Source organism: Vitiosangium sp. GDMCC 1.1324 (genome assembly GCF_003044305.1).
Classification (GTDB): domain Bacteria; phylum Myxococcota; class Myxococcia; order Myxococcales; family Myxococcaceae; genus Archangium.
This window is the reverse complement of record NZ_PZOX01000001.1, coordinates 57,672-115,342: the sequence shown is the minus strand read 5'-3', so window position 1 is coordinate 115,342 and position 57,671 is coordinate 57,672. Positions and strand designations below refer to the sequence as shown.

Annotated in this window: 38 protein-coding genes and 1 tRNA gene (1 of these 39 only partly in view); 35 read left to right on the top strand and 4 right to left on the bottom strand. The window is 69.0% G+C overall.

What is annotated here, in order from left to right:
• Positions 1-83: 83 nt before the first annotated feature.
• Positions 84-1,160, top strand: a complete 1,077-nt coding sequence (locus tag DAT35_RS00390) for a metallopeptidase family protein (protein WP_108065588.1) — start codon at positions 84-86, stop codon at positions 1,158-1,160.
• A 46-nt stretch (positions 1,161-1,206) separates the two neighbouring features.
• A tRNA-Sec gene (locus DAT35_RS58730) sits at positions 1,207-1,302 on the top strand.
• A 127-nt stretch (positions 1,303-1,429) separates the two neighbouring features.
• Here DAT35_RS58730 and DAT35_RS00385 read toward each other — a convergent pair.
• Genes DAT35_RS00385 through DAT35_RS00375 form a run of 3 tightly spaced genes read right to left on the bottom strand, consistent with a single transcriptional unit; the run spans position 1,430 to position 9,318 of the window.
• Positions 1,430-3,925 (bottom strand): kelch repeat-containing protein, encoded by a 2,496-nt coding sequence (locus DAT35_RS00385; protein ID WP_108064867.1) that lies wholly within the window; start codon positions 3,923-3,925, stop codon positions 1,430-1,432.
• Between the two features lie 60 nt (positions 3,926-3,985).
• Positions 3,986-5,125, bottom strand: coding sequence for a hypothetical protein (locus tag DAT35_RS00380; protein ID WP_108064866.1), 1,140 nt, complete (start codon positions 5,123-5,125; stop codon positions 3,986-3,988).
• Positions 5,122-9,318, bottom strand: a complete 4,197-nt coding sequence (locus DAT35_RS00375) for a hypothetical protein (RefSeq protein ID WP_146209524.1) — start codon at positions 9,316-9,318, stop codon at positions 5,122-5,124. The genes DAT35_RS00380 and DAT35_RS00375 overlap by 4 nt, the downstream gene beginning before the upstream one ends.
• Before the next feature lie 335 nt (positions 9,319-9,653).
• Between DAT35_RS00375 and DAT35_RS00370 the strand changes: the two genes are divergently transcribed.
• The 27 genes from DAT35_RS00370 to DAT35_RS00240 all read left to right on the top strand — a co-directional run bounded on the left by DAT35_RS00370 (position 9,654) and on the right by DAT35_RS00240 (position 53,005).
• The gene (locus tag DAT35_RS00370; RefSeq protein WP_108065587.1) at positions 9,654-10,280 is read left to right on the top strand and encodes a DUF4255 domain-containing protein; all 627 of its coding nucleotides are present in this window, start codon (positions 9,654-9,656) and stop codon (positions 10,278-10,280) included.
• The gene (locus DAT35_RS00365) at positions 10,277-11,020 is read left to right on the top strand and encodes a hypothetical protein (RefSeq protein WP_108064864.1); all 744 of its coding nucleotides are present in this window, start codon (positions 10,277-10,279) and stop codon (positions 11,018-11,020) included. Before DAT35_RS00370 ends, DAT35_RS00365 begins: the two co-directional genes overlap by 4 nt.
• Before the next feature lie 11 nt (positions 11,021-11,031).
• Positions 11,032-13,329, top strand: coding sequence for a phage tail sheath subtilisin-like domain-containing protein (locus DAT35_RS00360; RefSeq protein ID WP_108064863.1), 2,298 nt, complete (start codon positions 11,032-11,034; stop codon positions 13,327-13,329).
• A 17-nt stretch (positions 13,330-13,346) separates the two neighbouring features.
• On the top strand, positions 13,347-13,802 hold the full coding sequence (locus DAT35_RS00355) for a phage tail protein (RefSeq protein ID WP_108064862.1): 456 nt from the start codon (positions 13,347-13,349) through the stop codon (positions 13,800-13,802).
• A 35-nt stretch (positions 13,803-13,837) separates the two neighbouring features.
• Positions 13,838-15,337, top strand: a complete 1,500-nt coding sequence (locus tag DAT35_RS00350; protein ID WP_108064861.1) for a phage tail sheath protein — start codon at positions 13,838-13,840, stop codon at positions 15,335-15,337.
• Positions 15,334-15,855, top strand: coding sequence for a phage tail protein (locus DAT35_RS00345; protein WP_233261230.1), 522 nt, complete (start codon positions 15,334-15,336; stop codon positions 15,853-15,855). Before DAT35_RS00350 ends, DAT35_RS00345 begins: the two co-directional genes overlap by 4 nt.
• Before the next feature lie 4 nt (positions 15,856-15,859).
• The gene (locus DAT35_RS00340) at positions 15,860-16,765 is read left to right on the top strand and encodes a hypothetical protein (RefSeq protein ID WP_108064860.1); all 906 of its coding nucleotides are present in this window, start codon (positions 15,860-15,862) and stop codon (positions 16,763-16,765) included.
• A gap of 3 nt (positions 16,766-16,768) precedes the next feature.
• Positions 16,769-16,957, top strand: a complete 189-nt coding sequence (locus DAT35_RS00335) for a hypothetical protein (RefSeq protein ID WP_108064859.1) — start codon at positions 16,769-16,771, stop codon at positions 16,955-16,957.
• 12 nt (positions 16,958-16,969) lie between these two features.
• Positions 16,970-18,055 (top strand): phage late control D family protein, encoded by a 1,086-nt coding sequence (locus DAT35_RS00330; protein WP_108064858.1) that lies wholly within the window; start codon positions 16,970-16,972, stop codon positions 18,053-18,055.
• Complete coding sequence (locus tag DAT35_RS00325) at positions 18,055-18,759, top strand: phage baseplate assembly protein V (protein ID WP_108064857.1); 705 nt, start codon at positions 18,055-18,057, stop codon at positions 18,757-18,759. Before DAT35_RS00330 ends, DAT35_RS00325 begins: the two co-directional genes overlap by 1 nt.
• A complete protein-coding gene (locus tag DAT35_RS00320) occupies positions 18,753-20,342 on the top strand; it encodes a hypothetical protein (protein ID WP_108064856.1) in 1,590 nt (529 codons plus the stop codon). The genes DAT35_RS00325 and DAT35_RS00320 overlap by 7 nt, the downstream gene beginning before the upstream one ends.
• A gap of 21 nt (positions 20,343-20,363) precedes the next feature.
• Positions 20,364-20,756 carry a GPW/gp25 family protein gene (locus tag DAT35_RS00315; RefSeq protein ID WP_108064855.1) on the top strand — a complete coding sequence of 131 codons (393 nt, stop codon included), beginning with the start codon at positions 20,364-20,366 and terminating at the stop codon, positions 20,754-20,756.
• 1 nt (position 20,757) lies between these two features.
• The gene (locus DAT35_RS00310; protein ID WP_108064854.1) at positions 20,758-23,124 is read left to right on the top strand and encodes a putative baseplate assembly protein; all 2,367 of its coding nucleotides are present in this window, start codon (positions 20,758-20,760) and stop codon (positions 23,122-23,124) included.
• Between the two features lies 1 nt (position 23,125).
• Positions 23,126-25,567 (top strand): phage tail protein, encoded by a 2,442-nt coding sequence (locus DAT35_RS00305; protein WP_108064853.1) that lies wholly within the window; start codon positions 23,126-23,128, stop codon positions 25,565-25,567.
• Positions 25,568-25,570: 3 nt separating this feature from the next.
• Positions 25,571-26,503: a hypothetical protein gene (locus DAT35_RS00300; protein ID WP_108064852.1), complete on the top strand. Its 933-nt coding sequence runs from the start codon at positions 25,571-25,573 to the stop codon at positions 26,501-26,503.
• Between the two features lie 29 nt (positions 26,504-26,532).
• Positions 26,533-28,434 carry a hypothetical protein gene (locus tag DAT35_RS00295; protein WP_108064851.1) on the top strand — a complete coding sequence of 634 codons (1,902 nt, stop codon included), beginning with the start codon at positions 26,533-26,535 and terminating at the stop codon, positions 28,432-28,434.
• Positions 28,435-28,459: 25 nt separating this feature from the next.
• Entirely contained in the window at positions 28,460-33,085 is a 4,626-nt protein-coding gene (locus tag DAT35_RS00290; protein ID WP_108064850.1) for a hypothetical protein, read from the top strand.
• 11 nt (positions 33,086-33,096) lie between these two features.
• Entirely contained in the window at positions 33,097-37,764 is a 4,668-nt protein-coding gene (locus DAT35_RS00285) for a hypothetical protein (protein ID WP_108064849.1), read from the top strand.
• Between the two features lie 4 nt (positions 37,765-37,768).
• On the top strand, positions 37,769-39,418 hold the full coding sequence (locus DAT35_RS00280; protein WP_108064848.1) for a hypothetical protein: 1,650 nt from the start codon (positions 37,769-37,771) through the stop codon (positions 39,416-39,418).
• Positions 39,419-39,427: 9 nt separating this feature from the next.
• Positions 39,428-43,408 (top strand): DNA/RNA non-specific endonuclease, encoded by a 3,981-nt coding sequence (locus tag DAT35_RS00275; protein WP_108064847.1) that lies wholly within the window; start codon positions 39,428-39,430, stop codon positions 43,406-43,408.
• A 61-nt stretch (positions 43,409-43,469) separates the two neighbouring features.
• Complete coding sequence (locus DAT35_RS00270; RefSeq protein WP_108064846.1) at positions 43,470-44,042, top strand: hypothetical protein; 573 nt, start codon at positions 43,470-43,472, stop codon at positions 44,040-44,042.
• A gap of 25 nt (positions 44,043-44,067) precedes the next feature.
• Positions 44,068-46,023 carry an ATP-binding protein gene (locus DAT35_RS00265; protein WP_108064845.1) on the top strand — a complete coding sequence of 652 codons (1,956 nt, stop codon included), beginning with the start codon at positions 44,068-44,070 and terminating at the stop codon, positions 46,021-46,023.
• Between the two features lie 18 nt (positions 46,024-46,041).
• On the top strand, positions 46,042-47,745 hold the full coding sequence (locus DAT35_RS00260) for a kelch repeat-containing protein (protein ID WP_158501494.1): 1,704 nt from the start codon (positions 46,042-46,044) through the stop codon (positions 47,743-47,745).
• 297 nt (positions 47,746-48,042) lie between these two features.
• Entirely contained in the window at positions 48,043-50,166 is a 2,124-nt protein-coding gene (locus DAT35_RS00255) for a nitrogen regulation protein NR(II) (RefSeq protein WP_108064843.1), read from the top strand.
• Positions 50,156-51,535 carry a sigma-54 dependent transcriptional regulator gene (locus DAT35_RS00250; RefSeq protein WP_108064842.1) on the top strand — a complete coding sequence of 460 codons (1,380 nt, stop codon included), beginning with the start codon at positions 50,156-50,158 and terminating at the stop codon, positions 51,533-51,535. Before DAT35_RS00255 ends, DAT35_RS00250 begins: the two co-directional genes overlap by 11 nt.
• A 78-nt stretch (positions 51,536-51,613) precedes the next feature.
• A complete protein-coding gene (locus tag DAT35_RS00245; RefSeq protein ID WP_233261292.1) occupies positions 51,614-52,135 on the top strand; it encodes an OmpA family protein in 522 nt (173 codons plus the stop codon).
• A gap of 165 nt (positions 52,136-52,300) precedes the next feature.
• A complete protein-coding gene (locus tag DAT35_RS00240; protein ID WP_233261229.1) occupies positions 52,301-53,005 on the top strand; it encodes a DUF3014 domain-containing protein in 705 nt (234 codons plus the stop codon).
• A gap of 43 nt (positions 53,006-53,048) precedes the next feature.
• Here DAT35_RS00240 and DAT35_RS00235 read toward each other — a convergent pair whose 3' ends face one another.
• Complete coding sequence (locus DAT35_RS00235) at positions 53,049-53,972, bottom strand: hypothetical protein (protein WP_146209523.1); 924 nt, start codon at positions 53,970-53,972, stop codon at positions 53,049-53,051.
• Between the two features lie 21 nt (positions 53,973-53,993).
• Between DAT35_RS00235 and DAT35_RS57965 the strand changes: the two genes are divergently transcribed.
• The 6 genes from DAT35_RS57965 to DAT35_RS00210 all read left to right on the top strand — a co-directional run.
• On the top strand, positions 53,994-54,254 hold the full coding sequence (locus tag DAT35_RS57965; protein ID WP_146209522.1) for a hypothetical protein: 261 nt from the start codon (positions 53,994-53,996) through the stop codon (positions 54,252-54,254).
• A 160-nt stretch (positions 54,255-54,414) separates the two neighbouring features.
• Positions 54,415-55,704: a GTPase family protein gene (locus tag DAT35_RS00230; protein ID WP_108064839.1), complete on the top strand. Its 1,290-nt coding sequence runs from the start codon at positions 54,415-54,417 to the stop codon at positions 55,702-55,704.
• Between the two features lie 185 nt (positions 55,705-55,889).
• Entirely contained in the window at positions 55,890-56,372 is a 483-nt protein-coding gene (locus tag DAT35_RS00225) for a hypothetical protein (protein WP_233261228.1), read from the top strand.
• 24 nt (positions 56,373-56,396) lie between these two features.
• Positions 56,397-56,789 (top strand): hypothetical protein, encoded by a 393-nt coding sequence (locus tag DAT35_RS00220; RefSeq protein WP_233261227.1) that lies wholly within the window; start codon positions 56,397-56,399, stop codon positions 56,787-56,789.
• 217 nt (positions 56,790-57,006) lie between these two features.
• The gene (locus DAT35_RS00215; protein WP_199242760.1) at positions 57,007-57,654 is read left to right on the top strand and encodes a TetR/AcrR family transcriptional regulator; all 648 of its coding nucleotides are present in this window, start codon (positions 57,007-57,009) and stop codon (positions 57,652-57,654) included.
• A gap of 11 nt (positions 57,655-57,665) precedes the next feature.
• Positions 57,666-57,671: the 5' portion of a sterol desaturase family protein gene (locus DAT35_RS00210; RefSeq protein ID WP_108064837.1), read on the top strand. It continues 912 nt past the right edge of the window; the window shows 6 of its 918 coding nt (coding positions 1-6); its start codon is at positions 57,666-57,668; its stop codon lies beyond the right edge, outside the window.

Here is a 57,671-nt window from a genome sequence, read left to right as displayed (position 1 = left end):
TATGAGCGGTGACGGAGGTCGCGGAACGTAACAGCGGTGACGCACGTTGACAACGCGCGGAAGGGGTTCGTATGTGGCCGCACATGGGGAAGCGGACGTCGAAGCGGGCGGCGCCGTCGGACGTGGAGGTTCGACTCGGCGAGGTGGCGGCGGCTTTCGAGGAAGGTGCCTTCCAGGAGGCCCTGGCCGGAGCGGAGACGCTGCTGGCCGAGGCCCCCGGGTTGCCGGAGGCCCTGCACTGGCGGGCGGCGGCCCTCACGGAACTGGAGCGCATCGAGGAGGCCCTGGAGGCCTACGCACGAGCCCTGAAGATGGCCCCGGACGACCTGGAGCTGCTGCTCGGGGCGGCCGAGTGCCTGGTGGGCCGGGCGGGAGACGATCGCGAGGCGGTGGAGGAAGGCCTCACCCTGTGCGCCCGGGGAAGGAAGCTGGCCCAGCGGGCGGACGACGTCGAGCTGCTCTTCGAGTTCCTCCTGCTGGAGGGCACCGGGCTCAATCAGGTGGGCGAGTGTGCGCGGGCGATGGAGAGCCTGGAGGCGGCGCTGGGGCACATGCCGAGATCGGTGGATGCGCGGCTGGAGCGGGCCATCGCGCTGTTCGAGCTGTGCCGTTTCCCAGAGGCCCAGACGGCATTCGAGGAGGTGTTGAAGGACGCGGCGGACGAACCGTGGGCGCACCACTACCTGGGGCTGCTCGCGGAGCGGCGGGGCGAGGGGAAGGAGGCGCGCAAGCGGTTCGTGAAGGCACAAGCGCTGGCGCCCCAGGAGTTTCCCCCACCGGTGGAGCTGGGCGAGGAGGCGTTCGACAAGGCCGTCGAGGACGCGGTGAAGGCGTTGCCCGGACACGTGAAGGAGTACCTGGACAACGTCACCATCGCGGTGGAGGACATCCCCAAGGACGAGGATCTGCTGGGGGAGTCACCGCCGCTGTCGCCGTGCATCCTGGGGGTGTTCCGGGGCTCGCCAGTGGGCGAGCGCCACAGCATCCTGGGGGGATTCGACCCCTACCCCGCCTCCATCGTGCTGTACCAGAGGAACCTGGAGCGCTTCGCGAAGACGCGGGAGGAGCTCATCGAGCAGATCGGCATCACGGTGATGCACGAAGTAGGGCACTTGATGGGGCTCGATGAGGACGACCTGTGGCAGCGCGGTCTGGACTGAAGCGCGACGTTGACGCGGGGCAAGCGGCCCGGCAGTAATCGCGAGTGGTAGGACCTCCGGACCTGGTGGCCGGCCCGGTCTTCAAAACCGGTGGGGGGCATGGAGACATGTCCCTGGGAGGTTCGATTCCTCTGTCCTACCGCCCCGTTTCCCTCTGACGCCGGGCGTTTGCAGCGGGTGAGCCACCCACCCCGGGTGTTCACACGTGTTCGGGGACGCCCGTTCGATGGCGTCCCCTTGACGTCCCTGGTGATTGCGTCACCTGCTCCTCACGGGGTGTAGATCTCGCTCTGAAGGTCGGAGTCACCGCCCCCCGTCATCAGCACCTGGCCCGAGGACAACAACGTGGCCGTGTGGGTGCTACGGGCCGTGGCCATGTCCCCGGTGCTCCACCAGTTGCCCGTCGCCGGGTCGTACAACTCCGCGGAGCCCAGGTTCACCTGGCTCGAGCTCACCACCCTGGAGCCCCCCATCACCAGCACCCTGCCCGAGGGCAACAGAACGGCCTGATGCGACATCCGGCGCAGGTTCATACTGCCCGTGGTCGCCCAGGTGCCGGCCGCGGGGTCGTACAGCTCCGACGAGGCGAGCACGGTGCCTCCCGAATCCTGCCCACCCATCACCAGCACCCGGCCCGAGGGCAACACGATCGCCGAGTGCGCGATGCGCGAGGTCTTCAGGCTGCCGGTGGCCGACCAGGTGCCGGCCGCGGGGTCATACAGCTCCGCCGTGACCACCGGAACGCCACTGCCGTTGGCGCCTCCCACCACCAGGACCTTCCCCGAGGACAGCAGCACGGCGACCTGCTCGCCACGGGGTTTGGACAGGGCGCCGGTCGTCGACCAGGAGCCGGTCGCGGGCTCGTACAGCTCCGCCGTGGAGAGCACGCCGCCATTGTTGTCATAGCCGCCCGCCACCAGCACCTTGCCCGAGGGCAACATTGTAGCGGTGTGCGCATAGCGCGCCGTGCCCAGGCTCCCGGTTGCCGTCCAGGTGCCAGCCGCGGGGTCATACAGCTCCACCGTGGCGACCACGCCCCCACTGCCGTTGTAGCCGCCCACCACCAGCACCTTTCCCGAGGGCAACACGGTGGCGGTGTGGCGCTGGTGGACCCCGGCCAGGCTCCCGGTGGCCGTCCAGGTACCGGCCGCGGGGTCATACAGCTCCACCGTGGCGAGCGCACCCGAGCCATTGGAGCCACCCGCCACCAGCACCTTTCCCGAGGGCAGCCGCGTGGTCGTGTGGTTGTGACGGGCCGCGGCCAGGCTCCCGGTGCGCGACCAGGTCCCCGCGATGGGCTCGAACACCTCCACGCCGGCGGAGGCGTTGCCATCAGCACCGAGGCCGCCCGCCACCAGCACCCGGCCCGAGGGCAGCATGACGGACACGTGGCCCGAGTGAGCCCCGGCGGTGGTGGCGGTGGGCGTCCAGATTCCGGTCCCCGGCTCGTACACCTCCGCGCTGGACAGCGCGCCGGTGCCACTGGAGCCGCCCATCGCCAACACCCGGCCCGAGGGCAGCAGCGTCAGGGTGGAACCCGCACGGGCCTGGGACATGACACCAGTGGCCGACCAGGTGCCGTTCCCCGGGTCATACACTTCCACGCTGGCGGTGGCCTTCCCGGCGCCATCCGTCCCGCCCGCCACCAGGACCCGCGCCGAGGCAATCAGCAGCACGGCGGCATGACCCGAGCGGGACGTGGACATGGAGCCCGTGGCCGCCCAGGTGCGGGTGCTGGGATCGAACACTTCCGCACTGGAGAGACGGCCGTCGGGACCCGAGCCTCCGGCCACCAACACCTTGCCCGAGGGCAGCCCGGTGACGGAGGCGTCCATGCGCGCCGTGGACATGCTCGCGGTGGATGCCCAGGAGTTGGTCGACGGGGTGTACAGCTCCGCGGTGGACGAGGAGCTGGTTGCATTGGAGCCGCCCATCACCAGCACGGCCCCGGTGGACAACAGGATGGCGGAGTGATGCGTACGGGTCTCGGACATGACCCCCGCGGAGCTCCAGGAGCCGGAGGCCGGGTCATACAGCTCCGACAGCGAGAGCACGCCGCCGCTGCTCGTACCGCCCGTCACCAGGACCTTGCCATTGGGCAGCAGGGTGGCGGTGTGGAACTGGCGGGCCGAGGCCATCCGTCCACTCTCCTTCCAGGAGCCGGTGGCCGGATCGTACAGCTCCGAGGAATCCAGAGGAGCGCCCCCCACGCGACCACCCGCCACCAGTACCTTGCCATCGGGCAGCAGGGTGACGGAGTGACCACTCCGCGCCGAGACCATGCTGCCCGTGGCGGACCACTGGGTGCAGCGGATGGTCATCTGGAAGTCCTTGGAGAAGGAACGCCCACGGGTATTGGTCACGACGACGGTGACGGTGGGCACCGGCACGCCCGCGGGCGCGCAGGTGGGCGACGTCCAGGTGACGGCGCTGGAGGCCGCGTCACTCTCCGGCGATCCGAGGTGGCCGGCATTGACCGACCAGGAGAAGCCCAGGACACCGCCCTGGGGATCGCTCGCCGACACGCGGAAGGTGACGGGCTCGCCCACGGTGGACTGGAACGCGGATTGGGAGGCATCCCGGAGCTCCGGCGGGAGCCCTGTCTGCGTGCCCCCATCATCGCCTCCGGGCGTACCGGAATCGGCACAGGCTCCGGGATTCTGCTGACAGGAGTCCGCGGGCCCTTCGCCGGGATCGGGCTTGCCGCAGCCGGACACACAGCCCAACAACAACACCACGACGACGAGATCCTTGAAGAATTTCACGATTCCCCCTCGTGACGAACAGCACTCCGTCTGCCTTTACACCGGGCGCGAGCGCCCCACCTACCCTGCTCGGGACAACTCCTCGCGCAAGAAGAAGCTCATATTCATGGCCGCACCCTTCACCTCGGGCACCGGGTCCACCATGGCCGACTGGAGCAGGGCCCGCAGCTCCGCATCCACTCCCCCGCCAGGGAGGATCCGCGTCGAGGCGGACAGCGCGAGCGCATGGAGCGCCTGCGCCCGGTACTCATCGAACCGGCTGGAACGCAGGGCCAGACGGGCCAGCTCCGGCGGCAGATAGGCGAGCATGGAGCCTGTCCCAATGGCCATTTCCGCGGCATCCGCGCCCGAGAAGTAGAGACAGCCCACGTCCGAGCCCTCGGGAGAGAGGAAGGTCATCCGCCCATCGAGCTCGCGAGCCCGCAGCTCCACCAACCGCGTGTTTCCGTCGCGAATGTCCTGGACCCGCTCACAGAGGGACTCGAGGTGCTCCAGGAGCGCATCGAGCGGTGGGCTGCGCTGCATGAACGGAAGCGCCAGGCGCAACTCGAGCTCGGGGGCGGCTTCCGCGGGCTCCACCGCCTCGGACGCGCCCTCCTGCCGCTCGGCCCGCGCGAGGAAGTCCTCGAGCACCTGGCGCTCCCTTGCATCCGTCTCGGCCTCGAGCAACTCACGGATGTGCCGCCGGGCTCCCGGGAACTTCCCCACCAGTTCGATGAACAGGGCACGCCACCGCAGTTCCCGGTCGGCATCACCCCGGACGAGACGCGAGGTGCGCTCGACGTGGGAGTCACGATAAGCGCCGCCCTCCTCCGCCAGGTAGAGCTGCGAGAGAACCTGGAGCGAGTTCACACGGACCTGCCTGTCCGGGCCCGCACGGGCCCCGAGGTGGAGCAGCCCGGCCGGGATGAACTGGAGGACCGTGACAAGCCGCATCGCCACGTCGATGCGATCTGGCCCCGAGAAGTACGCACATCCCAGATCCGCCAGCTCACGCGAGCGCGTCAGGGTCACCGAACACACGAAGCCCGGGTCGCGCGACTCACACTCGAGGACTTCCAGATCGCCCTGCTCCCGGCGGTTCTCGAGCGTCAGATTCCCCACCCGCAGCCGCTCCTCGAATTCGGGTTCATCCAGCTCGCCCTGGTATGTGAAGGCCAGGCGCAGCGAGGGCCAGAGCTGCTTCTCCATCTCCATCATGTCGTTCCCTTCCTGGAGTGGGAACTCTCGTACATCTCAGCCAGCTTGTCCTCGATGACCTTCACGGCTGTATGAAGCTGAGCAGGTGCCAGGAAGACATGCTTGCCCTTGTCGAGCTGGGACTCCTTCTGGAACTTCACCCCGAGCTCCTCGAAGAGCTTCTTCGCCGCACCATCGAAGAGCGCCGCGCCGTGCTTGCGGTAGGCCTCCATGAAGCCCTCGATGGCATGGGGGTACACGTCGGTCTTGAAGGCGTCGGCGGCTTGTTGGGCATTGGCTGCATTCAAGAACCCGGAGACGCCGAATGCCCAGGCCGCGGCCGCACGCGTCATCTCCACATGGAAGAGCAGCCGAACCTCGGCGACGAGCTGGTTCTGGTCCTTGTAACGCTTCTTCACCCTGCCCGCCTCGTCCTGTTCCTCCGAGAGAAGGAACTCGTTCTCCTTGCGCTCCTTGCTGGGCAACCTCAGCAGCACCTGATTCTGGTGGAGCGCCTGGAGCAGCTCGGCGGCGAAGGAGTCCTTGGCCTTCGCGAGGACCACGCGGATCTCCTCGTAGGTCCCCTGCGCGCTCACGAGCGTGCCGCGGAAGGAGGAAACGAAAGCAGGGGTATACTCCTTCTTCACCGGGGTGCGGGAACGCGTGTTCTTCTCGGTCTCGAAGGGCCCCTGGCTCGCCGAGAAACGCGACGAGCGCTTCGACCTGAACGGACCCTTGTCCTTCTCCGCCTCCGGCTGTTGGGTCACCGAGGCCTGCTGCTGCGCCAGCTTCGCCTCGTGCTCCGCCTTGAGCTCGGCATCTCGCAGTTCGACGGTCGCGGCATCCTTCTCGATCTGATGGCGGATCTCCGTGGAGATGTCGAAGACGGTCTTGCCCTTCCACCCCAGTTTCTCGACCTCGGCCCTCTTCTCGTCCGCCAGCAGGGTGACGGCCCGCTCGACGAGCTCGCCCGCCCCTACGCGTTTGACGCTCGCCACCTGGCCAGCGGCCGCGGCGGCCTCTTGGAGGTGTTGGGTCGTCTCCGAGACCGCCGCTTCCCGGGTGCTCTTGGAGCGGCCCTGCAGATGGCCGCTGAGGGTCTTCTCCGCGGCGTCCGCCTTCTGGCCCAGCACGTCCATCCGGTCTTCCACGCCCTTGGGCGGAGGAAGGATCGTCTGGGCGTCTCCCTGCGCCTCGAACTGCTTCCGCAGGGCGGCCATCTCCTCCGTCACGAGTCCGCGGTTGGCCCCCGGCACGAGCCCGAAGATGGGGCCGCTGCCCATCACATAGGCCGTCTTGCCCTGCGATGAGCGCTCCACCGAGAGCTCGCCCGCGCCCGCCGCTCCGGCATAACGCGCGCGGAGGGTGAACTCGGCATCACCAACGTGCTCACCGAACATCTCGTAGAGCTCGGAGAGGATCGACGCCAGCGAGCGCTCCTCGGCGAGGATCTTCGCCGTTTCCGCGGCACTCGCCTTGTCCATCTTCTCGCGGTGCTCGCGCACGAGCGCGTCCGCGTCTCCGTTCAATCCCGTGCTGAGCGCCCTCGCCTTGCTGAGCAGTTCCCGGGCCCGGTTGCGGGTGTGGTAGTCCGAGAAGTACCCCACACCCTCGCCTCCCGCGTGACTGCCCTCGAGCCTGTGGGCGAAGTCGTCGAGCCGGGTTCCGAGGGGCGTCGGAGTGGACGCGACCAGCAGGACGGCATCGCCGCCCTTGACGACGAAGTACATCCGGTGCGCCTCCCTGCCCCCCGTGAAGGAGACGGGCTCGCCGACGGAGAGCTCGCCCTTCTCGCCGCCAGAGAGCTCCGCGAGCTGCCGCAGCATCCCCACCAGCCTGTGCTCGTCCTTCTTGAGCTGGGCATCGGCCTGCTGGAGCGCCGCCTTGTCCCCCTTGCCCGAGGCCACGCGATCGGCGTGCTGATCGATCGTCGAGGCCAGCGCCCGGGCCTCGCCTCCGAGCCCATGGGCTTTCTGCTGCTCCTGCTTCGGGTGGTTGCCGCCCACCTTGCGCTCCTGGGAGGCAATCCAGGAGGCGGCGCCCTGCTGCGGAGCCGCGATCAGGAGGGTCGCGCTCTTGCCCTTCACCTGAACCCAGAGCCGGTACGACTCGCCCTTCGCGTCGAAGCGGACGGGCTCGCCCACCTGCCCGGGAGCTCCCGTTGCCTCCTCCTTGCCCGGCTTGTCCTTGATCGACTTGTCCTTACCCGCCTTGCCGGGCTTGCCACCGTCGCCCTTGCGATGGGGCTGTCCAGCGCTCGCATCCGTCTTGCCACCCTTCTTGCCACCTGGGCCGGGCGCCTTCGCGGGGGACGCGTCCTTGTTGCCCCCCGGCTTGCCACCGGCCGGAGAGCCCGACGCCCCGCCTTCGTCCCACTTCGCCGGCTTGTGGTCCTCGCCGCCCTTGCTCTTGCCCGGCGCGCTCTGGCTGAGCAGGTCGCTCATGAACCTGCCGCCGTCGAACTCCACCTCCGTGAACTTCACCTCCGGCCACTGCTTGGAGCCCAGCACGTGCTCCACGTCCGCCCCGATTCCGAACTCCCCCGGCAGCGGGTACTCCAGGCTGCCCAGCGGCCACGTCCACTTGTCGTCCGGCAGCGGCGACCACCAGGGGCTGTCCACCTCGACGAACAAGTCTCCCCCCAGCCCCAGGAAGGGCTGCGCCGCCAGCTCCATGTGGCCCTGGATGTAGAACTCTCCCTCCGCGCCCGCCTTCTGCCGGTAGCCGATGGTGGGCGTGGCCTCCACGTAGCCTCTCACTCCCGCCAGTGCCCACACCCCCACCCCCGCCTTGATGTCGTGGCCGAGCAGCTCGACGCCCACGCCGCCCTCGGCCCGCAGCCGCAGGCCCGCGAACGCCGAGATGTTCAATGTCGCCTGCAGGTTCAGCTCCTGATCCACCTGCTTGTCCGTCGAGTACTGCCCCGACAGCTTGATGTTGTAGAGCTTGCCGGGCCCGATGGTGGCCAGCGCCTCCAGCCCGACGTTGGCGAACACGAACACGTTGCCCACCACCGGCAACCCGTAGGCCGCCCGCACCTCCAGCTTCAGCAGGCTCTTCGTCCACTCCTTCTGCTCGAAGAGGATGAGCTCCTGGGGCGGAGCAATCTCTCCCTGGACGGTGGCCTCTCCCTGGCTGTTGACGACCACCTTCGCCTTCCCCGTGAGCCACTCCGTCAGCGAGAAGTCCAGCTCACCCCAGCCGCAGAGGGCCCGAGGCCCGGGCTTCGCCGCGATGGGCGTGGCCTCCGGACCCGCCCCCACCGCCGGCCCTCCCGCGGCACCCGCGCCGTCCTGTCCCGGCAACTCCCCCGCCTGCGGCGGCTTGCGGGTGATCTCCCGCGCCGTTTGCTCGTCCGTGGCCACCAGCGTAATGGAGCCCTTGAGCCGATCGCCCGCGTACCCGGCGGTGCCCTGGATGTCCAACACGCCCCGCCGCAGCCGGGCATCCACGCCTCCCGACACCTTGCCCACCCCCACTTGCAGGTGCGCCTCGCCGGACAGGCCGGTCTCGGGGCTGTAGATGACCTCGAGCTTGCCGGTGGAGGCACCCGGGAGCTTCACCTCGGCGGAGCCACTGAAGGAGACGCGATCGCCCTCCACGCTGAAACTGCCCGAGCCCTCCACGAAGCCGCCGAGCGTGAAGCGCAGTGACTCCGCCCCGAGCTTCAGCGAGCCCCCTTCGAGGGCATTCACCTTGCTGCCCACCGACACCTTCGACAGCCCCGCCCAGCCCAGGGCCTCGGGACTCTTCTCGATGGCGCGGAAGAGGGCCGAGTCCCCCTTGGGCACGGCACGCCCGGGCGATCCCACCGCGGCGCGGCCGGTGATGACGTTGTTCTCGATCCGCACCACCAACACCAGCGAGTCGCCGAGCACGCCCGCCAGCGGGCCCACGGTCAGGGGCAGGGCCGCGCCCTCCCCCCGCGTCTTGTATCCGTCCGCGGTCTCTTCCAGCTCCAGCTCGCCCACCGCGAGCCCGGGCAGGCGCGCCGTCACCTTCCCCTCGGAATCCGGAGCGATCGCCGCCGGATCCACTCGCCCCTTGCTCAGATCGATCTCTCCCGCCGCCTCGCTCCTCAGATAGCGGGGGAGCCGCGACTGCTCGCCCGGGCGCCGCGCCGGACCCGCGCCCACGGAAGCCTTGCTCCGGGCCTTGGTCTCCGAAGACCTGGCCCCAGCCGGTTCAGGTCTATTGACAGCCTTGAAGCTCATCTCCACTCCCTCATGAAGACTCTTGCAATGCTTGTCATTGTCCATTCCCGCCCGTGACCCACGAGCGTACACCCCGGGTCTGACATGGGGGCCCACGAGAGGGGACCGGCGCCCCCAGAAGTCAAACGCCACGCCCAACCCCAGACATGGGTTCTCCAACGCCCGAGGTCTCGAAATCCCAATGACTCCCAAGGTGACAATGATTCCACGTGTTGAAATTCAACAAAGACTCACGTACGGTGCTTTCGCTTTCGCCAGCGGGAGAAGACCCAGAACGGTTGGGTTTGCTCATTCCGTGGCATCGGGTGGCGTCCGCGCTCCGCCGGGGGGACATCATGGCGAATCTCCTTGCAATTCATTCCATAGGCGAATCCCTCGTCTCCTATTTCGCACACGCCTGGCAGGCGCTGCCCCAGGAGCAGAAGGACACGCTGCTCTCCGGCGCGGACCCGGTCTTCTCGCTCGTGTCGAGCCGGGAGCTGGGCGGCGGGCCCACCGCCTCCGAGCCCACCGCCAGCCGTCCGGCGCTGACGCTCTATCTCTATCGTGTGATGATGAATGAGCACCTGCGGAATCAGCCATACACGGGCAGCACCTCGGGTGAGCCCCCACCGCTCGCGCTCGATCTGCACTATCTGCTGACCGTCTGGGCGGACAACGCCCGCGACGAGCACCGCCTGCTCGGCTGGGCCATGCACCAACTCCATACCCATCAGACGCTCAGCGCGTCGGATCTCAACGAGGACGGCGGGTGGAGCTCGGGAGAGATGATCCAACTCATTCCCGCGGAGCTGAGCAACGAGGACCTGATGCGCATCTGGGATGCCTTCCAGCGCCCCTATACCCTCAGCATCTCGTACATCGCGCGAGTCGTCCGGATCGACGTTCCTCCCAGCACCCCGAGCGGCAGGCCGGTGGTGGCGCGGCGGCTCTCCTTTTCCGGCACGGGAAGTGGCGCATGAGCCTGGAACGACTCGACAGCCGGGCCCTGGCCGCCATCCGTTTCCTCGACGGGGAGACCGGTCAGCCCCTCACCGGCCCCCTCCACGTCTCCGGCAATGGCATCCGGGTGGTGCGCAACCCGTCGGGCCTGTATGCCTTGACGGCGGCCCCCGGCTTCGAAGACTACACCGCCCGGTTCGAGGCGCCGCCCGAGCCGGCTCCCGCCCCGGCCACGCTTCCCGTGACCGTCGTGGATCCCAGCGGGCGTCACCTCCCGCGCGGCTTCACCCTCGAGCTGCCGCGTGACGCGTCACTGGAGCCCGAGCACCCCGAGCAATCCGTGTTCGCACCGGTGGACGTGCGGATGTACCTCGCGCCCACGGCCCGGCGCGCGCCGGGCAGCGCCGTGGTGCGACTGTCCCTCAGGGATGGCCAGGACAACCCGCTCGCCCGTGTGGTCATCCGCCTCCGGGTCGCCATCCCGGACAAGCCCGCCGTCGAGGGGCTGGGTCTCTCGGATGAGCGGGGGGAGGTGCTGCTGCTCGTCCCGCGTATCCCCATCATCCGGTGGGGCCAGGAAGAGGGCGACGCGCTGATCCACACCACGTTCCCCGCGACGTTGGAGTCCGCCATCGCTCCGAGTGTCGCGGGTCTGCCGGATCCGGACATGCCGGCTCCGAGCTTCACACCGCTGCCTCAAACCCTCCAGGTCGCCTCCGGCCTGGAGATCCACCGTCGGATCCAGATCCCGACCTCATAGAGGGGGTTCACGTGCCCGAATACCTCGCACCCGCTGTCTACGTCGAAGAGCAGAGTTTCCGCGCCAGGTCCATCGAAGGGGTGAGCACCAGCACCACCGGCTTCGCGGGGCCGACGCTCACCGGTCCACACGGAGCCACGCCGGAGCTCATCACGAGCTTCGCGGACTTCGAGCGCATCTACGGAGGGCTGGACGACCTGGACTTCGGTCCCGGCGGCCGCGCCACCAACTATCTGGCGCACGCGGTCCGGGCCTACTTCAACGAGGGCGGCTCACGTCTCTACGTGTCGCGCGCCGTGCCCCTGGGCGCGGTCAAGGCGGTGGCGGAGATCAACGGCGCGGCGCGCTTCACCGCGCGCTTTCCGGGCAAGGTGGGCAACGGCACCATCACCCTCGAGCCCGTGCTGAGCCCCGCGACCATCCGGGGCATGGACAGCGCCCCGCTCGGCTCGGTGCTGCTCGGGGACGCGGCGCCCGCGCTGCTCCAGGGCAGCGGGGCCGCGCCCTTCAACCTCTCGGCCAGTGACACGCTCCAGCTCACGCTGGGCGAGGCCCCGTCCGACGAGTCCGTCTCCATCAAGCTGGCCGTGGGCAAGGCCGAGGCCACCGTCATCGGCTCCTTCTCGGGAACGGGCTCGAGCCCCACCCAGCTGGAGATCGTCCTCAACGGCATCGCGCAGCCGGCCATCGAGCTGGCCGCCAACCTGTCGGCCCAGCAGGTCGTCGACGCCCTCAACAGCCAGCTTCACGGCGGCTATGCCCGGCTGGACACGGCCGCGCTGATCCTCGGGGCCTATGTGCCCTCGGCGAGCGCACGCGTCTCCGTGGTGGTGAGGAAGAACGAGGCACTGGGAATCGCCGGGACGGTGGGCGCCGCCAACGTCACCAGCCTCTCCTCGGTGACGGTGGAGGAGCTGGACCAGGCGCTCCGCGGCGCGGGCATCCGGGCCACGTCCATCAACGGCAAGGTGGCCCTGCGCACCACGCGCCTGGGCACAACGGCCCGGCTCACGTGGGCTGGCGGGACGGATCCCATGGGCCTGGGCGCTCAACCCGCCATCGGCGCGGGCAGCGCGCGCACCTATCTCAAGACGGCCTCGGGATGGCTCGACGAGAGCCACGGCGCGGCCAGCGGACTGCCGCTCGACAAGAGCGCGCCCGTGGGCAACTTCGTCACGCTGCTGGTGCGCACCCGCGACGGCGCCGGCCGTGAGGCGAGCTACGAGGGCGTGGGGTTGGATCCCCAGCACCCCCGGTGGATCGGCGGCGTGCTCTCCGAGGAGCCGAGCCGTCAGTCCGAGGCGCTCCAGCGGCTGTACGCCATCCACTTCGACGGCACCCCGGCGGACGGACTGGCCATGTATGGCGCCCTGCTGGACCTGGGCAAGTCCCGCACCTTCACCCTCGAGGAGGGCGGCGACGGGAGCGCCCCGACGGCGGCCGAGTACGAGGCCGCGCTCGGCGTGCTGTCCGGCGTCGAGGACATCTCCATCATCGCCGCGCCGGGCTCCTCGGCCTATGGCGACACCACGGCGAGGGGCGTGCGCAACGCGCTCATCTCCCACGCCGAGAAGCGGCGCGCGTACCGCGTGGCGGTGCTGGACACGCCTCCGGAACAGGGTGCCACCCAGGCCCGTGCCTGGCGCGGGGAGATCGACTCGAAGCACGCGGCGCTCTACTACCCGTGGGTGGTGGTGGCCAATCCGCTGGCCCGGCCCGGCGACGAGCTCATCCCCAAGGAGATCGCCCTGCCACCCTCCGGCTTCATCTGCGGCATCTACGCGCGCAATGACGCGGAGCGCGGCGTCTTCAAGGCTCCGGCCAACGAGGTGGTCCGCAGCGCCCTGCGCTTCGAGACGGACATCAACTTCGCGCAGCAGGAGGTGCTCAACCCGCTGGGCGTCAACTGCCTGCGCTTCTTCCCGGGCCGCGGCTACCGCGTCTGGGGCGCGCGCACCGCGAGCTCGGATCCCGAGTGGAAGTACGTGAACGTCCGGCGCTACTTCAACTTCCTGGAGCGCTCCATCGACGTGAGCACGCAGTGGGCCGTCTTCGAGCCCAATGGCGAGCGGCTGTGGTCCAACATCCGGGAGATGGTCGCCAGCTTCCTGGAGACGCAGTGGCGCTCGGGAGCCCTGCTCGGCAGCGACACGAAGCAGGCGTTCTTCGTCCGGTGCGACCGCAGCACCATGACCCAGGACGACCTCGACAACGGCCGCCTCGTCTGCCTGGTGGGCGTGGCCGTGGTGAAGCCCGCCGAGTTCGTCATCTTCCGGATCGGCCAGAAGACGGCTGACGCTCGCAATTAGGGGAAAGGAATACACACATGAGCACGCGTCCCACGCCGTACGGCGCATTCAATTTCGAGATCAGTTTTGGCGGTGACTCCTTCGGCGGCTTCTCCGACGTCTCGGGGTTGAACACCGAGTTCACCATGTCCGAGTACCGGGAGGGCACGGACCCGAAGAACCACGTGCGCAAGGTGCCCGGCATCTACAAGACGGGCGATGTCACGCTCAAGCGGGGTGTCATCAACTCCCAGGTCGTCTGGAGTTGGATCGAAGCCGTGCGCAGCTCGGGCGTGCAGGGCCGCAAGGACTTCGTCCTCATCACGCTCCTGGATGAGACGCGCACCCCGGTGCAGTCGTGGAAGCTGCTCAACGTGACGCCCATGAAGTACACGGGGCCCACGCTGGCGGCCAAGGGTGGCGGTGATGTCGCGCTGGAGGAGCTGGTGCTCTCCGCCGAGGACATCCTGGCCGGTTTCCCGAACGTGGCCTGACCTGGCGCTTCGCACGCACACGAGAGGGAACTGGGATGAACGGCCTCGTCTTCGAAGCCAATGCCCGCGCTCCGGTGAGCGCACCCGAGCGCGCGGATGTCGCCTGTTTCGTGGGCTTCGTCCGCCGCTCCGGCGCGCCCCTTCCGCCGGAGATCCAGCAGTGGCTCCTCGAGCAGGGTTGGGGCAACCCCCTCGCCCTGGACAACGTCCCGGTGCCTATCGAGCGCTGGAGCGACTTCGCGCGGCTCTTCGACTCGGAGGGCACGTACCTGGGCGCCGCCGTCCGCTCCTTCTTCGCGCAGGGCGGACGCAAGTGCTACGTCGTCCGCGCCGCCGACCCCTGGCCCGCGGAGGCCGGCCGTGACCTCCGGGCCGCCTGGCCGGACAAGCTGCTCCCCGGCCTCGGGGAGCTGTTCGAGGCCTCGCCCCAGGAGCGCACCACCTGGAAGGGAGCGGCGCACCTCTTCGGGCTGCCGGACGTGTCGTTCCTCTGCGTGCCGGACCTCGCCGCCGCGCTCGCGGTGGACGCCGAGCCCCTGCCGCCTCCCGTCCAGGTCCCGGCCAGCCCGGAGGTGTTCGTCGACTGCACCGAGCAGCCCTCCGAGCCGCAGGAGGCGCTCACCTCCACGCGGGCCGCGCCCCGCTGCGACGAGGCCGGCTACGAGCGCTGGTCGCGCTTCCTCGCGCGGCTGAAGACACTGCTGAGCCGCCACGTCCGCGAGGTGCAGCTCGTGGCGGCCATCCCCCTGCCCTACCCGGGAACTCGCGCGCGGACCTGGGAGCTCGCGGGAATCTTCGAGGAGACCCCCTACGGCGTCCTGCTCGAGAGGGGCCATCTCCAACGTTTCCAGAGTGCCTTCGTGCAGCTCGTCTACCCGTGGGCCCGGACGCCCGGCTCCGGTGCGTTGCCCGAGGGACTCGAGAGCCCCGAGGGCCTGCTCACGGGCGTGCTCTCCCGCAACGCGCTCCTGCGGGGCACCTTCCGCAGCGCCATGAACCTGGAGCTGGCGGACGTCCAGGAGCTCTTCCCTCTCGTGGCCCGGGGCACGCTCTCCACGCCGCCCCCGGTGGTGCTCACCGGGGGGACCTTGCGCCCCTTGATGGAGCGGGTGTCCATGCTCGGGCCGTCGCCCGGTGGCATTCGCGTCCTCTCCGACGTCACCACGAGCCCGAGCGAGAGCTGGCGGCAGGCCGGAGTGAACCGGCTCCTGTCCGTGCTCCTGCGCGCCGCACGGCGGGTGGGCCAGGACGTGGTGTTCGAGCCCTCCCAGGCACGCACCTGGCTCGCGCTGGTGTACCGGCTCGAGTCCGTGCTCGTCCGGCTCTGGGAGGTGGGCGCCCTGCGCGGCACGAACGCGCGCGAGGCGTTCCAGGTCCGCTGCGACCGGACCACCATGACCCAGGACGATATCGATGCCGGACGGCTGGTGGCGGAAGTGGAGCTCGACGCCGCGGCGGCGATCGAACGCATCCACGTGATCCTCACCGTGGCCGAGGAAGGCGCCATCTCGTTGCGCACGGAGAGCTCACCATGACCCGGCCCGACACCCCGTCGATGGATCCCCTGTTCGCGTTCCGCTTCGAGGTCTCCTTGCAGGAGGCGCCCCTCCCCAAGGGCGTCGGAGGGAAGCTGAATCCTCCGCTCGCGGGCGCCTTCTCCGAGTGCACGGGCCTGGAAGCCACCATGGAGCCCAAGGTCATCAAGGCCGGTGGGCTGAACCTCGGCGCCATCCAACGGGCCGGCCCCGTGACGTTCGCGACGGTGGTGCTCAAGCGCGGCATCTCCCGCGACGGCAGGCTCTTCAAGTGGTTCGAGCGCGTCGCCAGCGGGGACTACGGCCACCGCTGCACGGTGCGCATCCAGCTCAAGGCGCTGCCCGAGCCACCCGGGACGGAGCAGACCGTGGTGCTCGCGTGGAGGTTGGAGCGGGCACTGCCCATCAAGTTCAAGGCGGCGGATTTCAACGCCAGGGCCACCGACGTGGGCATCGAGGAGCTGCACCTGGCCCACGAGGGGCTCTTCCTCGAGACCCGGAACACGAAGGGAGGATGACACGATGACCGCACCCAAGACCGCCGAGTTCCGGATCAAGAGCACGAACAAGATCATCCCGGCGCACTTCAACCCGGCCACGCTCTCGCTCACCCTTTCCACCCGACTCGGAGAGAGCAAGGGCAAGGGCAAGAAGAAGGGGGGCTCGCAGGTCGTCAACGAGGGCTCGGCGAAGCTCTCGGTGGACCTCGTCTTCGACACGACGGACACGCTCGAGAACGTGTGCGACAAGACGGTGGAGATCGCGCGCCTGCTGGGCGAGAAGGACCAGCCGCCCCCGCAGGTCACGTTCGACTGGGGCGCCTTCAGCTTCACCGGCATCGTGGACTCCTACAAGGAGACCCTCGAGTTCTTCTCGGTGGACGGCGTGCCGCTGCGCTCCACGGTGTCGCTCGGCATGACGAAGGACGAGGACATCTTCTCGCGCGGAGAGGCCAACCAGAAGGCCGCCGGCTGGAGTGACACCGGAGACACCCGTGGCCCCGCCGAGGTCAGCGCCCCGCCGCCAGGAGGCTCCACCACCACGACCGCCACGCAGGGAGGAGCCCCCGAGGCCGGGCGCGCCATCGCGGCCCAGAACGGCGAGGAGAGCATGCGCTTTCCACGCTCCCCGACGCTCACCGTCGACGCCCCGGCGGCGCTCGCCCCTCCCGCGGGCTTCGGCTCCACGCCCGGCGGCGGCACCTCCCTGGGCGGCGTCCCCGCGGCCCTCCCCACCTTCGCCGGGTTGAGGACGCAATCCGCCCCCCTCACCCAGCGGCTCGATCCCCGCCGGCTCGCGAACCGCGTGGAGACCAACACGCACGCCACGGATGACGGCGCCCTCTTCGATCTGGGCGGGCGCATGAGGACGCGGGGCTCGCGCCTCGGTGGGAGCACCCCGGCCCGCATCCGGTTCGAGGAGGAATGAGCGATGGCCATCGTCTCGATTGGCGAGGTGGTTGGCAGCGTGCAGGGAGCGCCCGGACAGCCGGAGCGGCCCTCCACGGAACAAGTGCCCACGGAGCAGCAGGCTGCCGAATCGCGGCCCACCCATGCCGAGGACGTGCAGCGGGAGTTGCGGATGAGGGCGTGGCGCCGGACCAGGCTTCACGCGGACTGAGGACGGAATCTCATGCCTGAGAGCTCACTGAGCAGTTCGCGCGTCTACTCCGCCCAACCCACGGTGCGGATCAACGGCCGCGCCTCCGACAAGGTGAAGGAGCTCCTCAACTCCATGCGCCTCACGGAGTCCGAGGGCGGTATGTCCTCGCTCGAGCTGCGCCTGGGGAACACGGCGCGCTTCGAGGATGGCCAGGTGGGTCTGGCCTTCGAGGACGAGGCGATCCTCCGGCTGGGCGCGTCGATCGCCATCTACGCCGGTGACGAGAACGCACCGCGGGAGATCTTCCGCGGGCTCGTCACCGGGCTGGAGGCGAGCTTCGAGGGTACGGAGGGACCCGAGCTGCTCGTGCTGGCGGAGGACGCGCTGCAGCGAGCGCGGCTCGCGCGGCGCACCCAGGTGCACGAGGACGTCAGCATCGACAGTCTGGCCCGGGAGCTGGCCACCCGGCTGGGCATGCGCCCCGTCATCACCGGCTTCTCCGAGCGCATCGGCACCCAGGTGCAGCTCAACGAGAGCGACCTCGCCTTCCTGCGGCGACTGCTCTCCGCCCACGATGGGGACTTGCAGGTCGTGGGAGAGGAGCTCCATGTCTCCCCCCGCAAGGACGTGCGCCGGGGCTCGGTCGAGCTGGAGCTGTACAGCCAGCTGCGGCGCGCGCACGTCACCGTGGACCTGGCCCACCAGGTGACCGAGATCACCGCTTCCGGCTGGGACGCGCGCGCGGGCCGGCGCGTCTCGGGCCAGGGCACCGGAACGAGCCTCGGGCCCGGTGCGGGCCGGCGTGGCGCGGACCTGCTGCGCGAGACGCTCGGGGCGCGCTCGGAGCACCTCGGGAACGTCCCCGCGATGACGGACGAGGAAGCGCGGGCCATCGCCTCCGCGGCCTTCGATCAACGCGCCCGCCGCTTCGTCTGCGTGGAGGGCACCTCCGAGGGCCATCCCTCCCTGCGCGTGGGCACCCACGTCACCCTGCGGGGGTTGGGCCGCCGCTTCGACAACACCTACTACGTCGTCCGCGCCTGCCATCGCTACGACCTGACGCACGGGTACGAAACCGACTTCGAGGCCGAGTGCGCCTTCCTGGGAGCCCCCTGATGCAACCCCTGCCCACTCCTCCCTCGGCGCCGAACCTCGGCGCACTGCACGGCACCTATCTGGGCCGCGTCATCTCGGTGGAAGACCGGGAGGATCTCGCCCGTGTCCAGGTCCGCCTGGTGAGCACACCCGAGGCCGTGGGAGATGCCGACGCCGCCCTCTGGGCCCGCGTCTCCGTCCCCATCGCCGGAGGCGGCCGAGGAGCCTTCCTCCTGCCGGACGTGGGGGACGAGGTCGCCGTCGTCTTCGTCAACGGAGATCCCCGCCAGCCGCTCGTCATCGGCGGGCTCTGGAACGGCACCGACCGTGCTCCCGAGCAGCTCGGCGGAAACAAGCAGCGCGTGGACCGCTATACCCTCACGGGCCGGCGCGGCAGCCGCATCGCCATCGTCGAGGAGACGGACGGGCAGGCCACCGTGACGCTCTCCACACCCGGTGGGCAGAGCGTCACCCTCACGCAGACGAGCGGCGGGAAGCTCACGCTCGAGGCGGCCGGCAACAAGGTCACCCTGGACACGAAGGGCGTCAGCATCGAGACGCCCCTCACGGTCAAGGTCTCCGCCAGCCGCGTCGAGGTGAGCGCCGCCCAGGTCCAGGTGGACGCGGCCATGTCCACCTTCGCCGGCATCGTCAAATGCGACGTCCTCCAGGCCACCACCGTCGTGGCCGCGACCTACACGCCCGGAGCTGGAAACGTATGGTAGGCGATCACCCCATCCTCTTCCGCGGCCTCACCTTCGACGCCGGGAGCGGCCGCCCGATGCCCGCGACGGACCACCGTCCGGTGCTCGTGGAGCGCACCGACGAGGACTTCGTCCAGGCGTTCCTCGAGGAGCTGGGCAGCGACGAGGGCCGCAAGCGGCTGGCCAGGACGGTGCGCAACGCGGGTGAGCGGGCCCAGGGGCTCAAGCTGCACCAGCCCGTCCACCGCTCCTTCCACCTGGCCGTCTTCGAGGCTGCGTGCGACACCTTCGGCGAGCCCCGGTTGGATCCCTCTCGCATCGAGAGCTGCGGACTCGTCGTCCGGCGGCTCGGCGCCAGCGCGGGCCGGAGCGAGTCGTGGATGAAGCGCGGGGGCGAGGTGCGCGGCTGGGTGCCCCTGGCGGATGCACGCGAGCAGGACAGGGATCCCAATCCAGCGCGCCGGGGGGCCGCGTACCCCGCCGGCCATCCCGAACTCGAGGCCTTGCTGGAAAACACGCTCGGCGCCCCCGAGCCGCTAGAGGAGAGCGTCTCCCTGCTCTTCGTGGCGCCCCCGCATGTCTGCGCCGCCGCGCGCCGCACCATCCTCTACGGGCTGGTGCCCGTCTCCAGCTCCGAGGCCGTTTCCGGCGAGGCGGCCCAGGCGACGCGCTACGAGGAGGATGAGCTGCGCGAGATGCTCGCGCCCTATTTCTCGGCCAATACCGGCGTGAGCCTGGAGGGCGTCGCGAACAAGCGCTACTCCATCCGATACGCGGACGAGCTGCGCGCGGATCCGACGCTCTCCGGGGGTGCGCTCTCCCAGGCCGAGCAACGGCTCGAGCAGTTCGCCCTGATGCTGCGCAAGCTGGTGAGCGTCTTCAACGCCTTCGAGCACGCGGGCCTGCGCGCGGCGCTCAACCGCATTCCGTGCGAGCACGGCGCCGCGCCCCAGAAGCGCCCGCTGGGAGACGTGCTCGCGGAGGCCGTCGAGGTCTTCGTCCTCGAGAAGCCAGACAAGACGTTCCTCATGCCCAGGAGCTGGCCGCGCCTGTCGGCCAGCGACGTCTCCACCCTCGTTCGAGCAGCCTCGGACGCCTCCGCCACCCGGCTCGGAAGCCTCCTGCCGCGGCGCAGGCGGTTCGATCCCTCCAGCGACCGCTACGAGGTGCGCGGCTTCATCCGCGTCCGGCGTGACGACGGTTGTCCTCCAGCGCTCGTCTGGAGCGCACCCAGCCAGCCCTTCGAGATCGCCGCCTGGTACGAGAACGGCAAGCTGCCCCCCGTCCAGGTCGCCCTGCCGCCCGTCACCCCGAGCAACGTGAAGAAGTTCCTGCCCAACGTGGCCTTCCAGGTCCCGGGCAACATCTTCAACCTGATCTCGAGCAACAAGCCCAAGGACTTCCTCGAGCAGAAGGCCCGACAAGGCGCGGGGGGGCTGGATTGGATCTGCGGATTCAACATTCCGATCATCACCCTCTGCGCCTTCATCGTGCTGAGCATCTTCCTCGCACTGTTCAACCTCCTCTTCTGGTGGTTGCCCTTCATCAAGATCTGCATCCCCCTGCCGCGCCGAGCCGCGGCACGCCCGCCCTCGTTCCCGTGAGGCTGACTGGAGAAGCACGTGATGACGACCCCTGCACGACCCCCGGTGAGCTTCCCGCTCCTGCCCGTCCCCGACGAGCGCGGGGAGCTCCACTTCCCCTCGCTCGACACGAGCGTGCGCCAGGCCATCGAGGTCATCCTGCGCACCCGCCCCGGTGAGCAGCTCATGCGTCCGGAGTTCGGCGCGGGGCTGGAGGAGCTCGTCGGAGAGCCCAACGTGCTCACCACGCGCCGCCGCATCCGCGATCTGGTGGCGGAATCGCTGGCGCGCTGGGAGCCGCGCATCGACGTGGAGCGCATCGACGTGCTGGAGGTCGATGACACGCCCTCGCATGTCCGTGTCGAGCTCGTCTACCGCCTCCGCCGCAATGGTGCGGTGCAGGCGCTCGGCCTCACCCTGGATCTCGGAGCCTAGGATGCCCATCGTCCCGCCCCGACTCGATGACCGGAGCTTCGAGGATCTCGTCGAGGAGCTCCTCGCCCGTATCCCGGCCCACACGCCCGAGTGGACCCACGCCCGCGTGGGAGACCCGGGCCGCACGATGCTCGAGCTGTTCGCCTGGCTGGCGGACACGCTGCTCTACCGGGCCAACCTCATTCCCGAGCGGCAGCGGCTCGCCTTCTTGCGGCTGCTCGGCATCCAGCTCCGGCCGGCCACCGCCGCCACGGGCGTGGTGAGCGTGTTCCAGGACGGCTCGGCGCCACAGCCCACCCAGGTGTTGTGCGCGTCCGCCGAGCTCAAGGGGCCCGTGCCCTTCGAGACCCGGACCGAGCTCACCGTGCTGAACCTGACGGCCGAGGCCTACTACAAGCGGCCCATCACCAGCGCCGAGCGCAAGCAGATGGGCGAGCTGCTCCCCGGCCTCTCGCGCGTCTACGGGCTCGCCCCCGGCGCCCAGGCCTCGTACTACGTCACCACGGCGCTCTTCCCCCACGACACCACCGAGCCGGCCGGGTTCGATCTCATCGAGCGCACGGTGGACCGCGGCCTGTGGCTCGCCCTGCTCGCGCCGGAGGGGCAGAGCGTGGACGCCCTGCGCACGGAGCTGAAGACGGGCTCCAACGGGGCCCCGCGGATGCTCAGCGTGGGCGTCATGCCCGCCATCGAGGTGCCCGCGCTCGTGGAGGACATCGGCCCGCGTGCGCGCATCCCCCACCAGTGGGAGCTCACCGGCACGCCCGACGCACAGGGCAACCCCACCTACCACCCGCTCTCGGTGGCCTACGACTCGACGCTCGGCCTCACGCGCCGCGGCGTCCTCCATCTCCTCATGCCCGGCAGCGACATCGGCGTGCCCTCCAACGACGTGCGCGGCAACCTGAAGGCGGGCGTCGGAGACCGTCCGCCGCGTCTGGATGACCCGAAGCGCGCGGAGCGGCTCGTCGCGTGGCTGCGGCTGCGGCCGACCGTGAAGCTCTCGCACCTGGCGCTGAGCTGGGTGGGCATCAACGCGGTGGAGCTCGAACAGCGGCGCACGTACACCGCCCTCGTCATCGGCCAGAGCGACGGCGCCGCGGATCAGGAGCTGCGTCTGCCCACGGGCTCCGTCGAGCGCGAGACGATCCAGCTCGAGGTGGAGGAGCCGGGCATGGGCTACCGGCCCTGGGCCACCGTGGACGACCTCGCCCTGGCGGGGCGGGACGAGGCCGTGTTCCAGCTCGACGCGGAGGCGGGCACCGTCCGCTTCGGTGATGGAGTGCGGGGACGGATTCCGTCCGCCGGAATGCGCGTGCGCGTGGCGCGGATGAGGACGGGTGGCGGCGTGGCCGGCAACCTCCCCGCGGGGACCCTCAAGGCCCTCAACGCCACCCTGCTCGATGGGACGGCGCCCGCGGGGACGCTGAAGGTGGTGCAGAGCCTGCCCACGCTGGGCGGGCAGGACGCGGAGACGCTCGCCGAGGCCGAGCGGCGCATCCCGGCCACCCTGCGCCATGGCCAGCGCGCGGTCACCGCCGAGGACTTCCGATGGCTCGCCGCCGCCAGTCCCGGTGCGTCCCCGGGCCGCGTGGAAGTGCTGCCCCGCTTCAAGCCGCACCAGCGCCGCGAGAACGTGCCAGGCGTGGTCAGCGTCATGGTGCTGCCTCCCTCCACCACCTTCCGCGCGCCCAACCCGCGCCCGGATCGTCCCTTCCTGGAGGCCGTGCACGCGAACCTGGACGCGCGCCGTCCGCTGGCCACCGAGCTGTATGTCATTGGCTGCGAGTACGTGCCGCTCGGTCTGGCCACCGGCATCACCGTGCGCGAGGGATTCGGCCGGGAGACGGTGGTGAACGCCGTGCGCGAGGCCCTCTTCCGCTGGCTGTGGCCTCTGCCTCCTGGAGGGCCGCAGGGCGAGGGCTGGCCCCTCGCGAGGGCCGTGCGCGACCGGGAGCTGGAGGTGGCGATCGCACAGGTGCCCGGCGTCGACTCCATCACCGGCGTACACCTGTTCAGCGCCAGCTGGGTGAAGCCCGTCAACCAGACCACGAAGGGGTACGCGGGTGGGCTGACCTCGGCCCGCTTCATGGGGGACGCGGTCTCGTCGGGAGCATCCCAGGGCGCCTCCAGCGCCGCGCTTACCGCCAGCTCCAGTCAGAGCACCCCGGGCTGGCAGCCCTTGCGCGGCCCGGACCCGAGCACGCCCGTCGAGCTCATCCTCCGTCCGTGGCAGCTCCCCGAGCTGCTGGCCGTGGTCGTCGACGCGGACGGTGGCCTGCCGGACACGCTGCGCGGGGCGCCGGATCCGTTCGCGGGCGAGAGCACCTCCGGAGTCGCCGTGCCCGTCGTCCCCGAGGTCTGCTGACATGGACGCGAACCAACAGCGATTCTGGATGATGGCGGATCCCCTCCGCCACTGGGAGCCGCTCCTGGACAAGGACGGGCACTCCAACGTCCACCGGGACTCGAGCCGCCGCACCGTGCGGCTGGCGAGCGCGCCCGGGGACTTCCACTGGGACGAGCCCGCGGATGCCGCGGGCCAGGCCGAGGCCGAGCTGCTCGTCCAGCAGACGCCGGGCACGTTCGACGCCTTCGGCACCTGGGCGTACCTCGACGCGCAGCAGGGCGCCATCATGGCCGCGGGAGCGGACGCCGAGCCCCTCGGGCTGCTCTCCTTCGATCCGGGCAATCCGCTCAGCCTGCCCTCGGACCTGGTGCTCGGGAACGATGACGTCCTGTACGTCGCCGATGGCGGCGGCAAGGTCCTCTTGAAGGACCTGCGCAACCGCTGGGCTCCGGCGACCGTCTCGGTGGAGGACTTCCAGGCGTGGCGGCTCGCCCCCGCTCCGACGGGAGGCGTCTTCGCGATTCCACGGCCCACGTCCTTCTCGCCCGCGAGTCCCGCACGGGTGCGGCTCGCCCGGGTCTCGGGCCTTCCGCTGCACCGGGACGTGTTGCGCGAACGTGCTCCCACGGTCTTCCGGCCGCAGGAAGAGGACACGGATCCCCCGAGGATGTCGCTCGTGCTGGATGCGCCCCCGCTGCCGGGCGAGGTACTGGTGGGGCTCGCGACCAGCCCCGAGGGCCGGCTCGCCCTGCTCAGCTGGGTGTACGACGCCGCCAGTGCCGGCGCTTCCGGGAACGATGCGCGCATCCGCTTCTTCACGGGCAATGGGTTGACGACGCCCATCACCCTCCTGCGCGCCCGCCGGCCCATCAGCTTCGCGTGGCTGTCGGCCGATCGCCTCGTCGTGCTCCTGCGCACGTCCACCCCGTCCATCATCGCCGTGGCCTACGCGCTCGAGGATGTCCCGAGCGCCGCCCCGCTCGGGGACTACTACCCCCTCACCTCGTACGCGGCGGGCCCCCTGCTGCATGGACTGACGGCGCCTCCGCACTACCCCACGCAGGACGGCGCGCCCGCGCCCCTGCACCCCATCTCCCTGCCATCCTTCGCGACGACGGGCAGCATGCGGAACCAGACGGGCGCCGGCACGCCCCTGATCGACGGAGGCAGCGCCCGCGCCATCTGGCACCGGCTCTACCTGGAGGCCTGCATTCCGCCCCGCTGCGGCATCCGCGTCTTCCTCGCCGCGACGAGCACGCCCCAGCGCCCCCTCGACGACGAGCCGTCCGCCTGGCACGAGCACGTCTTCGGCGACGTGGCCCCGGCGAGCACCGCGCTCCATGTGCCTCGAGGCGTATGGCTGCCCACGCCCTCGGAGCTGCCCTTCCACTCCGGACTGATGACCGAAGCGCCCGAGCCGGAGCGCCGGGGGCTCTTCACCGTCCTCGTCCAGCGCGCGGGCCTGCGCGTCCGGACGCTCCAGGGGCGTTACCTATGGGTGCGCGTCCAGCTCGTCGGTGACGGCCGCTCCACTCCCGAGCTCTTCGCGCTCCGGGCCCATGGCCCCCGCTTCTCCTACGCGGAGAACTACCTGCCGGAGCTCTACCGCGAGCAGCTCTTCGGCCCGGACGCCGATGCGAAGGGCACGAGCACCCCCGCTGACTTCCTCGAGCGCTTCCTCGGTCTCGCCGAGGGCATCCTCACACCGCTCGAGGATCGGATCGCGAGCGCCTCGCTCCTCACGGATCCGCGCACGGTGCCAGAGGAGTCACTCGAGTGGCTGGCGGCCTGGCTCGGCGTCTCGTTCGATCCCGCGCTCTCGCGCGAGCAGCGGCGCCAGATGCTGGAGGCGGCCCCGGCGATCCGGCCCTGGCGGGGCACGCTGCGCGGCCTGTCGTTGGCCCTGGATGCGCTCACGGGCGGTGCCGTGTCCCAGGGCGGCCTGGTCATCGTGGAGGAGTTCCGGCTGCGCCGCACCTTCTCCACCATCCTCGGCATCGACCTGTCGGACGACGAGGATCCGCTCCTGCCCGGCCTGCACCAGAGCGGCAACTCGTTCGTGGGAGACACACTCTTCCTGGGTGACGAGCGACGCAAGGAGTTCCTCGCGCTCTTCGGGGAGGACCTTCCCAAGACGGCGGCCGAGGAGGCCGCGGTAGAGGAGTTCTTCAACCAGCAGGCCCACCGCGTCACGGTGCTGGTGCACCAGGACTTCGATGCACAGGAGTTCGGCCTCATCCAGCGCGTGGCCGAGCAGGAAGCCCCCGCGCACGTGAGCCTCGCGGTGAAGCTGGCGAGCCAGCCCCTCATGGTGGGAGTGGCCTCGCTCGTCGGCCTCGACACGTATCTGGGCCCGACGTCCAGGCCACAACCCATGCGCGTGGGGCGGAACGCGCTCGGGAGCAAGAACCTGATCGAGCGCCCGCCCAGCCTCGACCCTCGACTTCACGCAGGAGGTTGACCGATGAGCACGCCCAAGGATCCGCTGCTCGAGAACGAGGCGCCAGACCGCACGTACTACGCGACTGGCGTCCTCCTCGACACCACGGACTTCGTGACGGAACAGACGTACCACCGGGGCCGGCTGGCGCGAGCGCTCGCGACCCTGCATGGGGTGGGCACCGCGTCCGGACTGCGCGTGGCCCATGAAACGAACGCGATGGATCCCATCGAGGAGGGAGAGCTCGCCGTCTACCCGGGCCTGGCGCTCGATCCGCTGGGCCGGCAGGTGGAGGTGTCCTCCAAGTCCTGCATCCGGGTGAAGCGCTGGTTCGATGGGTATGAGCCCGGCAAGCTGCTGCGGCGGCCCAAGGCCGACTTCAACGTCGGGCCGAGCGTCACCGGCCTGCCCGACCTGGGCGTGGTGGCCGATCTCTTCCTGCGCTTCCGCGTGTACGAGCGCGGCTGGACGCCGGCGATGGCCTCGGGCCTCTACGATGCGACGGACGCGGTGTCGCCCGCGCGCCTGCGGGATGGCTACGAGCTGCGGCTCGTGCCTCGCACGGAGCTCCATCCTCCCAACGTCCCCGACAGCCCCTGGCCCCTGCCCACGGGCGGCAAACCCTGGCCGGATCCCTCGACTCCCGGGGACACGGCGGCGCGGCGCGGCGCGCTGAAGAACGCGATCCTCGACTCCTGGCACCCGGGACGCCCGGCGCTGCTGGACCAGCTCTGGGGCAGCGCCTTCCTTCCGGACGAGCTGCGCTTCGACAAGAGCCAGCCGGAGGGCAAGGAGCCGGATCCCGCCTGGGTGTTCCTCGCGCGGGTGGTGATCGGCGTCTCCGGCGGTACCGATAGCGGCAACCGGCCCGTCCGGACGGGGACCGTGAGCGTGGACAACGAGCTGCGTCCTTTCGCCGTCTCGGTGGCGGCGCTGACGCGCTGGCTGGGCATCTAGACATCAAGAAACCAGAGAGGTTGGGTGCGATGTTCGATACGACAAGAGGACCGGCCCGCGAGCAGCTCGAGCCGAACGTGGTCAAGAAGCTCGAAACGGCGGGGACCCTGGTCCATGACGACCGGCGGCTGCGCTCCTTCTTCTTCGATGGCCGTTTCCTGACGGCCAAGGACCTGACACGCGAACAGACCTACTTCCTCACGCGGCAGGCGGACCTCGGCCGCGGAGGAGGGATCGGCGTCGTGGCGGGGCTCCACGTGGAGAACGGACCGGATCCGCGTGCGCTGCGCATCACGGCCGGACATGGCGTCACGCCCTCGGGTGAAGCGGTGGTCATCCCGCGGGACTTGGCGAACGTCCGGCTGGACGACATCCCGGAGATCCAACGGCTCGATGCGGCCTTCGGGCTCGCGCAGATTCCGCGCGAGACGGCGCGCAACCGCTCCGGGCTCTACATCGTGGCGCTGAGGCCGGTGGAGTACACGGCGAACCCGGTGGCCTCCTACCCCAGCTCGGCGGGCGGCACGCGCACCGCGCAGGATGGCGACATCATCGAAGCCACCGCCGTCACCCTCATCCCCTATCCGGACAGCCATGCGGGGGCGGGCTATGAGTCACGGCGCTCGCGGGTGGCCCACGAGACCTTCGTCCGCAACGGAGGGATGCGACCTCCCGTGGACGCGCTGCCCATCGCGATGATCGCGCTCGACCATGGCGTCATCCGATGGATCGACAAGTACCTGGTGCGGCGCGAGGTGGGCTCGGAGCAGACGGACTTCCTCGGCTTCAGCCAGGCGCCTCGCGCGCTGCGGGAGGCCCACCTGCTGCAGTACCAGCAGCACCTGAAGGAGGTGCTCGCGGACCGGAAGAAATCCAACCGCGGCGAGCGCTTCGCGGCGAGCGAGCACTTCTTCACCCTGCCCCCGGCCGGCCCGCTCCCGGTGGCGGCCGTGGACCCGAAGAGTCTCACCGAGGTCTTCTTCCCGCCCGAGGTGGACGTGGAGCTCTCGGTCGTCCCTGAGGATGAGCTGGGCGCGCTGCTGGAGGAGAGCCTCTTCCTCTCCCCCATCGACCTCACGCGGACGGGTGAGGAGCTGTCCTCGACCTCGGTGCTGGTGCTGGTCCCGGTCTCCCGCCAGTCGATGGACCAGGCCCTCTCCACGCTCTTCCCGGCGGAGCGGAGCGCGACGGTGCAGTTGCGCGCTACCGCCTCGGGGCTGGTGGCCAGACGCCAGCCGGGCGAGGCGCTCCGGGCCCTGACGCTGCGGCGGACGGCGCTCGCGGCCGACACCACCTCCTCGACCACCACTTCCACCGGGCCCAGCCTGGCCGACGCTGCCTGGAGCACCCTGCTCTCCAGCGCGACCACACTCTGGTATGCGCGCCGCCGGAACTTCCCCTACAAGCCGGCGGCCATTGGCCAGACCGTGGAGGAGCCGGATGATCTCGAGGACGACTTCACGAAGGTCCTCCGGGAAGCGGAGCTCTACGACGAGTTCGGCTCGCTCCCGAAGCGCGCCACGGCGCTCGCGATCTCCCGGGCCTACACCCTGATGCGCTCCTACGCGGAGGGAAACTACGCCGCGGGCAAGCAGCTCTTCGCGGGCGCGGGCGGAGAGATCCTGCGCCAGAAGTGGATCAACTCCGGAGCGGTGCAGCGCGTGCAACAGCGCTACACCTACGAGTACCGGGGCGTGGGGCTCTCACAGCTGCTCAGCGCCGTGGCCGAGAAATACCAGTACACCATCGCGCTGCCCCACTTCGCGCGAGCCAGCTCCGTGGTCGAGCTGGACAAGTACGCGCTCCTGGCCAGCAAGGACGGCAAGAGCGGGCTCCTCCAGGAGACCGTCTACAAGTCTCTGTTCGAAGGCAAGACGCTGGACGACGCCGTCGCCGCGTTCAGGAAGAACTACGAGCACCCCCCCTACTAGTCCCGGACACGAGGGAAGGCAGCCCATGAACACGAAACCGCTGAAGGAGTCGCTCCCCGACGAGCACATCCTCCAGGTGGAGCCCCGGCCGAGACCGACCGTCGACGCCGGCTGGCGCAGCCGCCCCCATCTCCACACGGGCCGCGCCCTCTCCGCCGAGTCCCTCTCCACCGAACAGCGCGAGCGTTCCGGCCGGCTCGCGCTGCGCGGCCAGCTCGTGGCTCCCGGCGTGGTGGCCGGCCTCGAGGTCCGCCTGGAGACCCGGTACGACGAGCTCGAGAAGCGGAACGTCCACCTCTTCCAGATCGGCGCGGGTCTGGGATTGACCGCCAGTGGCGAGGACGTGCTGCTGCCTCGCATCACCCGCGTCCGCGTGGACCAGGTGCCGGCCTTCTGGCTGGAAGAGGGGCAGGAGCCCTCGAGCTTCGACATCAGCATCCTGTCCAACAGCGATGTGGCCGCCACGCACAAGGGCCTGCGAGCCGCCGTGCTCGTGCTGGTGCCCGTGGTGTCCAGGAAGGACGATCCGTCCGATTCCACCGACCCGGACGCCTACTCCATCGAGGACCAGCGCTGGGTGGACGGCTGCACACCGGTCCTCTTCGCCTGGCCCGGGGGCTGGCCCATGCCCGACCCGGAGGCGCTCGACTGGCGCAACCGCCTGGCCTGGACCCTCTTCGAGGCCGAGCGCCAGCGCCCCCACCAGACGTACGCCCCCTGGGAGGAGGTCGGCGTGCCCCTGGCCCTCATCGGTTTCTCTCCACCCGCCCACATCCTTGACCTCGCCACGCCGCTCTTCGCCGACCGAGCCTCCGTGGTGCGCGCCGGTGGGGCGCCTCGCACCCGCCCTCCGCTCCTCGAGGCACACGGCAATCCCCTGCTCTGGCAGGCCCGCATCCAGCAGTTCTCCGAACACCTCGCCTCCATCCCACCCCAGCAGCTCATCACCTCCGTCCGCTTCTTCGCCCGGCTGCCTCCGGTGGGTGTGCTGCCCAAGCGCGCGGTCGACCTCTTCGAGTGGAAGCACCGCTACTTCCCCGCGTCCTTCATCATCGACGCGGCCCCCGTGCCCTTGGAGCAGCTCGACGCGGTGGCGCTCGCCAGTGCCTCGCTCGCGCCGCTGGACACCGCGGAACAGGAGCGCGTGCGCGTGCTCGTCCCCGTGCCCGAGGTCCACTTCGATCCGAACCTGCTGCGGGGAGAGGCCATCGACCCCGCCTTCTCCGAGACGATCACCTCCGGGCTCAAACGGCTCGGCGAGTGGCTGAGGCGCCGCAAGAACCTGCGCGACAAGGCCACGCTGTTGCTCAACGTGCTCGAGGGCAAGAAGCCGAACCGGTTCCCGGAGCCGGATCCCGCCTCCATCCCGGGCGAGGTCAAGGGCACGGATCCACTCGACGAGACCCAGTACGGCCCGGAGGAGGAGGCCTACGGCACCGAGGGCAATTCCGTCCCCGCGCTCGAAGAGGCCCTGCTGCAATGGGGACAGGGCGGAACCTGGGACGTGCCCGCGCTGCTGGGAATCGAAACCGACGAGGTGGCCACCGCGGATTCGAGGACCGGCCAGTTCGGGCTCGTCTCCCGTCAGGGTGACGCCACGCTGATGCACACCCTCTACAACGAAACCTGGCAGCCCTGGGAGAGCATCCCCAAAGTGCTGCTCGGCGCGGATCAACGCCTCGAGGGGTTCAGGACGGTCTGGAGCGGGGACGGGCTCGTGCTGGTTGCGCTCATCAGCCAGACCATCCCGCCCCCCGTGCCCCTGGGGACTCTCGAGACGACCGGGTCGGACCGCAGCTTCTTCCTGCGCATCTACCATCACCTGAAAGACACGGGCTGGGAGTGGGTGGAGTTGGAGCATGTGATGGCCACACGCGTTCCGCACTTCGCCACCGTGTCCTGGGCAGCGGGGCGGCTCGACACGTTCATGGCCGTGGAGACCACCACGGTGACGGATGCGGGCTCCGTCACGGACTACAAGCTCTTCAAGTGCACCTGGCTCCGTGGCAGGGATGATCAGCCGAGGATGCTCTCCCTCCTGGAGGCTGCGGGCAGGCAGGTGAGTGCCATGGCGGCGCTCCAGCGGAGCAAGGATGGGCGCGTCGAGCTGCTCTTCCTGGGAAACGAGACGGGAGCCACGGGCGAACCCTGGCTCCACCACATCTCCGGCTTCCACATGGAGGGGAGCGAGGACCTGAGCCAGAGCGAAATGGTCGAGACGACCGACGCCACGGGCACCGTCCTGTCGGTCTGCCTCACGGGCCCCTCCCAGCTCGACGCCCTGGTGATGGGTAAAGACGGAATCCGCCACGGGCGGTACGCCACGGACTGGAAGTTCGACACGGAACTGGTGAGCACGACCGCGGGCAACGTGCTCGTGGCCGCGTCACGGCTCGATGGCCGGGTCCACGCCTTCTGGTGGAAGCAGGAGAGCACCACGGGCTCGCCGCTGATGTACGGCTGGTTCGACGGCACCCGCTGGAACACTTCCGTCGTGCTGACGCAAGTGCAGCTCCACGACAGCGCGCAGCCCCTCGGCGTCATTCTCGATGGCACCAGTCAGATCGACCTGTTCCTGGCCTCGGTCCAGGGGCTCCAGCACCTGAAGATGCTGCCCGACAGCGCGCGGGCACTGGTGGAGAAGGAAGGGCTCCGGGGGCTCCTCAACCAGACGGACAGCCTGCTGGGCCGCATGGACGAGTTCATCCGCGCCGGCTCCACCCAGCTGCAGGCGGACACGCAGAACGTGCGCCAGCTCATGATCAGCGGCCACACGGAAGCCAGCCGGCTCGTGGTGTCACCGATCCTCGGCGCCACCATGGTGCAGAGCCCTCTGGCGGCCCGGTCCGACATCGAGAGCTACTTCACGCGCTTCCTCCGCAAGCGCTACGAGCCGGAGTACGAGGATCCCACCAGCGAGCAGGATGCCCGGGAAACGCTGGAGCAGGCGACCGCGACCCGGCGTCAGCTGATGGCCCGCCTCGTCGATCTGGTGAAGGAGCTCGGAATCGACGTGACGGGCATGACGGTGGCCGGGGTCGTGAAGGTGAAGGTCTACGACATGAGCACGCCCATCGAGGCCATCCTCATCCCCAGTACGACCGGCGGGTCGAGCAAGGCCGTCGAGCGGGAGAGCATCCTGCTGGCCGACTTGGTGACCAACGCGAGCACGCTCGAGGCCGTGCTCGAGCGCATCGGGAAAGAGCTGGAGGCCGTCGACCGGGCCCTCCTCAACCACAAGCCCCTCCGTTGGGAGAAGTCCGACTACTTCTCCACCGCGGTGCAACACCTGGAGGACATGCTCGTCCTGCTGCGGGAACTGGAGCGGCGCACGACGCCCCAGGCGAACGCCATGGAGAGCTACAAGGAGGTCCTCGCGCAGCTCGAGGGCTTCTGGTCCCAGCTCGACACGCGTCTGCGCTTCGTGGACAGCGAGGTGGCCGAGAGCCGCCAGGACGTCACCGTGGCCCGCGCCCTGCTCGCCGAGGAGACGGTCCGCATCGACGCCATCAACGAGCGCCGCAGGCAGGTCTTCGCGGACCATGTCCCCTTCCTCGTCTTCCACCGCCCCCGCCAGAGCGAGCTCACCCGCGACACGCCCTCGCGACAGCTGGATCCGGGCCTCGTCGAGAACGTCCTCCCCGAGGTGTTCGCCAGCACCGCCGCCGCGCCTCCCGAGCTGCTGACCTACATCGAGCTCATCCGAGACTCGTCCCTCAAGGGGTTCACCCTCGCGCCCCAGCTGCTGCGCGGGCTGGACCGCACCGAGCTCATCCACCGCACGTTCGAATGGGCACAGGTGCGCGCCACCCAGCGGGTGCCCGTCAAGATGCCCATCATCGCCGGCCGCACCTCGGTGCGCTTCGCGCAGGGACTCTCCAAGCTGATGTCCGTCCGGGAGGAGCTCATCGCCCGCCAGCGCGGCGCCTTCGTCCACTTCGAGCCCGCCATCCTCCATACGCAGACGTGGCTCGAGCTGCAGCAGAGCGCCCACGCGCAGCTCTCCCTGGGCGATCTCATCGACATGGCCCATGGCCGCTCGGACGTGGGCGGGCGCGCGACCACCGAGCTGGAGCAGATCTCCAAGGTGGCCACCGGCCTCTACGAGCGCTTCGGCGAGGTGCTGCCCGCCATCCGCCTGGAATGGGCCGAGCAGCTCAGCCAGTACGACGCTCCCGTGGACCTGCATGACCTCTCACGGCTGCCCCAGTGGCACCAGCTGGAAATCACCCGGCGGAGGGAGCTGCAGACGCTGGTGGACTGGCTCTTCCAGCGCGTGGTCGCCACGGAACCCGAGGCCGTGTCGCTGATGAACGACCTGGTGCGCGTCTGCCTGCTGTTGGCCAGCCATGCTCCGGTCAATGAGTTGCTCTCCGGCCATGTCTCCAAGCCGTCCGTGGCCAAGGTGGGTGGTACCCTCGAGCTCGCCGTGGATCCAGCTCGCGTGCGCATTGGCATGCACGTACTCATCCGCTCCGGCGAGCAGACCGTCCAGGCCGTCGTCGAGGACCTCTCCTCCGGCGTGGTGAAGGCGCGCGTGCTGTCAACCACGGCGCCCTCGGTGAACCTGCCGGTGAAGACCTCCGCGTATTTCTCGGATCCCGCCCGCGGCACGGGCGCCCTCCTTCCCTACGTAGGCCTCAAGCGGTGAACAGGTAGCCCATGAGCACGAAACCACTGAAGGCGCCTCTCCCCGACGAGCACATCCTCCAGGTGGAGCCTCCACCGCGGACCTTTGTCAACGCCGGCTGGCGCGTCCGCCCCCACCTCTACACGGACCGCGCGCTCTCCGCGGAGTCCCTCTCCCTCGAACAGCGAGAGCGCTCGGGCCGGCTCGCGCTGCGCGGCCAGCTCGTGGCCCCCGGCGTGGTGGCCGGCCTCGAGGTCCGCCTGGAGCGCGAGCCCGACGTGGACGGAAAGGAAGACCTTCACGTCTTCGAGATCGGCCCCGGTCTGGGACTGACCGTCAGTGGCGAGGACGTGCTGCAGCCCCGTACCACCCGTGTCCGCGTGGACCACGTGCCGGTCTTCCGGCTGGGGGAGGGCCAGGACACCTCGAGCTTCGACCTCGACGTCCTGGCCAGCGTGAAGGCAACCCAGACACACGAGGGCCTGCGAGCCGCCGTGCTCGTGCTGGTGCCCGTGGTGTCGAAGCGGGACGATCCGCCGGACCCGAACGACCCGGCCGAGCTCGATCCGGAGCGGCATGCGCTCGAGGACCAGCGGCTGGTGGACGGCTGCGCGCTGGTGCTCTTCGCCTGGCCCGGGAGTTGGCCCATGCCCGACCCGGAGGCGCTCGACTGGCGCAACCGCCTGGCCTGGACCCTCTTCGAGGCCGAGCGCCAGCGCCCCCACCAGACGTACGCCCCCTGGGAGGAAGTGGGCGTGCCCCTGGCCCTCATCGGCTTCACGCCGCCCATGCACATGGATGCGCCCGCCACGCCGCTCTTCGCGGACAGCGCCTGCGTGGTGCGCGCGGGTGGAGCGCCCCGGAGCCGCCCTCCGCTCCTCGAGGCGCACGGCAATCCCCTGCTCTGGCAGGCCCGCCTCCAACAGTTCTCCGAGCACCTCGACGCCTTCTCGCCCGAGCAGCTCACCGATGGCACCGCCATCCAGTCCTTCGCCTTCCTGCCTCCGGTGGGCCGCCTGCCCAAGCAGGCCCTCGACTTCCGCCAGTGGACGCACCGCTTCTTCCCCGCGTCCTTCATCATCGACGCGGCCCCCATGCCGCTGGAGCAGCTCGACGCGGTGGCGCTCGCCAGCGCTTCGCTCGCGCCGCTGGACACCTCGGAGCAGGAGCGCGTGCGCGTGCTCGTCCCCGTGCCCGAGGCCCACTTCGAGCCCCGCCTGCTCCAGAGCGAGCTGCTCGACCCCGCCTTCCCCAAGGCGATCACCTCCGGGCTCGAGCGGCTCGGAGAATGGCTGAGGCGCCGCACGGATCTGCGCGGCAAGGCCACGCTGCTGCTCAACGCGCTCGAGGGCGAACGGTCGAACCGCTACCCCTCGGATCCCTCCACCATCCCGGGAGAGTTCCCAGGGACGGGCCCGCTCGACCCGAGCCAGTACGGGCCGGAGGAGGGAGCCTACGGGACCGAGGGCAACACCGTGCCCGTGCTCGAGGAGGCCCTGTGGCTCAATGGCACCTGGGCCCAACCCGAGCAACTGGGATGGGACTCCAGCGCGGTATCCACCGCGGCCTCGCCGACGAAGGGCACCTTCGCGGTGCTCACCCGGTACTACACGTCCTTCTCCAGCTCGTACCTGTCGCTGCGCCGCTTCGCCAAGGACGCACCGGTGGCTCGCGACCTCCTCTACTACCCGGCGGCCTGGCTGGACTTCAAAGCGGTCTGGAGCGGCGACGATCTGGTGGTCGTTGTCCTCGCCTACTCCAGATTCCCCTGGGACAGCGGCTCGGGCCCGGGCTCATACCCCCATGTTGCCTTCATGCGACGCACGCCCACGCGCTGGGTGACGAGCGCTCCGAAGCACCTGGGCGCGGGCATCTCCCCCTCCGATATCCTGCACTTCACCGCCGTATCCTGGGGGCCCGGACGTATCGACGCGTTCGTGGCGACCAAGAGCGGCATCCGGAAGGTCTCCTGCCTCGAATTCAAGGATTCCGCCGGATATCCAACCTTCAACCTGGACATGGAGGTGCTGAACACCAGCGTCAGCAGGACCGTGAACCAGCTCGTGGCGCTCAGCCCACGAGCGGGACAGCTCGAGCTGCTCTACCTGGGCCGCTCCCCAACAGACAGCAGCTCCGAGTATTGGCTCCACCACCTCTCCTGCTTCCACGAAGGCGACGACCCCAAGTTGCGCCAGGTGGATGGAGACGCGACGCTCGACGTGGTCGAGGTGAAGAGCCTCAAGGGATTCCAGCTCGCGGCCTGCGTCTCCAAGGCGGACGCCACGCCCCCTCGGCTCGACGTGCTCGTGCTGAGCAATGGTGCGAGCCAGGGAATCCGGCACGGCTGGTACGACGCCGGGAGCTGGAAGTTCGGCATGCAGATGGTGAGCAAGACGAACGCCGATGCGCTCGAGGTTGTCTCCAAGGGGGACGGGAGGATCCACGCGTTCTGGTGGGATGACCTGGCCTCCACGCCTGGGCCCCTCACGTACCGGCTGTTCGACGAGGGCCGCTGGCAGACCCCCGAGCTGCTGACGCGGCAGTTCCTCTACGCGAGCACCAGCCGCCAGGCGTTCAGCGTCGTGCTCGATGGCACCAATCCCATCGATGTCTTCATGGCTTCCACCAGCGGGCTGTTGCACCTGAAGAAGGTGGCCGACAGCACGAGGGTGACCGTGAGGCAGCAGGGACTCCGTGGGCTCATTGGCAACATCGAGGGCCTCCATCAACAGGCCATCGACTTCGTGCGCACCGGTAGCGCACGAATCCAGGAAGAGTTCCAACACGTCCGCGAGCTGATGCTCACCAGCAGCACGGAGGCCAGCCGGCTCGCCGTGTCCGCCACCTTCGGCAGCACCCTGGTGGGCAGCCCACTGGTGACCCAGAACAGCAACAACGACTTCCTCACGCGCTTCCACCCGCGCGTGGGACTGGCGCGCATCCGCCTGTCGGATGCCATGGAGGCGCTGGAACAGGCCAGTACGGTCCGGAGGGACCTGACCGCGCAGCTCATCGAACTGGTGAAGAAGATCGTCCGGGTGAAGGAGATCGGGCTCGATCTCACGAACATGTCCCTGCTGGGAATTTCCAAGATCGCCTCCGGCAGTTCGCCCCGGAGGGTGAAGCTCCTCTCCGTCACATGGCCGGGCAGAACGGAGATCGACACGAAGACCGTCGTCCGGGAGGACCTGTCGCTCCGCGACCTGGTGAACAACGCGGCGCTGCTCGAGGACGCCCTCCGCCGGCTCGATGAGGAGCCAGAGAACGTGCGGCGGGCACTCGCCCAGGCCCGGTTGAAGTGGACGGAATCCGACTACTTCTCCACGGCGCTGCGCCACCTGGAGAACACGCTCGCCCTGCTGCGGACCCTGGAGCTCCGCATGACGACGCGCGTGAGCTCCGTGAGCAACTACAAGGCGACCCTCGACCAGATCGAGGCCTTCTGGTCCGAGCTCGACAAGCGCATGCGGCTCGTGGACGGAGAGGTGGCCGAGGGCCGCCAGGACGTCACCGTGGCGCGCGCCCTGCTCGCCGAGGAGATGGCCCGCATCGATGCTGTCAATCAGCGCCGAGCGCAGGTCCTCGAGCAGCACGTCCCCTTCCTCGTCTTCCAACGTGCCCGCCACCGCGAGCTCACCCGTGACACGCCCTCGCGGCTGCTGGACCCGGGTCTCGTGAAGGACATCCTCCCCGAGGTGTTCGCCAGCACCGACGCCGCGCCTCCCGAGCTGCTGGCCTATGTCGAGCTCGTCCGCGACTCGTCCCTCAAGTGGTTCTCCCTCGCGCCCCAGTTCCTGCGCGGGCTGGACCGCACCGAGCTCATCCACCGCACCTTCGCCCGGGCGCAGGTGCGCGCCCTCCAGCGGATGCCCGTCTCGCTGCCCATCATCTCCGGACGCACGCCCACGCGCCTCGCACTGGGACTCTCGCGGCTGATGTCGGCCCGGGAGGACTTCATCGCCCGCCAGCGCGGCGCCTTCATCCGCTTCGAGCCCGCCGTCCTCTACACCCAGACCTGGCTCGAGCTGCAGCAGAGCGCCCACGAGCAGCTCTCCCTGGGCGATCTCATCGACATGGCCCATGGCCGCTCGGACGTGGCCCGGAACGCGGCCATCGAGCTGGAGCACATCTCCAAGGTGGCTACCGGTCTCTATCAGCGCTTCGGCGAGGTGCTGCCCGCCATCCGCCTGGAATGGGCCGAGCAGCTCAGCCAGTACGACGCTCCCGTGGACCTGCATGACCTTTCGCGGCTTCCGCAGTGGGATCAACTGGAGGTCACGGAGCGGAGGGAGATGCAGACGCTGGTGGACTGGCTCTTCCAGCGCGTGGTCACCACCGAGGCCGAGGCCGTGTCGTTGATGAACGACCTGGTGCGCATCTGCCTGCTGCTGGCCAGCCACGCGCCCGTCGACGAGCTGCTCTCCGGCCACGTCTCCAAGCCGTCCGTGGCCAAGGTGGGCGGCACCCTCGAGCTCGCCGTGGATCCGGCTCGCGTGCGCATCGGCATGCACGTGCTCATCCGCTCCGGAGAACAGACCGTCCAGGCCGTGGTCGAGGACCTCTCCTCCAGCATCGTCAAGGCGCGCGTGCTGTCGGCTTCGTCGACGACGGTGCACCTGCCGGAGAAGACCTCGGCACGCTTCGCCGATCCCGCCCGCGGAACGGGGGCGCTGCTCCCCTATATGGGCTCCGAGTGGTGAACCGATGCGACGCGTGGACATCCTCCGGCTGTCGGCGAGGAACGAGGCCCTGGTGCGCCGCGGCGCATTGCTGCTCGAGGACGCCCTGCGCACCGCCTCGTTCCCCGACGCGGGCCCCAGCCGGGTCCTCCTCATCCGCTCACTCCCGGTGGGGGTCATCCACGGTCACCTTCCGCCTTCGAGCCTCGCGCTCACCCTGGAGCAGCGGGTGCGCGAGCTGGCCCTGTCCGCGGTCCACGCCGAGGATGCGTCGGCCGCGCACCGGGGTGCCGTCTTCTTCCGGGACGACGCGGAGCCCGCCACGCTGCTCGCGGGGCGGCTGGCGCGCGGAGCCTCCGTGGCCGCCTGGTTCTGGCCGCTCGCCGTGCCAGGATTCCACCCCACCCAGCCGCGCGACGAGGCCCTGCGCCTGACGCTCTCCACCGCACTGAGCACGAGCGCGGGACCGGCCGCCGCGGTGCGGCTCGTCGAGACACTGCATGCCCAGGGAAGCCTCGACGTCCTGCTCCAGTCCCTGCGTTGGCAGGAAGGCCCGGCACTGGTCCGGTCCTTCGGGGGAGCACCATCGGCCCCAGTGCTTCCTCCCGAGGAAATGGCATCGCCCGCGCGAGTGGAAGAACCGCGCTCCCCCGCCCTGCGCGCCGCGGTGACACGATGGGTGGAGACGTGGAGCGCCACGGATGCGCGCTCCATCTGGCTGGTGGCGACGGCCCTCGTCATCGAACGGCGGGGGCGGCTCGCCGACGCCCGGTTGCTCGAACGTGCGGCGCACCTCGCGGCCAGGCTCGTCTCCACACCGGCCCTGGTGAAGCGAAAGGGCGGACACGAAGGAACCGAGCCCTCCGCCACCGCGAACACCGCGACCGCCGAGGCTCTTCCCTCCGGAGAGAACTCCAGCGCGGCGCCGTCCAGCCCCGCGGAGGAACCCACGCTCACGCCCGCGGCCTCGCGGCTCCCTTCCGACAACACCGCGCGCATGACGCCCGGGAGCCCTGCGCCGGAGGCTCCCGCGAAGAACATGGGCTCGGCGGAAGCCGCCAGCCTCGTCGCGCCACTCACGCGCCCTGTCCCGCGCGGGCCTTCCCTCCGACCGGAGCCATCTTCCCTCGAGCATGGTTCGGAACCGCCGGCACCCGCCTCCGCACCGGAGACGGTGTCACGCTCGGAGTGGCCGGAGCACCCTCGCCCCACCGTGGTCGGCGGGCTCCTCTTCCTGGTGCCCGTTCTCGAGCGGATCGGAATTGCCAAACTGCTCGAGCAGCACCCGTCCCTGGCCGAGCTCAACCTGCCCGACCGCCTCCTCGCACTCATCGCCGAGCGGCTCGGCGCACCCGCGACGGATCCCTCGCGCGTGGTTTTCACCGCTCAGGCGACGAGCCCGCTCGCACCGCATGAAGAGCAGGAGCTCGGCCCGAGGCTCCGGGAGTTGCTGACAGCGGCCCGGCGGTGGTGCCGCCTCCATGCACGGCTCGGGCTCCACACACTCATCCGCCGCCCCGCGCGCATCATCGCGACACGCACCCATGTCGACATCCTGTTCGACATCCAGCAGGTGGACATCCGCGTGCGCGGCGCGGGGCTCGATGTCGATCCAGGATGGGTTCCCTGGCTCGGGCGGGTGGTGCGCTTCCATTACCTTTACGGAGAGTCGTGAGGAACGCCCATGGCCTTCGAACCCGTTCGCAAGCCGTCCGCCAGGTCCTCGTCAGCGCCCGAGCTGGAGAAGCGCCGGAAGCAACTCCAGGGGAGTGTGCCCACGACCCGGAGCCGCGAGAGCACCCTTCCGCGCTACCTGCGGGACGAGCTCCAACAGGCGCCCTCGCCCAAGACGAACCCGAAAGCCCAGCCGGGCGAGATCGACTTGAGCAAGGGTGTGCTGGACGCATCCTCTGTGCGGCTCGACGAGGACGGGAGGGCCATGGCCCGGCTCGGGAGCCTCGCGGCGGGTGAGCTCGAGCTCGTCGAGGGCAAGGGCGGTTACAGCACCAGGGGCCAGGGTGCTGCACTGCCCCTCTCCCTGCCCCCGCTCGACGGCGTCCTCGGCGGAAGGCTGGTGTTGGCGGTGCGTATCGAGAACAACGTCATCACCGGCCATGCCGCCCTCGGCAAACCCGGACGCGCGGTGCCCCGGAACGACTCGGCGTTGCTGGGGCTGCTCGGCAAGGAGCCCGAAGCCCTGGGCCTCAAGGGCCTGTCGAAGCTTGGCATCAAGTCGCTCCACAACACGTTGGAGAACGGAGTCCTGAAGCTGGGCGCCGAGTCGGTGGACTTCACCCTGAGCGGCTTCGTCACCGGCAGCGGACAGCTCGGCTTCGAGAACGGCCAGATGCGCTTCGGCGGCCAGGCCGAGGTCAAGCTCCCCGGTGGCTCGGGCGGCAAGCTCCAGGTGGGCTACAGCCCCGAAACGGGCCTGACTGGCGAAACGCACCTGGAGGTATCCATCGGCAAGGTGTCCGGTGGGGCCGACGCGCGGCTGAAGCAGGGGGTGCTCGACATCCAGGGAACGGCCAGCTACGCGGGCGACCGGCTCAAGGGCACCATCACCCTGCTCGCCACGGATGCGGCCACCGCGCGTGACATCACGACGAAGGACCCACAGGCCGGCGGACTTCCCACACCAGGTGGCGAGGGGGCCCCAGGCGCGGGCACGGGAGCCGCGAGCCCGAGCGAGGCTGGAGCGCAGGCGAAACCAGGACCGCGCGCCTTCTGCGGCTGGGGCGAGTTGGACTTCTCGCTGACGGAGTGGCTCACGGGGAAGGCGAAGGTGGTGGTCGGCAGCACGGGTGAGGCCACCGTGCGGGGGGAGCTCGCCCCGCCCAAGGAGATCATCCTCTTCGAGCAGAAGGACTGGACGAAGAGCCTGTTGAAGCTGGAGGCGCGAGCGGCCTACGGGTTGCCGGTGGTGGGCAACGTGTTCGTGTTCGCCAATGTCGGGCTGGAGGCGCTGGCCACCATCGGGCCGGGCAAGCTCTACAACATCAAGCTGTCGGGGCAGTACTCGACAGACAAGCGGGTGGACAAGGAGCTGAACCTGCAGGCAACGCTGAACATCTCGGCGTTCGCGGGCTTGAGGCTGCGGGCCGAGGGCGGCGTGGGCGTCGAGCTGCTCGGCCACGACATCAAGGCGGGGGTGGGGGTGTGGGCGCTGGCGGGAGTGAGAGGCTACGTGGAGGCCACGCCCACCATCGGCTACCGGCAGAACGCAGGAGCGGAGGGAGAGTTCTACATCCAGGGCCACATGGAGCTGGCGGCGCAGCCCTTCCTGGGGCTGGGGGGAGACTTGTTCGTCGAGGTGGACAGCCCCTGGTGGTCGCCGCTGCCGGACGACAAGTGGACGTGGCCGCTGGGCAGCCTGGAGTACCCACTGCCGGGGGAGTTCGGAATCGGGGCGGACGTGGAGCACGTGCTGGGCTCCAAGCAGTGGCCGGAGGTGAAGTTCACGGAGGTGGAGTTCGACGGCGGCAGGTTCATGAGCGACCTGCTCAGCCAGAGCGCGCCGGGCAGGAGCAAGGCAGGCGAGGACCACAAGCCGGCGAAGTGGGACGAAGGCGGGGCGGCAGGAGCTCCGGCCGGTGGAAAGGGAGGTGCGGGAGGCAAGAGCGCCGCGGCCCCCGCGAAGGCGCCCGCCCCAGGAGGGAAGAAGGGGGGCAAGAAGGACGCGAGCACGAAACCGGCGAAGGGCAAGAGCGCTACGGACAAACTTGGCAAGAAGGATGGCGAGGGCAAGCCCGGTAAGGAAAAAGCCGGGAAGGGTCAGGGGCCGGAAAAGACGTCCGACAAGCTCGAGCGCCCCGTGAGCATGGCCGGAGCCAGTCACACCCTCTTCATCACACTCGGCCAGGGGGCCCATGTCGAGATGGCCTCCAAGCGCGAGCTCCTGTCCAACAAGCTCGGGCGCGGAGTGGGGGCACTCCTCCAGCGCAAGCGCGATGCCGAGCGCACCGGAGACGTGGAACTTGCCAGGAAACTGCAGACACAAGCCGATGACCTCAAGGGCATCGGGTCCGTGGCCAAAAGAACCCAGATGGAGGCCATGAAGCTCGGTACCGACCCCAAGAAGGACCTGAACGGGACCGAAAAGGGAGTCCAGCCCGCGATCTTCCAGACCCTGGCCGGTGAGATCACGGCCTATGGTGACTTGTACAAGGTCACGGATCTCGACCAACTGCTCGGAGGAGCGATTGCCGCCGAGGTCCCAAAGACCATCAAGGTGGAAAAAGCATACATCGCCAAGGAGAAGATCAGCCAGACGCTGGTGACAGCTCTCGGCAAGCACAGCGGAGGCATGCTCCACCACGGGAGGAAGCTGGACCCCAAGACGATGGTGCCGACACTGACCTCCAGCTTTGGCGCCACCTACGATAGGGCCAACCAACTGCTCACGTTGAGGTCCCCGAGCGCCGAAGTGTTGGGCCAACAGGAGTCGCTGGCCGGCCTAGGCGCTTCTGCTTCGAAACAGACGGGCGCGTCGATGATCGACCTGGCCAAGAACGGAAAGATGTTCACCGTCAAGGGCGAGTTTGGCCAGACGGTGGACATCGCCTACGGCGAATCGCGCCCGGCACTGGAAGAAGCCGACATCCTGCGGATCGCCAACGAACGGTTGGACGCACTGCTGAAGAAGTGGGAATCGGACGTACTCAACTCGGGCATGACCGACCCCAGCGTCAACCCGGCGATCGAAATCTGGAAGGGCTTCACCTTCAACAGCGACGCCGTGAGGAAACCAGCCCTGGAGTTCGCCAAGACGCACGTTCTGGACGAGCACGTGAGCAGCGTGGTGGAACTCGAGGGCGCTCTGCGGGGAAGGTTGAAGGCCAGCTTCCAAGATGTAGCCGGCGAGGTCGCCGCCGAACAGGCGCGCAACCACGGGATAGCCCAGGCCAGGGACAACGCCCTTCAGGACAAGCTCCGCAACAAGGTCCAGTACGAATCCAATGGACAGCTCGGCAGGATCCTCACCCCCGTCAGCGCTGGCGAGCACCACGAATTCGAGCCGATCAAGATCGACGAGGTCGTCAAGGGCGACATCGTCGAGATCACCTACACGACGAGGAAGGGCCAGCACTTCGTGGTCACGTTCGATGCGAAGCTGGGGCTGACGACCTCCATCGTGGGCACCAACCTCAGCCTCAAGGGACCAGGAGACCCGAAAAACCGAGGCATCACCGAGGACTCGCCCCACTATGTTGCCAACAAGAACCTCAACCGCAGCCACTTGATCGCCGACGAGTTCAAGGGCTCCGGCTACAAGGAGGGGCTCAATCTCATCACGACGAGTGACCATTACAACCAGATCGAAATGCGCCGAGCCGAAAAGCGCATTGGCGACTTCATCATCGACAACAAGGCAATAACGTTCAGTCTGAGGGTCGATGTCACGTGGAATGAAATCCTGGAGCAGACCATCCTCCAGAAGATCGTCAATGCCCACTGGTTCAAGACCAACTACAAGAACGCCACCGATCCATTGGGCCTGGAGCAGGAGCTCAAGGCCAAGCTCGCGGCCTGCCCGAATCTAAAACAGTGTAAGAGAGTCGAGTACACGGCCATCATTACCGATGCCGAAGAGCCCGCTCTGGTGAACCTCGATTTCTTCACGAAGATTGACGAAGATCTCTGGCTTTTGCTCGACAAGAAATGAACCGAGGCCTTGCTCGACAGTGGAGAGCCAGGGCCCTTTCCCCTCATTGAGGTCCCCAAGCATGAACACGAAGGAAGTGGTCGAATGGATGCAGCGGTTCACCCAGCGTGACTACGAGGCCCATCTCGCCTCCTACTCACCCGAGCTCGACGATGAAACCTACACGAGCAGGTTCGTCGAGCTCGATCGGTTGTACGCCCTGGAAGAGGACGTCTACACCGGCATCAGTCGCGGACGGGAAATGAGTGAGCAGGCGAAGGCCAGATGCACAACGATGAGGGAACGGCTGACGCCGCGCGTCCTGTTCCAACTGAAAAAGTACGCGCACCCAGAGATGGGGGAGTTGTACCGCGCCTACGTCAGTGGAGAGTTCAAGCACAACGTAGGCGCCTACAACCTGATCCTTACCCTCGCGCACACGAAACACGGGCTGCAGATCGTTTCGGTCGACAGCCGGTGCATGAACTGCCGGGGAAGTGGCAGGGAGGATGGAGAGGCGTGCCAGGAGTGTGGAGGCAAGGGCTGGGAGCACGAGAGCGGAAGGAAGTTGGGGGAGCTCGGAGCGCCGGTGGAAGTCATCAAGCTCCAAGCCCCAACCAACCCGGAGAGCCGCGCCGACTACGAGTCCACATAGGGGCGTGCAAACAGGAGGGACTCCCATGGGCACCTCAGCACTGACAATCACCACCCTGCGCGACTGCGCCCTGGCGGCCCTGGCGCGGAAGCTCGCTCCCTCGGAGGACAACACCCCGGACGAGCTCCGGGTCCTGCTCCGCGCCCGGCAGGGCGTCGAGGCCTCGCACCCCGACTGGCTCACGGGCGCACGGGCCTGCCTGGTGACTCCCGCTCCCGTGGACGCGCCCCTCGTGCGGCTCGCGCGGGAGTTGAACCTCTCCCTCCTGGAGCTGCTCACCGTGGCACTCGCCGCGGCCGTGGAGGAGGAGCCACTGGTGGGCCGCGCCCTCGCCTTCCTCCAGCACCCCGCCAGCTCCTCCCGTCCCTCGCTGGGCCTCGTCTCCTCGGCCTTCGCCGAGGCGGCGCCCCCGGGACTGTTTCCACTGCATGCCCTCGCCCATGGCACTGCGGTGCGCAGCGGGCTGCTCTCCCGCTCCGGCACCGAGGCCCCCCTCGCCGAGCAGACGCTCGCGATTCCCCTGCCCCTCTATTTCGCGCTCCGCGGCCAGGAGGCCTCGTGGCCCGGAACGACGCTCGGGCTCGGCCCCTACCCCGAGGTCCTCCTCCCCGCCTCCCACCTCGACCAGGTGCGCCGACATGCGGACACCCTGGCCGCCCACCCGCGAAGCGCGCTCCTGCTGCGCGGCGGCTCCACGGCGGAGCTCCGCACCGTGGCGGCCGCGCTGGCCACCACCATGGGCCGGCGTCCCCTCTTCCTCGAGACCGACCGGACCGAGGCCCTCGGCCCCTATCTCCACCTGCGCTCGCTGCTGCCCGTGTTCTGCTTCGACCTCGGCCCTGGAGAGCGCAAGCTCGTGCCCTCCCCGCCCCTCTACGAAGGCCCCGTCCTGCTCACCAGCGGGCCGGAAGGAAACCTCGAGTGGCCTGAGGGAAGCCTGCTCACCTGGACGCTGCCCGTCCCCGGGCAGCAGGAGCGCCGGGCACTCTGGGAGGTCGTGCTGGGAGACGCCCCGCTGGCCGAACACCTCGCGAGCGCCCACCGCCACCGCCCGGGGAGGATCTCCCAATTGAGCCAGCTGGCGCGGCGACACGCCGCCGTGGGTGGCCGCCCTGCACCGGAGGCACGGGACCTGGTGGCCGCGGCGTGGTCGGCCGAGGGCGCCGGGCTGGGCTCGCTGGCGCAGGCGATGCCCGAGCCGATCAGCGACGAGGCGCTGGTGGCCAACCCGCCCCTCGCGGCCGAGCTCCAGGCGCTGCTGCTGCGCTGCCGCTCGCGCGAGGGATTGGCTCAGGGGCTCGGCGCCTCCGCCACCACGCGCTACCGCACGGGCGTGACGGCGCTCCTGGTGGGCCCCTCTGGCACAGGCAAAACGCTGGCGGCGGGGTGGCTCGCTACTCGTCTGGGAATGCCGCTGTACCGGGTGGACCTCGCCAGTGTGTCGAGCAAGTACATTGGAGAGACGGAGAAGAACCTAGCGCAGCTCTTCGCGCGGGCCGAGCACGCCGAGGTGATGCTCCTGTTCGACGAGGCGGACTCGCTCTTCGGCCGGCGTACGGACATCCGCGATTCGAACGACCGCTTCGCCAACGCGCAGACCAACTACCTCCTCCAGCGCATCGAGTCCTTCGATGGAGTGGCCCTCCTGACGAGCAACAGCAAGGGCCGGTTCGATCCGGCTTTCATGCGCCGGCTGGACTCCATCATCGAGTTCCCGATGCCCGGGCCCGAGGAGCGGCGCTCCCTCTGGCTGGCGCACCTCGGGGAGGGGCACCGGGTGGCCCCCAAGGACCTGAACCGGCTGGCCGCAATGGCGGAGCTGAGTGGTGGACACATCCGCAATGCCGTGCTGCTCGCGGCGGTGCTCGCGCGCCAGGAGGCACGGCCCATTGAATACACAGACCTCTTGAGAGGCTTCGCGAGCGAGTACAAGAAACTCGGGCGCCATGTCCCCGCGGAGCTACGCCCGGCTGGAAACTGAAGACTGGAGGCAATGACAATGCCAGACATCTCGAACGAAGCCAGTGGCTCCACTCCGAAGCCGCCCGCCATCCTCATGGACGACGGTTCCAATGCCCATGTGTTGCAGGCCAGTGATGATGGCTCTGCAGGCCCGATCGAGCTGGGATTTCCCATCAACTTCTTCGGAACCTTCTACACCCGGCTCTACGTCAACACGAACGGCAGTGTCACCTTCCAGGCGCCACTCTACAAATACATCCCCTTCGATGTGACGGCAGGAAAGACTCCCATCATCGCCCCGTTCCTGGCGGACGTGGATACGCGGGCGGCGGCCTCCGGACGCGTCAGATACGGCACCGTGAGCTTCGATGGCCACCTGGCCTTGTGCGTGAACTGGATCTCCGTTGGCTACAGCCGGGAGCGCACCGACAAGCTCAACAGCTTCCAACTCCTGCTGGTGGACAGGAACGACTCGGGGCTGGGCAACTTCGACATCGTCATGAATTACGACCGCATCGAGTGGGAGTCCGGAGCCGCCAGCGGAGGGACCGGCGGCCTGGGCGGCCAGTCCGCGGCAGCGGGATTCTCCGCGGGCACGGGCAAACCGGACACCTTCTTCGGCTTTCCCGGCTCCCGGCTTCCCGGTGCGCTGCTCGACGGCAACGCGACGACGGGACTGACGCGAACCAGCCACAACAGCCCGCTCCTGGGCCGGCACATCTTCCGGATGCGAAAGGGATTGCTCAGCGTCCCGAAGCCGGCGGGCCGGAGCCTGAAGGCCAAGGCTCTCATCGTGCGGCTCCAGGATGGCCGGGTGCTTGCACTCGGAGACTGGGTCTCCCTGGTCGACATCTTCGAGCCGCGCACCGATACCTGGGTGCCCACCGGCGATACTGCCGCCAACCGCCGCACCTATACGGCCACATTGCTGCCCGATGGCCGCGTCCTGGTGACGGGTGGCGAGGACAAACCCTCCACCGCAGAGCTGTACGATCCGGCCACCGGCACCTGGAAGGCCACAGCTTTCATGCGCGAGGGCCGAATCAAGCACACGGCCACGCTGCTGCCGGATGGGCGGGTGCTGGTGACCGGGGGCGAGAATGCCTCGGGCACGCGACATGCCTCGGCCGAGGTGTATGACCCGGCCACGAACACCTGGACCGCCACCGGCAACCTGACTACCGCCCGGAGCGCGCACACGGCCACGCTGCTGCCGAATGGGCAGGTGCTGGTGGCCGGAGGCGAGAAGACCTCCACCCTGATGCTTGCCTCGGCCGAGGTGTACGATCCGGTCACCGGTACCTGGCGGACCACTGGCTCCATGGGCATCGTCCGGTACGATCACTCGGCCACGCTGTTGAAGGACGGGCGCGTGCTGGTCGCTGGAGGAACCCGCCTCGAGGACCCCAACGGCACAACTGAGTTGTACGAGCCGGCCACCGGCACCTGGCAGGCCACCGGACGCATGGAACAACCTCGCCGGGACCACACCGCGACCCTGCTGGACACCGGACATGTCCTCGTCACCGGTGGCTTTCACGAGGCCATCGGCATCCTCACGGGGGCCGAGCTGTACGATCCGCTCCTGGCGACATGGAGCCGCGTCGCCTCCTTGCAAGTGGATCGCGAACACCATGACGCGGCCCTGTTGAATGATGGCCGGTTGCTGATCGTGGGAGGCATCAGCAACACCGGCCAGGGGACGTATGAGCTGTACGACCCGCCTCTCTCCCGGAGATAGGCGTGGGGGACTGCCCCATTGCGAAGCCGCCGGAGGCGAGGGTGGCGGGCGGGCTCCGCTCCCTCGTGCGCGTCCTCCTCAACCCTACTCGCGGCCAGCGGGCACTCCGCGTCCCACCGGACTCCCCCCTGAATACCCGGCCTCCGGGCAACCTTGCGTCCGGTGTGGCGAGATGCCGCTGGGACCCTGGCAAAGTGCCAGCCTGGCAGGACGCGGCTCGCCGGTTCCCCCTCGTTGGGTGGGAGGAACCTCCACTGGGAACGACTGGCACTGGATTTGCGTTGCCGTCACACCTTGATGCGCCGCTCCATCCTCCCCCTGCTGCTGCTGCTCTCGGCCCTCGCCAGTGTTGCTGGGGGAGCGGTCTGGTTCATCCAGCGCGACCGGCAGGCGCTCGTCGAGCAGTTCGGGCACGAGCGGCAGGCCCAGCTTCAAGAGGCCACGCGCGGCGTCGCCGAGGCGCTCGAGGACCTGGGAGACGACCTGCGATTCGCGGGTGAGTTGCTCGCCCAGCCGGGCTCCCCCGAGGAGCATCGCCGCGAGCTCCGTGCCCTGTTGGAGGCAGTGGGCCAGTACAGGGCCATTGCCGTCTACGGGCCGGATGGCCGCGAGCAGATGACCCTCGTGGACCGGCGGGCGCAGTTGATGCCTCGCGAGCCGGCACACGCCTCGGCCCTGACGGAAATGGCGCGCCAGGCGCTCGAGCTTCCACAGGACCGCATCGTCCCCTCCCCCCCGGTTGCGGATGCCACCTCGAAATGGATGCGCGTCTTCGCCACCCGGCTTCCCGCCGAGGCGCCCGGCGGTGGAGGCGCCATCGCCATCCTGGTGGACACCGAGACGTTCTTCGCGCCGCTGCGCCTGATGACCGCGGACGAGAACACCCGGCTGCTGCTGCTCGGCTTTCACGGGCGCCCCTCGCCCCTGAGCGCTCCAGAGGTCGCGACCTGGTACCAACGGCTGGGGGAGTCAGCGGGCAACCAGGTGCCCGGACTGCGCGCGCTGGCCGCACGCATGCGCGAGGGGGAGTCCGGAGCGCTCATGCTCGGTGAGGGGGAAGCGAGACGCCTCGGCCTCGGGCCCGCCGATGTGGTGGCCACCTTCATGCCCATCCGCATGCGCGGCGAGGCGTCCTGGTCGGTGGCCATGCTCTCCTCCACGAGCGCGCTGCGCTCCCACGAGCGACTCCTGGTGCTGCGCCTGTCCCTCGCCGCCCTCCTGGTGGCCCTCTTCCTGGTGACCTTCGGGGCCTATGTGGTGCTCGCCAATCGCCGCGCCGTGGCGCTGCGCGAGAGCCGCCGTCACGCCGACCGGCTGGCGCACCTCCACGAGAAGACGCAGAAGATTCTCGACCACATCCCCACGGGCGTCCTCGCGTTGACTGATGGAGGACGCATCAGTGCCGTGAATCAGGCCCTCCGCACACGCCTTCCCCCCAGCGCACTGGGCAGCACGCTCTCCGAGGCCTTCCCCGCCGCGCCCCCTCCCGTGGTGCGGCGTCTCATGGACCTGGTGGCGGCCACGCGTGAGGACGGACGGGTGAGCAGCCTGCATGGCGAGCCGCTCAACCTCTTCGGCGAGAAGGGCCAGTACAACGTCCATGTCGTCCCCCTGGAGCACAGCGACGAGGAGGTGCGCACCCTCGTGGTGCTCGAGGACCTGAGCAACGTGCGCATGCTGGAGGACCAGCTCCTGCGGGCCGAGAAGCTCGCCACGGTGGGGGTCCTCGCCGCCGGCGTGGCTCACGAGATCGGGACGCCCCTGGGCATCATCCGGGGCCGCGCCGAGTACATGCTCGGGAAGCTGGGCGGCGCCGCGCACCCGCAGGGTCGGGGCCTCAGCGCCATCATCGGGCAGATTGATCGGGTGAGCCGGACCATCCGGCAGCTGCTCGACTTCTCGCGCTTCCAGCCCGCGGAAGCTCGGGCCGTCTTCCTGGCCCCCCTGGTGCGCGGCCTGGAGGAGTTGATGCAGGTGGAGGCGGACCGGAGGCGTGTCCAACTCCACATCGAAGTGCCCGAGCACCTGCCCGCACTCGCGGCCGATGCGGACCAGCTTCAGCAGGTGCTCCTCAACCTCGTGCTCAACGCCTGTGATGCGTGCAGCGCGGGAGGCCACGTGCGGTTGAGCGCCTTCCCCGCTCGAGAGGATCCGCCAGGTGCCCAGGGGAGGCTCGAGCTGTGCGTCGAGGACGACGGCAGTGGCATCGCTCCGGAGCACCTGCACCAGGTCTTCGACCCCTTCTTCACCACCAAGAAGCGCGGCCAGGGCACGGGACTGGGCCTGACCATGGTCGCGCAGATCGTCCGCAACCACGGGGGCCAGGTGGAGATCGACAGCGAGCCAGGCCGGGGCACCCGCGTCACGCTGCGCTGGCCGGTGGCCGCGCCCAGCTGGGAGGAACAACGACATGCCGTCTAGCGCTCGAATCCTCGTGGTGGATGACCACGTGGAGATGGGAGAGATGCTCCATGAGCCGCTCACGGACGCCGGCTACCTCGTGGACGTGGCGAGCAGCGGCACGGAGGCCATCGCGCAACTGCGTGCCCGCCTCTATGACGTGGTGCTGTGCGACCTGCGCATGAAGGAGGTCGACGGGCTGGATGTGCTCGCGGCGGCGCTGAAGATAGACCCGGGGCTTCCGGTGCTGATGATGACCGCCTTTGGCGCGGTGGAGAGCGCGGTGGAGGCGATGAAGCGCGGCGCCTACCACTATTTCACCAAGCCCTTCCGCCTCGACGAGGTGCTGCTCTACGTCGGGCGGGCGCTGGAGGAGCGGCGCCTGCGCGCCGAGCACCGGACACTCAAGCGACAGGCGGCCGACCGCAGTGGCCTGGGCTCGCTGCTGGGCCACAGCGCCCCCATGCGGACGCTCTACGAGCTCGTGGAGCGCGTGGCCCATTCCGAGGTGCCGGTGCTGGTGCGTGGCGAGAGCGGCAGTGGGAAGGAGCTGGTGGCCCGGGCGCTCCACTCGGAGGGGCCGCGGCGGCAAGGGCCCTTCGTGGCCGTCAACTGCACCGCGCTGCCCCATGCCCTGCTGGAGAGCGAGCTCTTCGGCCACGTGAAGGGCGCCTTCACGGGCGCCACCACGGCGCGCCGGGGCCTCTTCGTCGAGGCCGACGGAGGCACCCTGTTCCTCGACGAGATAGGGGACATGGCCCCGGAGCTCCAGGCGAAGCTCCTGCGGGTACTCGAGGACGGCGAGGTGCGAGCCGTCGGGGCGGACGGCTCGCGCAGCGTGGATGTGCGCATCATCGCCGCCACCCACCAGGACCTGGAGGCACGGGTGAAGGAGGGGCGCTTCCGGGCGGACCTCTTCTACCGGCTCAACGTCGTCTCGCTACGGATTCCCCCGCTGCGCGAGCGCCGGGAGGACATTCCGATGCTGGTGGAGCACTTCGTGGCCCAGGCGCGAGCGCGCACCCCGCGATCCCCCGTCACCGCGCTGGCTCCCGAGGTGGTGACGGAGCTGGCGCGCATGCCGTGGCCCGGCAACGTGCGCGAGCTGGAGAATCTCCTCGAGCGCCTCGTCATCCTCGGCAGCCAGCCCACCGTGGACCTCTCCACGCTTCGCTTGCATGCCTCCGGGAGCGTGCCGGACACGCCCATGCATCCGCTGGCCATGGCACAGGAGCAGGTAGTGCCGCTCCGTCATCTGGAGAGCGAGTACATCGCCTGGGTGGTTGCCCGGTGCGGGGGCAACAAGACGCGCGCCGCGGAGCTGCTGGGGATTGATGTCTCCACCATCCACCGGCGTGAGCGCGCCGACGGCGGCATTTCGCAACGGTAGAACGAGGCGCTTTGCCAGCCTCGAAGATCCCGGCGAATCCTCTACCGAGAGGGATTGGGAACGGCACAGCCCTTGCTCATGTCTCCGGGCATGAACATCCACCGCACTCTGCCGCCCCTTCTCCTCGCGCTCGGCCTTTCGGGCTGCGCGACCACTCCTCGTCAAACGGAAAGCACCACCCGCGTCGAGCGGCCGTCTACGCCCGCTCCGGCCGCCCAGGTGACGGTCCGCGACGAGGGCAACAAGTCCACCTCGGACGAGGCTCTCGCGGCGCTCGCCGCCGCGCCCATCTACTTCACACTCGACTCCGCCAGCCTCACGCCCGAAGCCCAGGACTCGCTGGAGCGGCTCGCGCTGGCGTTGCGCCAGCGCCCCCAGGCCCGGGTGACGGTGTCCGGACATACCTGCGAGCTGGGGACCACCGAGTACAACCTGGCGCTGGGCCAGCGTCGTGCCGACATCGTGCGCACGCACCTCGTGCGTCTGGGTGTCGAGCCCCAGCGCATCCAGGTGCTGTCGTACGGTGAGGAGCATCCGGCGGACGCGCACGCCCTGGAGAAGAACCGCCGAGCGGAGTTCAGCGTCCGCTCGGCCGAGTAACCCAGCCGGTGCGCAGGAGCACCACAGCCGAGCCCCCACTCCCGAGGAGCCCTGATGACCTCCGCCCCTTCCCTCACCCCCAACACTCCTCCTGAGCCGCCCGGTTCCCGGCGCGGGTTCCTGCTGGTCTCCCTCCTCGTGGTCGCGCTTCTTGGGGGAGCTGGCGTGTTCCTGTTTCTCCGCGCACCCGAACAGCCCGTTGCCGAGCGCGTCGAGCACATCCAATCCGTCGGCACCTCAGCCCCAGCGGAGACAAAGCCCGCGGTCCAGATTGCTGGAACCGACTCTCGCGTGCGCGAGCTGCTGAGCGGGCTCTCCAACGACACCGAGTTCCTTCGCTGGCTGTCCGTCGGTGACCTGGCCCGGCGTTTCGTTTCCGCGACGAACGCCGTGGCCGATGGGCAGAGTCCGAGTGTCCAACTGTCCTTCCTGGCGCCCAACGCCGGATTCCAGGTCGCGCGTCGCTCGGGCCGCACGGTGATTGCGCCAGAGAGCTACGCCCGCTTCGACGGCATCGCTCGCGCGATTGCCTCGGTGGATACGCGGGGAGTGCAGCGGGTGTACCAGGAGCTGAAGCCTCTGCTCGAGGCGGCCCATGCGGAGATTGCACCTCCCGGACGACCCTTTGACCAGGTCCTTGCCCAGGCCATAGGCCGAATCACCGCCGTCAGGGTGCCCACCGGGTTGGTCGAAGTCACTCCGAAGGGCGCACTCTACGCCTATGTGGACCCGCGTCTCGAGGCTCTCAGCGGCGCCGAGAAACACCTGCTACGAATGGGGCCGGAGAACATGCGCAAGGTACAGACGAAGCTCTCCGAGATTGCCCTCGTTCTGGGCCTTCCCTCGCCGCAGCAGGCCACTCGACCCTGACGGATGAGGCGCCGGGGCCTCGAATACACTCCGAGGCCTCGGCTCAAGACCGCGCCGTGACCTCCGAGGCGACCGGCCAGCGCGTGGTTGCCCAGAGGTACAGGAGCAACGTCATCGTCTCGAGGCGGGCGTCGGCGGTCTCGGCGGGAGCGATCGCGCGGGCGAGGCCGGCGAGACGGGCAATGCGGGTGAGATCGCGAAGCGTGGCCGCCAGGGTCGGAAGCTCCAACAGCAGGTGGGCGCGCAACGCCAGGGAGAGCACCATCCCGTCGCTCGCCGCGGGCACGGGAGATGGAGCCGGCTCTCGCAGCAGGGCCTCGGCGATCCCCGCGACCCAACGCGCTCCCTTGGGCTGCGGACCGGCGGGGTGGAGGTACGTCTCGAGACGTTCAGCCTCGGACTGCATGCGAGTCTTCAGCTCACCCAGCCACTCGGGCGTGAGCTCGGCACGAGGAATACCCAGACTCTGAACCGCACTGTCCAGGACGCGCACGGGCTCGCCGAGTCCTGGCGCCGCCAGGACATCCGACAGGGCTCGCGCCCACTTCAGGTACGTGGCGCGAGGGAGCCTCCGGCGTTCATCGACGGCCACCTGCTCGGGGATCTCGGGGACGGTCGTCAGACCCCGCAACGGATCGCGCGGCCAGTCCCCGCCGGGCTGTCGCCGCACCGTCCGGGCCGCACACGCGCATTGCGGAAGAATGCTGACCTCGAAGTGGTCGCCACAGTGGATGACCTGCAGGGGGAACTGGCGGCAGGTCCAGGGCTTTGCCTCCGCGCCTCCGAGCTTGTGGATCCGACACCCCTCGCTCGTGAGAAAGCCGCAACCGTCACCGATGAAGATCGGCGTGAGCATGTCGGGCTTGCCAGGAGTCGCCGGGGCGAAGGCTTCCTCCGGCTTGCCAGGCCCCCCGCCGTGGGGATCGAACCGGTGCAGCGTCGAGATGGCGCGCCGACTCTCTTCCATCGTCGCGGGGATGACGGGGTATTGCGAGCAACACGCGCCCGAGAGATTGCAGCCGACCGACAGATCGCCCCCGACGACCGGCAACCCAGGCTGTCCGGCGGCTCCACGCTCATCCGGCTGGAGTTCGTGCTGCAGGAACTGGGGGGTCCGGGGCACGATGTCCCGCTCGGCATCGTACGGAGGGAGCTCCGGCAGATGATGGACATCGTCGATCTCGATCCCCGGGCCGAAGGGCCGGAGGAGCACGAAGCGGCGGATCCGACCGCCCTCTCGTCGATGTAGTAGCTGTGTATACACCATCGAGGGAGAGGTCTAACACGGGCATCAGGCGAAAGCCCAGGATGTCCGCCCGCCCGATCTCTGGGCAAATGGACAGAAGGCCGCCTGCCTTCGAGCGGGACTCCGTGGAGTCGTGTGTTATGGCCATCTTCCTGGAGGACTTATGGCCGCCCCGAACGAACCCACGTTCCAGGAGATCGCCGAGACCATCCGCCGCCTCGAGGAGATGCTGGACCGCGTCCCGGATCCGCTCGCCCGGGACATCCGCCAGAAGATCTCGCACCTGCGTGCCCTGCTGCTCGAACAGCGCTCGCCCAACCTCGTGCTCGTGGGCCGCCGCGGCGCTGGCAAGTCGTCCCTCATCAACGCCTTCTTCGGTGCCCGCGTCGCCGAGGTCGGCCACGTCAAGGCCCAGACCGGCCAGGGCCGCTGGTTCGACGTCCAGGGCGAGCTCGGCACGCTCTCCATTCTCGACACCCGGGGCATCCAGGAAGGCTCCGTCCCCGAGGAGGCCGACGCCGCCGAAACGCCCCTCGACTCCATCCTCGCCGAGGTCCGCCGCAAGGCCCCCGACGCCCTGCTCTTCCTCGTCAAGGCCACCGAGGTCGATGCCGCCATCGACGCGGACCTGGACGTGCTCGAGCAGCTCGTCTCCGCTGTCGAGCAGGCGCACGGTCTGCGCCCTCCCCTGATCGGCATCGCCACGCACTGCGATCTTCTCGAGCCCAAGCGCACCGACCTCCACCGCTCCGCCGAGCAGGATCCCGCCGAGCTCCAGGAGAAGCTGCGCCACGTGGAGGCCGTCGAGCGGCAGTTGCGCGAGAAGCTCCGCTCCCGGGAGGCCCTGCGCGGCGAGCTCGTCACCGTGCTCGGCGTCTCCACCTACCTGTCCTGGCGCCAGGACGGAACGATCCGCTCGGACGAGCGATGGAGGCTGGGCGAGCTCGCCCAGGTGCTGTTTCGCGAGCTCCCGGAACAAGGGCGGCTCGTCCTCGCCCGGGTGACGCGCGTGCGAGCCCTCCAGGAGGAGCTCGCCATCGCGCTCACCCGCGCCGTGGCCTCGGTCTGCATGGGAATCGCCTTCGTGCCCATCCCCGTCGCGGACATCATCCCCATCACCTCCGCCCAGCTCAGCCTCATCACTGGCATCGCGTGGATCTCCGGCCGCCAGCTCGACCTCAAGGCATCTGGCGAGTTCCTCGCTGCCCTGGGCGTCAACGTCGGTGCAGCCGTTGCATTGAGAGAGGCCGCTCGAGGCCTCATCAAGTTTGTCTTTCCAGGCGCTGGCAATGTCATCTCCGGAGCCGTTGCCTTCGCAGGCACGATGGCCATCGGCTCCGCCGCCCGTGCCTACTTCCTCCGCGGCGTCTCCGCCGAGGAGGCCCACAAGCTATACCTGTCCACCCGAGCCTCGGCCGAGACCCACCCCGACCGCGCCCTCTCCGAGGACTGAGCCCGGCTCCACGCGCGCCGATCGAAACAGGCTCCAGGCCCCGCAGCACGTCCGCTACCGGACGACGGATACGCGGTGCCAGTGAGTGCGACTCGTCGCACGGGTAACCTGCCGCAGGAGATCAGGTAAGCAAGGCAGCGCGGCCAAGGGGGACGGCGATGAACCCAGTAGCGCTAACGAGATGGATGGCTGTGCTGACGGCCGTGGCGACGGCCAGCCTCGGATGTGCCCACACGCAACCGCCGGAGCGAAAAGTCTACGTCATCTCCGAGGATGCGAGCGGCGTTGGCTCCAACCTCGAGAGCGGAACTGGCGGCGCGGGTGCCGAGGCCTACTGCAACGAACTTCAAAAACAGTGTTTCACAAAGTGCTGGAGACGCAAGCCCGAGATTTCAACCATCGAGAAACATTCCGGAGACCACTATAAACACTGCAGCGAGAAGTGCCTGAAAGTATTCATGCAATGCGTCAAGGAGCAGGAGGAATTGGAGCGGCAGGAATCACAGAAAAAGGAGCTTCATTTCCCAACCATTGACGCCGCACTCGACTGGCTCAGGGCCCACAAGGCCGAAGTAGCACTTGGAACCGTCGTCATCGTTGGAGGCGTAGCCGCCGCTCCCTATGTCATTGCCCTGCTGGGCGGCGCACTGGTTCTAGCGCCCCTATAAGCAAACAACAACCCTGGTGACAATATGGCACACACTCCAGACTTCGACCTGGGTGAGATGATCGGTGTTTTGAAGTCCGTCATCGAGCAGTACGCGGAGGGCACGAAAGAGAGGGATGCAACCAAACTTGCTCAAGCTGCGTTGCTCTACATGCGCGACAACAAGAAAGAGGACGACTTCGCCAGGTATTACAAGAAGTTCACCGACACCTCCTTCACGATCGAAGTTTCCCATGAGTTCGCGACGCGAGAAGAAGCGGACAAATGGCTTGCCAGCGGAAAAGCCCAGCACGCCGAACATGTCAAAATCGCAGGCAAGGGCTTCCTGGTCGTTCAACTGCCAGGGAGAATGACATTCATCGATAGACCGCTTCCGGAAGAGTTGAAGACGGAAGAGTGGACGTCGGATTCCGAGTAGGCGCTCCAGGTCCGCGGAACATCACGTTGCCGATCGCGACGGTGTGCCCTGTCCCTCGGCGTCTCCCATCTCGACCCCCCCCAGCCGCACGCCCCCATGTCCCTCGCCCAGGGGATGAGGGGTGGGCTCCCTGCTTGTCCCCCAGGGGATGAACCTCGTCCACTTGGTGAGTGAGTGCTCACTTTCTTTTTCCGACGAGGAGGGCTACAGTTCGCGTATGACTGATTCGTCCCCGGGCTCGGAGGCAGGGCCTCGCGTCCGGCGCACCCAGCAGGAACGGCGGGACTCCACCCGCCTCAAGCTGCTCGACGCCACCGTCGAGTGCCTGATGGAGCTCGGCCATGCGCGGACGACCACGCTCGCCATCGCCCAGCGCGCCGGCATCTCCCACGGCGCCCTCTTCAAACACTTCCCCACCAAGGCCGAGCTGCTCGGCGCCGCCGTCGAGCACCTCTTCCCCCGCCTCATCGCCGAGTACCGCGCCGAGCTCGACGCAACGCCCGCCCCCGCTGGAGACCGGGTCGCTCAGGCCATCGAGCGGCTGTGGTCCATCTACCAGCGCCCCGAGCTGCTCGCCGCCATCGAGCTGTACGTGGCCGCGCGCACCGACGCCGAGCTCGCCTCGGCCCTGAGCACCGTGGACCCGCCCCACCGCCGCCACCTGCACCGCGTCGCCCGCGAGCTCTTCCCCGGTGTCGCCTCCACCCACCCCGACTTCGACGCCATCATCGAGCTCATCCTCAACGCCGTGCAGGGCGCCGCCGTCGGCGGTGTGGCGCTGCCCGCCAATCCCGATCACCGGCAGATGCTCGCGCTGCTCGTCCGGCTCGCCCGCGGCGCCTTCTCCTCCCCACCCCAGCCCTAGGGAGTCGCTCCATGGCG

Coding starts and splice junctions, on each gene's coding strand:
- DAT35_RS00390 (WP_108065588.1), top strand. CDS start 84: ATGGGGAAGCGGACGTCGAAGCGGGCGGCGCCGTCGGACGTGGAGGTT.
- DAT35_RS00380 (WP_108064866.1), bottom strand. CDS start 5,125: ATGATGGAGATGGAGAAGCAGCTCTGGCCCTCGCTGCGCCTGGCCTTC.
- DAT35_RS00375 (WP_146209524.1), bottom strand. CDS start 9,318: ATGAGCTTCAAGGCTGTCAATAGACCTGAACCGGCTGGGGCCAGGTCT.
- DAT35_RS00370 (WP_108065587.1), top strand. CDS start 9,654: ATGGCGAATCTCCTTGCAATTCATTCCATAGGCGAATCCCTCGTCTCC.
- DAT35_RS00365 (WP_108064864.1), top strand. CDS start 10,277: ATGAGCCTGGAACGACTCGACAGCCGGGCCCTGGCCGCCATCCGTTTC.
- DAT35_RS00355 (WP_108064862.1), top strand. CDS start 13,347: ATGAGCACGCGTCCCACGCCGTACGGCGCATTCAATTTCGAGATCAGT.
- DAT35_RS00350 (WP_108064861.1), top strand. CDS start 13,838: ATGAACGGCCTCGTCTTCGAAGCCAATGCCCGCGCTCCGGTGAGCGCA.
- DAT35_RS00345 (WP_233261230.1), top strand. CDS start 15,334: ATGACCCGGCCCGACACCCCGTCGATGGATCCCCTGTTCGCGTTCCGC.
- DAT35_RS00340 (WP_108064860.1), top strand. CDS start 15,860: ATGACCGCACCCAAGACCGCCGAGTTCCGGATCAAGAGCACGAACAAG.
- DAT35_RS00335 (WP_108064859.1), top strand. CDS start 16,769: ATGGCCATCGTCTCGATTGGCGAGGTGGTTGGCAGCGTGCAGGGAGCG.
- DAT35_RS00330 (WP_108064858.1), top strand. CDS start 16,970: ATGCCTGAGAGCTCACTGAGCAGTTCGCGCGTCTACTCCGCCCAACCC.
- DAT35_RS00325 (WP_108064857.1), top strand. CDS start 18,055: ATGCAACCCCTGCCCACTCCTCCCTCGGCGCCGAACCTCGGCGCACTG.
- DAT35_RS00320 (WP_108064856.1), top strand. CDS start 18,753: ATGGTAGGCGATCACCCCATCCTCTTCCGCGGCCTCACCTTCGACGCC.
- DAT35_RS00315 (WP_108064855.1), top strand. CDS start 20,364: ATGACGACCCCTGCACGACCCCCGGTGAGCTTCCCGCTCCTGCCCGTC.
- DAT35_RS00310 (WP_108064854.1), top strand. CDS start 20,758: ATGCCCATCGTCCCGCCCCGACTCGATGACCGGAGCTTCGAGGATCTC.
- DAT35_RS00305 (WP_108064853.1), top strand. CDS start 23,126: ATGGACGCGAACCAACAGCGATTCTGGATGATGGCGGATCCCCTCCGC.
- DAT35_RS00300 (WP_108064852.1), top strand. CDS start 25,571: ATGAGCACGCCCAAGGATCCGCTGCTCGAGAACGAGGCGCCAGACCGC.
- DAT35_RS00295 (WP_108064851.1), top strand. CDS start 26,533: ATGTTCGATACGACAAGAGGACCGGCCCGCGAGCAGCTCGAGCCGAAC.
- DAT35_RS00290 (WP_108064850.1), top strand. CDS start 28,460: ATGAACACGAAACCGCTGAAGGAGTCGCTCCCCGACGAGCACATCCTC.
- DAT35_RS00285 (WP_108064849.1), top strand. CDS start 33,097: ATGAGCACGAAACCACTGAAGGCGCCTCTCCCCGACGAGCACATCCTC.
- DAT35_RS00280 (WP_108064848.1), top strand. CDS start 37,769: ATGCGACGCGTGGACATCCTCCGGCTGTCGGCGAGGAACGAGGCCCTG.
- DAT35_RS00275 (WP_108064847.1), top strand. CDS start 39,428: ATGGCCTTCGAACCCGTTCGCAAGCCGTCCGCCAGGTCCTCGTCAGCG.
- DAT35_RS00270 (WP_108064846.1), top strand. CDS start 43,470: ATGAACACGAAGGAAGTGGTCGAATGGATGCAGCGGTTCACCCAGCGT.
- DAT35_RS00265 (WP_108064845.1), top strand. CDS start 44,068: ATGGGCACCTCAGCACTGACAATCACCACCCTGCGCGACTGCGCCCTG.
- DAT35_RS00260 (WP_158501494.1), top strand. CDS start 46,042: ATGCCAGACATCTCGAACGAAGCCAGTGGCTCCACTCCGAAGCCGCCC.
- DAT35_RS00255 (WP_108064843.1), top strand. CDS start 48,043: ATGCGCCGCTCCATCCTCCCCCTGCTGCTGCTGCTCTCGGCCCTCGCC.
- DAT35_RS00250 (WP_108064842.1), top strand. CDS start 50,156: ATGCCGTCTAGCGCTCGAATCCTCGTGGTGGATGACCACGTGGAGATG.
- DAT35_RS00245 (WP_233261292.1), top strand. CDS start 51,614: ATGTCTCCGGGCATGAACATCCACCGCACTCTGCCGCCCCTTCTCCTC.
- DAT35_RS00235 (WP_146209523.1), bottom strand. CDS start 53,972: ATGGAAGAGAGTCGGCGCGCCATCTCGACGCTGCACCGGTTCGATCCC.
- DAT35_RS00230 (WP_108064839.1), top strand. CDS start 54,415: ATGGCCGCCCCGAACGAACCCACGTTCCAGGAGATCGCCGAGACCATC.
- DAT35_RS00225 (WP_233261228.1), top strand. CDS start 55,890: ATGGCTGTGCTGACGGCCGTGGCGACGGCCAGCCTCGGATGTGCCCAC.
- DAT35_RS00220 (WP_233261227.1), top strand. CDS start 56,397: ATGGCACACACTCCAGACTTCGACCTGGGTGAGATGATCGGTGTTTTG.
- DAT35_RS00215 (WP_199242760.1), top strand. CDS start 57,007: ATGACTGATTCGTCCCCGGGCTCGGAGGCAGGGCCTCGCGTCCGGCGC.